Here is a 54,665-nt window from a genome sequence, read left to right as displayed (position 1 = left end):
TGAGGGGTCATGCGCAGCGCATTATCCGATCCGCGCCGATGCGGCAATGGCATTGCGACGGGCGCGGGCCTAGAGGCCGCTGGCGGCGATCAGCGCCGCCACGCCCAGCACGATCAGCGCCATCCCGGCACGGTGCCGCGGGCTGGCGCCCTCGCGAAAGACCCGCCCCGAGACGATCTGCGCCATCACCACCTCGACCAGCGCCAGGGTGCGCACATTGGTGGCGGCGGTCAGCGCAAAGCCGATGAACCAGAAAAGCGAGGCCAGCGCCCCGAGCGCGCCCGCCGCCAGCGAGGGCCGCCAGTGCCGGACCATGCCGCGCAGCGCCGCGGGCTGGCGCAGGCCCAGCCACAGCACCATCGCCAGCCCCTGCAGGGCAAGGCTGAGGGCAAGGATGCTGACGGCGCGGCCGGCCGAGGCGCCGAAGGGCAGGGCAAGGATGGCGCCGCGAAAACCGATCGCCGACAGGCCGAACAGCGCGCCCGCGGCGATGCCCAGCCCCGCCGCGCGCCAGTCGCCGTGTTGCCAGCGCAGCCCCGAGATGATGACCACGCCCAGCACCGCCGTGGCGATGGCCGCCATGCGCGCCGGGCCCAGCGGCTCGGAGAGCAGCAGGGCGCCGATCAGCGCCAGGGTCACCGGCTCGGTTTTCAAGAGCGCGGTGGTGACGCCGAAGCTGCGGCTTTCCATGGTGTTCAGCATCAGCGCCGTGGCGGCGATCTGCGCCAGCGCGCCAAGCCCCGCCCAGCCGAGGCTGGCGGCGCCGGGCAGCGGGATCGGCGTCGTCAGGGCGAGCGCGGCCAGCGCCAGCAGGGCAAAGGGCAGACCGAACAGAAAGCGCACCGCCGTCGCCCCCATGGTGCCCAGTTCCGCGGTCAGCCGCCTTTGCGCGGCATTGCGGGCGGTCTGGGCGCCGGCGGCGATCAGCGTCGCAAGGATCCAGCCCATCAGCCGCGGATGGCCGCCAGCATGCGGGTGACGTTGTCGGGGTCGGCATCGGGGGTGATCCCGTGGCCGAGGTTGAAGATATGCGGCCCGCCCGCGAAGGCGCTGACGATGCGCCGGGTCTCCGAGACCAGCGCCTCGCCGCCGCTGACCAGCAGCCGCGGATCGAGGTTGCCCTGCACGCAGCCGTCCTTCTGCACCTCGGCCGCGGCCCAGTCGGCCTGCACGGAATTGTCCAGCGCCACGCAATCGGCGCCGGTGGCCCGGGCAAAGCCCGCGTAGCGCGGCCCGGCTTCGCGCGGGAAGGCGATGACCGGGATGCCCGGGTGGCGGGCCTTGAGTTCGGCGATGATCTTGCGCGTCGGCGCGATGGCGAAATCGTCGAAATCCGCGCCCCGCAGCGAGCCGGCCCAGCTGTCGAACAGCTTGATCACCTCGGCCCCGGCCTCGATCTGGGCCGAGAGATAGGTGATGCTGGCCTCGGTGATGCGCTCGATCAGCGCCTGGAACGCGGCGCGGTCGGCGGATTTCATCGCATGGGCCGGGGCCTGGTCCGGGGTGCCGCGGCCGGCGATCATGTAGGTGGCGACGGTCCAGGGCGCGCCGGCAAAGCCGATCAGCGTGGTCTGGCGCGGCAATTCGCGTTTCAGGATGCGCAGCGTCTCATAGACCGGGGACAGCCGGTCGTGGACGGCATCGGCGGGGCGCAGTCGGGCGACCCCGGCGGCGCTGGTCACGGTCGAAAGCCGCGGCCCCTCGCCGGTCTCGAACCACAGATCAAGCCCCAGCGCCTGCGGTAGCAGCAGGATGTCGGCGAACAGAATCGCCGCGTCGAACGCGTAGCGGCGGATCGGCTGCAGCGTCACCTCGGCCGCCAGATCGGGATTGTAGCACAGCGACAAAAAGTCGCCCGCCTGCGCGCGGGTGGCGCGGTATTCCGGCAGATAGCGCCCGGCCTGGCGCATCATCCAGACCGGAGGCACGGGCAAACGCTCGCCCGCGAGCGCGCGCAGGATGGTTTTTTCGGACATGTCTCACCTCGTTGCGCCCCTTCATGGCGCGCGCGTCCCCGTTGTCAAGGCCGGGGCGTGGCGCTAAGCCCGTGCCATGACCCAGATGCCCGACAGACAGAACCCCATCCGTATCGGCACCCGCGGCTCGGCGCTTGCGCTGGCGCAGGCGCATGAGACGCGCGCGCGGCTGATGGCCGCGCATCACCTGCCCGCCGAGGCATTCGAGATCGTGGTGATCAAGACCACCGGCGATCGGGTGCTGGACCGGCCGCTGAAAGAGATCGGCGGCAAGGGCCTGTTCACCCGCGAGATCGAGGATGCGCTGCTGGCGCATGACATCGACATCGCCGTGCATTCGATGAAGGACATGCCGACTCTGCAACCCGAAGGGCTGGTAATCGACTGCCATCTGCCGCGCGAGGATGTGCGCGATGCCTTCGTCAGCAACCGCTTTGGTGCCATCGCGGAACTGCCGCAGGGGGCGGTGGTCGGCTCCTCCAGCCTGCGCAGGCGGGCGCAACTGGCGCTGCGCCGCCCGGACCTGAAGCTGGTCGAGTTCCGGGGAAACGTGCAGACGCGGTTGAAAAAGCTTGAGGAAGGCGTCGCGGTCGCCACCTTCCTGGCCATGGCGGGTCTGGCACGGCTCAATATGCTGCATGTGGCGCGCGGCGCCGTCGATCCCGACGACATGCTGCCCGCCGTGGCGCAGGGCTGCATCGGGGTCGAGCGCCGCGCGGGTGACGCGCGCGCAGCTGTGCTGCTGGGCGCAATCTCGGACCGGGCCAGCACGCTGCGGGTGACGGCCGAGCGCGCCTTCCTTGCGCGGCTCGACGGCTCGTGCCAGACGCCGATCGCCGGGCTTGCGGTGCTGGAGGGCGACCTGCTGCACCTGCGCGGCGAGATCCTGCGCCCCGACGGCAGCGAGGTCATCTCGGGTGAGCGCATCGGCCCGGTCTCGGACGGCGCCGCCATGGGCACCGACCTGGCCGATGAACTGCGCAGCCGCGCACCTGCCGATTTCTTCGACTGGTCCTGAGGGTTGATGGCGCCGGCTGGGCGTCCTCCAGTCTGAACCCCTGCATTTGAGGTGCAGCCGCTGCGTCTTGGCCTTCGGGGGGCTCTGGACGCATTCCGGTCGGTGCAGGATATTGCCCGCACCTCTGAACGGGAAGCATGGAAGACATGACCAGCGAGGACAACGTGATGCGCCCGATCAGTGACTGGGACAGCCTGCCACCGATGTTCCCGACTCATCGGCACGGGCCCGAGTTCTGGGAGTGGCTGGGACGCACGATTGCGACCTATGGTTTCCTGGAGGAGATGCTGGGCAAGGCGATCTTCGCGTTGACGGCGACCCGGCAATACAGCCGGGAAGAAGTCGACGCGGCCTATCAAGCCTGGACGCCGCAGCTTGAACGCGCATTGACCGACCAATTGTGGAATCTGGCAGAATCTTACGGCAAGGCGGTAAAGGACAATCCTGACGCGACGATCCCGAACTGCGCTGAGCTTGTTGACGCCCTCAAGAAGGCAGCGGTGTGGCGAAATGCTCTTTGCCACGGTTCATGGGGAGTGCCGGACAAGGATGGCGCGTCGGTGCCGTTTTTTGTCAGTCGCCGGATGGAGGTCTTTGACTCGTCGGTCGATGTGGCGCGCTTGCAGCAAATCCAAACTCATGTCGCCGAGCTTGCCTGCTGTATTATCGAAAGTGTGACGCATATGGGATGGCAGTTTCCCGGCGGTGTCGGTCCCGGTAAGCCAATCATGGGTGCCGTCATCAAGTTCGCCAGCGATGCGCCTGAGGTTGGCTAAAGCGCCAGCAGCAGGACCAGTCCCAGTCCCATCAGCGCCATGGCGCGGCGATAAAGCCGCAGGCCCCGCTGCAGGTCCGCCGCGCCGGGGTCGCGGGCGGCGCCGTTCAGCCAGGGCTCGGGCGACAGGGTGCCCTGATAGCTGCGCGGACCCGAGAGGCGCACGTCCAGCGCCCCGGCCATCGCCGCCTCGGGCCAGCCTGCGTTGGGCGAGCGGTGGCGGCACGCGTCGCGGCGCATCACCCGCCAGGCCCGCCGCGACCGCGAGGCCAGCACGATCAGCGCCCCGGTCAGGCGCGAGGCCGGCAGGTTCACCAGATCGTCCAGCCGCGCCGCCACCCGGCCAAACAACGCATGGCGCGGGCTGAGATGCCCGATCATCGAATCCAGCGTATTGATCGCCTTGTATGCGGCGATGCCCGGCAGGCCGGCGATGGCGGCCCAGAACAGCGGCGCCACCACCCCGTCCGAGGCGTTCTCGGCAAGGCTTTCCAGCGCGGCGCGGGCGATGGGGGCGGGGTCGTCTTGCAGGTCGCGGCCGACGATCAGTGCCGCCGCCGCCCTTGCCCCCGCCAGATCGCCCAGGGTCAGCGGGTGCGCCACTGCCGCCACATGGTCATGCAGTGCGCGCGTGGCGACCAGCGGCCAGGCCAGCACCCCCAGCGCCAGCGGACCAAAGGGCAGCGGTGCCAGCAGCCGCGTCAGCAGCAGCGCCGGCAGCACCGCCGCGCCGAGTGTCACCAGCACCGCCAGCGCCCCGCGCGCGATGCGGCGGTGGCCATGGTTCCAGCGCGCATCCAGCGCCGCGATCAGTCGCCCGATCCAGACCACCGGATGCGACACGCGGCGATACAGCACCGCGGGCCAACCGATGGCGGCGTCGATCAGCAGCGCGACCAGTGCCACGGTCAGGGTGGATTGCGTCAGGATCATGGCGCGATCCGGTTCACCGCCTCGACCGCCCAGCCGGCCGGGCTGCGCAGCAGGACGCTCAGCGACAGCGGCGCCACGGAGAATGACAGCGCCGCCGGCCCGACGGCCAGCGCCAGCGCCGCGCGCACCGTGCCGGCATGGGCGACGATCGCCACCGTGCCGCGCGCCTGCAGCAGGCACGGCTGCACGCGCTTCGCCATGTCGAGAAAGCTTTCTCCCCCCGGCGGGCGATGGCGGGCCAGATCGCCGGGGGGCAGCGGCCCGAGGTCGGGGATGGTGGCGCCCGGTTCCTCCCATGCGCCAAAGTCCTGCTCCCACAGGTCGGGATGCCATTCGGGGACAAGACCCAGGGCGGTGCAGGTCTGGCGGCAGCGCAGGGCCGGGCTGGCCCAGTACGACTGCGCCCCGACCAGTGCCGCGCGCGCCCAGGCAAGCGCCGCCCTGTCGCTGCAATCGGCGGCCAGGTCGCGCCGCCCAACCAGACCCGGGCCGGCCAGCGGCGCATGGCGCAACAGCAGCAGCCGCGCGCAGGCGGGGTCGGGTTCGGGCGTCATCGGGCATCCTTGCGCTTTGGCGTCTGGATGGCGCGCGGCCTCTGGCTTGTCAACGCAGCGCGGCGCTTGCCCCGATCCCCGCTTGGGCGCAGGATCGGCAAATGCCGCGGGCTTTGGTTCCTGGCTTGACGGCGGGGCCGGGCCGGCGGCATAAGCAGGTAAATGAACAATCGTTCAATAATCAGGAGAGGTGGCCGATGTTCACAGCGGGGATGGAGTTCGACCTGGGCGAGGACGTGAACGCGCTGCGCGAGACCGTGCACCGCTGGGCGCAGGAACGCATCAGGCCGATCGCGGCGGATGTGGACCGCTCGAACCGGTTTCCGAACGCCATGTGGCGCGAGATGGGCGAGATCGGCCTGCTGGGCATCACCGTGCCCGAGGAATTCGGCGGCGCCGGCATGGGCTATCTGGCGCATGTCATCGCCACCGAGGAACTGGCGCGGGCCTCGGCCTCGGTCAGCCTGTCCTATGGCGCGCATTCGAACCTGTGCGTGAACCAGATCAAGCTGAACGGCTCGGAGGCGCAGAGGCGCAGATACCTGCCGAAACTGTGCTCGGGCGAACATGTCGGCGCGCTGGCCATGTCCGAGGAAGGGGCGGGCAGCGACGTGGTCTCGATGAAGCTGCGGGCGGAGAAGCGCGGTGACGGCTATGTGCTGAACGGCAACAAATACTGGATCACCAATGCGCCGGATGCCGATGTGCTGGTGGTCTATGCCAAGACCGACCCCGAGGCCGGATCGAAAGGCATCACCGCCTTCATCGTCGAGCGCGGCATGCAGGGCTTTTCCACCAGCCCGCATTTCGACAAGCTTGGCATGCGCGGCTCGAACACCGGCGAGCTGATCTTTGAGAACTGCGAGGTCCCGGCCGAGAACATCCTTGGCGGTGAGGGCAAGGGCGTGCGGGTGCTGATGTCGGGCCTTGACTACGAACGGCTGGTGCTGTCGGGCATCGGCACCGGGATCATGGCCGCCTGTCTCGATGAGGTCATTCCTTACGTCCGCGACCGCAAGCAGTTCGGGCAGGCCATCGGTTCCTTCCAGCTGATGCAGGGCAAGATCGCCGACATGTATGTGGCGCTGAACACCGCGCGGGCCTATGTCTATGAGGTGGCACGGGCCTGCGACGCGGGCCGCGTGACCCGTCAGGACGCCGCCGGCGCGGTGCTTTACGCCAGCGAACAGGCGATGGTGCAGGCGCATCAGGCGGTGCAGGCGCTGGGCGGGGCGGGATTCCTGAACGATTCGGTGGTCTCGCGCCTGTTTCGGGACGCGAAACTGATGGAGATCGGCGCCGGCACCAGCGAAATCCGCCGCATGCTGATCGGCCGCCAGCTGATGGAACTGGCCTGATGCGCGCGATGATCTTGGCGCTGATGATCGCAACCCCGGCCCTGGCGCAGGACGGCCCAGCCTATGACGCGACCCTGCTGCCCGGCTGTCTGGATCGTGCGGCAGCGGATGGAACCGATTTGCGGGCCTGTATCGGCAAGGCATCCGACGCCTGCATGGCGGCTCCGGGCGGGGATACGACTGTCGGCATGGTCGATTGCCTGATGGCCGAAAGCAAGGACTGGGACCGGCTGCTGAACGCCTGGTACAGCAAGGTGATGAAAGTCGCCAAAGCGTCCGATGCCGAGGCAGGACAGCTTGGTTCGGCCGCCGAGCCGGCCGCACCCGCGCTGCAACAGGCGCAGCGGCACTGGATTGCCTTTCGCGACGCGACCTGCCGCTATCAGCATCTGCAGTATCAGGGCGGCACCTTGGGCGGCCCGGCCGCGGCAGGCTGCCTGATGGAACTGACCGCCGAACAGGCGTTGCGCCTTCATGCCCTGACCGAGGGCATGGAATGATCTCCGGCACCCAGAGCGAAAGGAAGAAGCGATGAAGCTTGGCACTTCGGCGCTGCCGTCCTCGGACAGCTTCCGCGCCAACCGCGCCGCGCATCTGGCGATGCTCGAGACCGTGCGCGAGGCAGCGCTGCTGGCCGCAGCCGGCGGCGGCGCCAAGGCGCTTGAGCGTCACACCAGCCGCGGCAAGATGCCCCCGCGCGAGCGGGTGGCGAACCTTCTCGACCCCGGCAGCCCGTTCCTGGAGATCGGCGCCACGGCGGCGCATGGCATGTATGACGGTGACGCCCCGGCCGCTGGCGTCATCGCCGGCATCGGCCGCGTGCATGGGCAGGATGTCATGGTCGTCGCCAATGACGCGACGGTCAAGGGCGGCACCTATTACCCGATGACGGTGAAGAAACACCTGCGCGCACAGGAAATCGCGCAGGAATGCCGGCTGCCCTGCGTCTATCTGGTGGACAGCGGCGGCGCCAACCTGCCCAACCAGGATGAGGTCTTTCCCGACCGCGACCATTTCGGCCGCATCTTCTACAATCAGGCGCAGATGTCGGCGCAGGGCATCGCGCAGATCGCCGTGGTCATGGGATCCTGCACGGCGGGCGGGGCCTATGTCCCGGCGATGTCGGACGTGACGATCATCGTCAAGGGCCAGGGCACGATCTTCCTCGCCGGCCCGCCCCTGGTCCGCGCCGCGACCGGCGAGGTGGTCAGCGCCGAGGACCTCGGCGGCGGCGACGTGCATACGCGCCTGTCCGGCGTCGCCGATTATCTGGCCGAGGACGACGCCCACGCCCTCGCCCTCGCGCGGCGCAGCGTCGCCCACCTGAACCTCCGCCGCCCGCAGACGGTTGCGTGGCAAGCGCCGGAACTGCCAGCCTACGACCCCGAAGACATCCTCGGCATCGTCCCTGCCGACCTGCGCACCCCCTACGACATCCGCGAGGTCATCGCCCGCGTGGTCGACGGCTCGCGCTTCGACGAATTCAAACCCCGCTTCGGCGAAACCCTGGTCACCGGCTTTGCCCATCTCGAGGGCTGCCCGATCGGCATCATCGCCAACAACGGCGTGATCTTTTCCGAGGCCGCGCAGAAGGGCGCGCATTTCATCGAACTCTGCTCGATGCGAAACATCCCGCTGGTGTTCCTGCAAAACGTCACCGGCTTCATGGTCGGGCGAAAGTATGAAAACGAGGGCATCGCGCGCCACGGCGCCAAGATGGTCACCGCCGTCGCCACCACCAATGTGCCGAAAATCACCATGCTGGTCGGCGGCAGCTTCGGCGCGGGCAATTACGGCATGTCGGGCCGCGCCTATTCGCCGCGCTTTCTCTGGACATGGCCCAACAGCCGCATCTCGGTCATGGGCGGCGAACAGGCGGCCGGGGTGCTGGCCACCGTGCGCCGCGACGGCATCGAGCGCGCGGGCGGCAGCTGGTCCCCCGAGGAGGAGGCAGAATTCAAGCGCCCCACCATCGAGATGTTCGAACGCCAGAGCCACCCCCTCTATGCCTCGGCCCGGCTCTGGGACGACGGCATCATCGACCCAAGGAAAACCCGCGACGTGCTTGCGCTTTCCCTGCGCGCCAGCCTGAACGCCCCGATCCCGCCGACGCGCTTCGGCATTTTCCGGATGTGACGATGACCCAGATCCACATCCGCATCTGGCAAGGCGACATCACCAAGCTCGCGGTCGATGCCATTGTGAACGCCGCCAATTCCTCGCTTCTCGGCGGCGGCGGCGTCGACGGCGCCATCCACCGCGCCGCGGGTCCCGGCCTGCTGGCCGAATGCCGCCAGATCGGCGGCTGCCCCACCGGCGAGGCGCGCATCACCGCCGGCCACAACCTGCCCGCGAAACACGTCATCCACACCGTCGGCCCGGTCTGGCGGGGCGGCAGCGCCAATGAGGAAGCGCTGCTCGCCATGGCCTACCACAACAGCCTGACGCTCGCCCGGCAGCACGGGTTGCAAACCATCGCCTTCCCGGCCATCTCGACCGGCATCTACGGCTTCCCGCCCAAGCGCGCGGCGGAGATCGCCATCTGCAGTATCCGCGACAGCGGCCTCGAACTCGATGTCATCCTCGTCGCCTTCGATGCCACAAGCCTCGCCACGCTCACCCGCGCCCTCCGCGAGGTGCAGCCGTGACTTCTTCGTTCTCCAAATACTCCGCGGGGGTCCGGGGGCGCGAAGCCCCCGGCTGCCGCCAGCGAAAGGAACGCCCATGTTCCACAAGATCCTGATCGCCAACCGCGGCGAGATCGCCTGCCGCGTCATCGACACCGCCCGTCGCCTTGGGGTGCGCACGGTCGCGGTCTATTCCGACGCCGACCACGGCGCGCGCCATGTCGCCATGGCCGATGAGGCGGTCCATATCGGCGGCCCGGCGCCCCGCGACAGCTACCTGCGCGCCGAGGTGATCATCGCCGCAGCGCAAGCCACCGGGGCCGAGGCGATCCACCCCGGCTACGGTTTTCTCAGCGAGAACCCGGAGTTCGTCGATCAGGTCACCGCCGCCGGCCTCACCTTCATCGGCCCCTCGGCCGAGGCGATCCGCAAGATGGGGCTCAAGGATGCGGCCAAGGCGTTGATGGCGGATGCCGGCGTGCCGGTGGTTCCCGGCTATCACGGCGTCGATCAGGACGGTGCGCATCTCAGGGCGCAGGCCGACCAGATCGGCTATCCGGTGCTGATCAAGGCGGTGGCGGGCGGCGGCGGCAAGGGCATGCGGCTGGTCGAGCGCCCGGCAGATTTCGCCGCAGCACTCGCCTCGGCGCAGGGCGAGGCCGAGACCGCCTTCGCCAACCCTGCGGTGCTGATCGAGAAATATATCCAGCAGCCCCGCCATATCGAGGTGCAGGTCTTTGGCGACGGCAGCCGCGCCGTCCACCTCTTTGAACGCGACTGCTCGCTGCAGCGCCGCCACCAGAAGGTGATCGAGGAGGCCCCGGCGCCGGGCATGACACCCGAGATGCGTGCCGCCATGGGCGAGGCCGCCACCCGCGCCGCCGAGGCCATCGGTTACGCGGGCGCGGGCACGGTCGAGTTCATCGTCGACGGCTCCGACGGGCTGCACCCCGACCGTTTCTGGTTCATGGAGATGAACACCCGCCTGCAGGTCGAACATCCGGTGACCGAAGCGATCACCGGCGTCGATCTGGTCGAATGGCAACTGCGCGTCGCCAGCGGTGAACCCCTGCCGGCGCGACAGCAGGACCTGACCATCACCGGCCACGCTTTCGAAGCGCGCCTCTATGCCGAGGACGTGCCCGCGGGCTTTCTGCCCGCCACCGGCCGGCTTGCGCATCTTTCCTTCCCCAGCCACGCCCGGATCGAGACCGGCGTGCGCCAGGGCGACACGATCAGCCCCTGGTATGACCCGATGATCGCCAAGGTCATCACGCACGGCGCCACCCGCGCCATCGCGCTGCGCGAGCTTGAATCGGCGCTGGTCGATACCGAGGTCGGCGGCTCGGTCACCAATGTCGATTTCCTGATCGCGCTGGCGCGGCACGAGGGTTTCGGCAAGGGTCAGGTCGACACCGGGCTGATCGCCCGCGACCTGACCGCCCTTGTCGCCGCGGCCGAGCCCGACCCACGGGCAAGAGCGCTGGCGGTGCTGGGACTGGCGGGCCTTGACGATCCGCTGATCCGAGGCGGCATCACGCTTTGGCAACCTCTGCGCCGCAGCATCGCTTGGCAGGGCGGCGAGGCGGTGCTTGAGGTGCTGGGCCCGGGTGCCGCCCGCGTCACCCTGGACGGCCAAATGCATGAGATCAGCTGGCATGGCGGGCGCTGGTGGGTCGATGGCGGGCCGCGTCGCTCGCGCATCGTCAATCATGCGGCGGGCACCAGCGTCTTTGGCGGGCGCTCGCTGACGCTGGTGCCGCTCGACCCGTTGGCGCGCGGCGGTGATGAGGCGGGCGGCGGGCTCACGCTCTCGCCCATGCCGGGGCTGGTGAAGGCGGTTTTCGTCACGCCGGGGCAGGAGGTTGCGGCCGGCGACCGGCTCGCGATCCTTGAGGCGATGAAGATGGAGCACACCCTGACCGCCGCCCGCGACGGGCGCGTGGCCGAGGTGCTGGCCGCCCCCGGCGATCAGGTCGAGGCCGGCGCGGCGCTGATCCGGCTTGAGGAAACCGATGAATAACCCGATGCCCCGCGTCGAGATCTTCGAGATGGGCCCGCGCGACGGGTTGCAGAACGAAAAGCGCCTGATCCCGGCCGCCGACAAGATCGCTTTGGTCGATCTCTTGTCGCAGGCGGGGTTCCGGCGCATCGAGGTCACCAGCTTTGTCTCGCCGAAATGGGTGCCGCAGATGGCCGACGGGGCGCAGGTCATGGCTGGCATCACCCGCGCACCGGGCGTCAGCTACGCGGTGCTGACCCCGAACATGAAGGGCTACACCGCCGCGCGCGCGGCCCGCGCCGATGAGGTGGCGATCTTTGCCTCGGCTTCGGAGGGGTTTTCCCGCGCCAATCTGAACGCATCCATCGCCGAAAGCCTTGAACGCTTTGCCCCGGTGGCGGCGGCGGCGCGGGCGGATGGGGTGCCGGTCCGGGGCTATGTCTCGGTGGTGACGGACTGTCCCTATGACGGGCCGACGCCGCCCGGCAATGTCGCCCGCGTGGCGGCGGCACTGCGCGATCTGGGCTGCTATGAGATCAGCCTTGGCGACACCATCGGCCAGGGCCGGCCGGAAAGCATCGACGCCATGCTGGCCGCGGTGCTGGAGGAATTGCCGCCCGAAAGGCTGGCCGGGCATTACCACGACACCGCCGGCCGGGCGCTGGAAAACATCGACGCGAGCCTTGCGCGCGGGATCAGGGTCTTTGACGCCGCCGTGGGGGGATTGGGCGGTTGCCCCTATGCCCCCGGCGCCAAGGGCAATGTCGCGACCGAAAAGGTCGCGGCGCATCTGGCGGCGCGGGGCTTTGATCCCGGCCTGAACACGGAGATCATCGCCCGCGCTGCCCTGATGGCGCAGGGGCTGAGGGGGAACGCCTGATGGACACGCTCCGCATCGACACCGACAGCCGCGGCGTCGCCCATCTGTGGCTGGCGCGGGCCGAGAAGCACAATGCGCTTTCGGCGCAGATGATCCGCGAATTGACCGCGGCGGCGCAGGCGCTGGGCGTTGATCCGGCGGTGCGCGTCGTCGTTTTGGCCGCCAAGGGCAAAAGCTTTTGCGCCGGCGGCGATCTGGGCTGGATGCAGGACCAGATGCGGGCGGATGCCGATAACCGCCGGCAGGGCGCCCGCGAACTGGCGATGATGCTGCATGCGCTGAACACCCTGCCCAAGCCCCTGATCGCGCGGGTGCAAGGGAATGCCTTCGGCGGCGGCATCGGCATGATCTCGGTCTGCGACGTGGCGATCGCCGTCCCCGAGGCGCGGTTCGCCCTGACCGAGACGAGACTTGGGCTGATCCCCGCCACCATCGGCCCCTATGTGCTGGCCCGCATGGGCGAGGGAAAGGCGCGGCGCGTCTTCATGTCCGGCCGGCTGTTCGGCGCCGAGGAGGCGATGCGTCTGGACCTGATCGCCGGCCTTGCGGATGCCGTGACGCTGGATGCGGCGATCGAGGCGGAAATTGCGCCCTGTCTGGCCTGCGCCCCCGGCGCGGTGGCCGCGGCCAAGCGCCTTGCCCGCCGCCTTGGCCCGCCGGTCGGCCCGGCCGAGATCGAGGCCAGCATCGAGGCGCTGGTCGCCGTCTGGGAAGGCCCCGAGGCCTCAGAGGGCATCGGCGCCTTCTTTGAGCGCCGCAAGCCGGCCTGGCAGGGTTGATGCGGCATTTGCGCGCAGCGCATGGCGGCATTTCGCGCCGGGGCAGGTGACAGGCGGCGGGCGGATCGGCTATGGCGGGGCGATCCCCGAAATCCGTCCGCCAGTCCCGAAGGTGTCCGCCATGCCGCCGCAGCCGAATCTGAAACTTGCCATCCTTGCGCTTGGGCTGGGGGCCTTTGCCATCGGCACCTCGGAATTCGCCGCCATGGGGCTCTTGCCCTGGTATGCCGCCGATCTGGGCATCAGCGAGCCGCAGGCCGGCCATGTGGTCAGCGCCTATGCGCTGGGGGTGGTGATCGGGGCGCCGATCACCTCGATCCTGGGGGCGCGGCTGCCGCGCCGGCGCTATCTGGCGGCGCTGATCGCGGCCTATGGGGTGATGAACCTCATGGCGGCGCTGCTGCCCGGATATGGCACGCTGGTGCTGACGCGCTTTCTGGCCGGGCTGCCACATGGCGGTTTCCTGGGCGTGGCCATGCTGTTCGCCGCCGACGCGCTGCCGCATGGGCAGCGCGCAAGGGGGGTGACGCAGATCCTGCTGGGGCTGACCATCGCCAATGTCGCCGGCGTGCCGCTGGCGGGGATCCTCGGCTCGGCGCTGGGCTGGCGCTGGGGCTTTGCGCTGCCCGGAGTGCTGGCGCTGCTGGCCGGCTGGCTGATCCTGCGGCTGGCGCCGCGCGTCGGCGTGCCGCGCGACGCACGGCCGCTGGACGAATTGCGCGCGCTGGGCAATCCCGCGGTGATCCTGACGCTTTTGGTGGGGGCCATCGGCTTTGGCGGGCTGTTCGCGGTCTATTCCTATCTCTCTGCCGCCATGCTGGCCACGACGCAGCCGCCGGCCTGGGCGGTGGCGGTGATGTTGTCGGCCTTTGGCGTCGGCAGCACGCTGGGCAGCATTGGCGCGGCGCGGCTGACCATGCGCCACGGCACCTGGGGCGCCACGCTGCGGCTGATGCTGTTCATGGCGCTGACCCAGGGCTTTGCCGCCTATGCGGTGGGCAACTGGCCGCTGATGGTGGCCTCGGCGCTGGTGCTGGGGCTGGGCTCGGGCATGGTGGTGCCGCTGCAGACGCGGCTGATGGACGTGGCCGGCAAGGCGCAATCCATGGCCGCGGCGATGAACCACGCCGCCTTCAACGCCGCCAATGCGCTGGGGCCCTGGCTGGCCGGGCTGGCGCTGTCGGCGGGCTGGGGCTGGCGTTCCTCGGGGGTGGTGGCTGTCGTGCTGTCACTGGCCGGGATGGCCGCGCTGGCTGTCGCCTGGCTGCATGCGCGCCGGATGGGATGCCAGGATGATCCGGCGCGAGTTTGAGGCGAATTCCCGCCGCCAGCTGATGACCAGCACATAGGCCGTGGTCACGAACAGCCCGATCGGCCCGGCCAGCCAGCCCAGCGACGCCAGCGCGAAATAGACGCAGCGCAGCCCCGAGTTGAAGCTGCGCGCCGCGGTGATGTTGATCTCGGCCGCCTGCATGGCGGTGGGCATGCAGCGCGGGTCGGTGACATCATTGGGAACCGCGGCCATCAGGATGGCGCAATAGCCAAACAGCCGATGCGCCCAGACGAATCGCAGCAGCGCATTGGCGACAAAGAACAGCACCAGCACGATCTTGATTTCCAGGACCAGCGCCGGCACCTGCCCAAGTTCGAGCTGGCGCGCCATGACCGAGATCTGTTCGACATTGCCGACCATGGCCAGCGCGCCCCCGACCGCGATCAGGCAGGCCGAGGCGAAGAACGCGGTGCCCTCGCGCAGCGTCGTCAGGATATTGGCGTCGAACATGCGCGGATCGCGGGTGATGAACTGGCGCATCCATTCGCGGCGGTAATCCTTCATCAGCACCGAAGCCGAGGGACGCCCGGCCGGCGGATGTTCGGTGATCCAGCCGCTGCCCAGCCAGGACAGGAACAGAAAGGCCACCATGAACAGGTCAGCCAGATTGATCGTGCCGAAATAGAAGGTGCTGGTTTCCATGGCGCGATTCTATCGCCCGGCGGTTCATGTCGCCAGCAAAGACTTGCGGCTTCAGGCCAGCGCCGCCAGCAGCCGCGTCACATCCTCGAGCCCGGTGTCCCAGCCGCAGACCAGCCGCACGGTTACCGGCGCCGTGCCGTCAAGCGGCTGGCTTTCCGGCCAGAGATGGTGGCAGATGCGCGCCGCGCAGGCCCGGCGGTGCAATTCGGGCGGCAGGCTGACAAAGACGGCATTGCTTTCCACCGGCTGCGCGATCCGCACCCCGGGCAGGCGCGACAGGCCCAGGGTCAGTTCATGCGCCATGGCATTGGCGTGGCGGGCCAGTTGCAGCCACAACCCATCCTCGAGCCAGGCGAGGATCTGCGCCGACAGATAGCGCTGCTTCGAGACCAGCCCGCCGCCGCGCTTGCGCCGGAATTCGAATTCCTCGGATTTCGCCGGGTCGAAGATCAGCACTGCCTCGACATTCATGCAGCCGTTCTTGGTCGCGCCCAGCGACAACACGTCGATGCCGGCGCGCCAGCTGGCCTCGGCGGGCGACACGTCCAGCGCGGCCAGGGCATTGGCCAGCCGCGCGCCGTCCAGATGCGCGCCAAGCCCCTGCGCATGTGCGATCGCCGTCAGGGCCGCGGTCTCGGCCGGGCGATAGAGCGTGCCCCATTCGCTGGCATTGGTCAGGCTCAGCGCGGCGTTGCGGCCGGAATGCACGCCCTCGGGGGCATGGGCGGCCAGGGCGGCGGTCAGGGCCTCGGGGGTGATCTTGCCGGCGGCGCCGGGGACGGTGACCAGTTTCGCGCCGCCGGTAAAAAATTCCGGGGCGCCGGTCTCGTGCATCTGCACATGCGCGTCGGCATGGCAGAACACCTTGCCCCAGCCCGGCGCCAGCAGCGCCAGTGCCAGCGCGTTCGCCGCCGTGCCCGAGGTCACGAAATGCACCGCCGCCCCGGGCGCCTCGAAGACCTCGCGCAGCCGGTCCTGCGCCGCCTGCGTGATGCGGTCGGCGCCATAGGCCGGGACATGGCCCTCATTGGCGGTGGTCAGCGCCGCCATGATGCGGGGATGCACGCCGCCGGCATTGTCCGAGGCAAAGCTCATGCAAGATCCTCGATGATATAGTCGTCCCAGTCGTCCTCGGTCACCGAGGTCTCGCTGACGGTCCAGCCGCGCACCGATGCGCCGGCGCGGTGGACCGACTCGCGGTCGCCCGAGATCAGGTAATGCCAGTCGTAAAGCGGCTTGCCCTCGGCGCGCAACCTGTAGGCGCAAGTCGCGGGCAGCCACCAGGCGATCCGTTTCAGCTTTTTCGGGGTCAGGACGACACAATCGGGAACGAAATCATGACGGTTGGCATAGCTGGAACATTGGCAGCTGTGGCCGTCAAGCAACTTGCAGGCGACTCTGGTAAAGGCCAGCTCGCCCGTGTCCTCATATTCGATCTTGTTCAGGCAGCATTTGCCGCAGCCGTCGCACAGCGCCTCCCATTCCTCCTTGTCGAGGTTCTTCAGCGGCAGTTCCCAGAAACGCGCGCGCATCAGGCGCTGGCCAGGATGGCGCGGGCGCGGGCGCTGTCGAGGTCCATCTGCGCGATGAGCGCGTCGATCCCGTCGAACCGCGCCTCGGGGCGCAGATATTCGACCAGCGCCACCGACAGGTGCTGGCCGTAGAGATCGGCGCTGAAATCGAAGATATGCACCTCAAGGTTGGGGCGGTTCACGCCGAACATCGGGCGGGTGCCGAGGCTGGCCACGCCCTTGTAGCTGCCGCGCTCGGGGCCGGTCAGCACGTCGACCAGCACCGCATAGATGCCCAGCGCCGGCAGGTGCAGCCCCTCGACCGCCATGTTCGCGGTGGGATAGCCCAGGTCGCGGCCGCGCTTGTCGCCATGCAGCACCTCGCCGTCGATGCGGTGCCAGTGGCCCAGCATGGCCACGGCATCGCGGGTGCGGCCCTCGCTGAGGGCAGTGCGGATCGCGGTCGAGCTGTATTCCACCTTGCCGTCGCCGATCAGCGGTGCGACGGTGACGCCGAAACCCAGCTCCCGGCCCAGTTCGATCAGCGTCGCGGCATTGCCCGAACGCTGGCGGCCAAAGCAGAAATCCGTGCCGACGCTGACATGGCGCACGCCCAGGCCCTCCACCAGCACCTGGCGGGCGAATTCCTCGGGGGAAAGCCCGACCAGCACATGGTCGAAGGGCAGTTCGTAAAGCTGTTCGACCCCCAGCCGCGCCAGGCGGTTCGCCCGCGATTCCGCGTTCATCAGCCGGAAGGCCGGGCCGCCGGGGCGCAGGAACTCGCGCGGGTGCGGCTCGAAGGTGATGATGCCCAGGGGCGCGTCGCAGGCGGCGCGCGCCGTGTCGATCACCGAGCGATGTCCCAGATGCACGCCGTCGAAATTGCCCATGGCGACGCTTGCCCCGCGGGCGTCCAGCGGCAATGCCTTCCAGTCGTGATGGATGTGCAAACGGCCCCCCGCTGGGCCAGAGACCGGCCCTGTCAGTCGAATTTGCGGCTTGGCGCCAGAACGACCGCCTCGCCTTTCAGCACGACCGTATCGCCGACCAGACAGCGGGTTGCAAGGGTCACGCGGCGCTTTGCGTGGTCGATGGCCTCGACGGTGACCTCGGCGCGCACCAGATCGCCCGGGCGCACGGGGGCCATGAATTTCAGAGTCTGGCCGAGATAGACCGTGCCATGGCCGGGCAGTTGTTCGCCGATCACTGCCGAGATCAGCCCCGCGGTCAGCATGCCATGCGCGATGCGCCCCTCGAAGATGGTGTCGCGCGCATAGGCGTCGTCCAGATGCACCGGGTTGCGGTCGGTCGAGATGCGGGCGAAGGCCTCGATATCCTCGTCGCTGACCACCTTCTGCAGGTGGCGCGTCATGCCGATCTCCATGTCCTCGATGACGATGGTGCCGCGCGGAAGATTGTCCAGCATCATTCATAGCTCCCGACCAGTGACTGCATGCTGCATAGCAGCAATCACATGCGCGCGCAACAAAATAACCGCAGACGATAGCCGAGGGACCGATTGTTTCCCGCTGGCCTAGCGCAGCCGACCGATGGCATAGCGCGGATTTTCCGAGCGCAGCGCCAGCCATTCGCGCAGCATGTCGGGCTCGGGGCTTTCGACATCGGGGCCGAACTGGTCATGCGCGAGGCCGCCGGTGACGAACAGCGCGTCCATGCCCGCGGTGGTGGCGCCGGGCACGTCGGTGCCGATGCCATCGCCGATGGCCAGGACGCGGGCGCTGGCGTCCAGGCCCAGCTTGCGGCGTGCAAGGTCGTAGATCGGCGCATGCGGCTTGCCGAAATACAGCGCCTCGCCGCCCAGATCCTCATAGAGCCGGGCCAGGGCGCCGGCGCAGTAAAGCCGCTTCTGGCCCAGATCCACGACGATGTCGGGATTGGCGCAGAGCATCTTCAGCCGGCGGTCGCGGGCCAGGATCAGCCGGGTGCGGTAATCCTCGGGCACCTCGGTCTCGTCGTCGAAAAGCCCGGTGCAGACGATTCCCTCGGCCTCGGTCATCGGCACGCGCTGGATCGGCGCGGCACTCTGCCATTCCTCGGGGATGTCGGCAAAGAAGCCCTCGTCCTTCTCCTGCGAGATCGCCCAGACGCGGCGGCTGACCGCGCCGGCGAACATCGCGTCCTGCGCCGCATCGCCCGAACTGACCACCTCGTCCCAGGCGTCCGCCGGCACCGCCAGCCGTTCCAGATGCGCGATGACATATTTGCGCGGCCGCGGCGCATTGGTCAGCAGCACCACGCGCCCGCCCCGGGCGCGGTAGCGCTGCAGCGCGGCGACGGCGGCCGGAAAGGCCGCCACGCCATTGTGCAGGCAGCCCCAGAGGTCGCAGAACACGGCGTCGTAATCGGCGGCAATCTCGTCGAGCGAGCGGATGATCTGCGTCATGGGGATCCTTTCGGGTTCAGAGCGCAAGCGCCGGGATGATCTGCTTCTTGCGCGACATGATGCCGGGCAGCAGCACGGTGTCGCCGGCGACGGCGGCGCTGAAGCTTTTCTCGGCGACCTGCCTGACGAAATCGTTGGGCACCAGCAGCGTGGCCTGTTCGTTCAGGATGTCGACGATGAACAGCAGCACCTCGTCGGCGCCGTCGGCAGCGGCCACGGCGGGCATGGCGGCCATCAGCGCGCCCTTGCGCTCGAGCAGTGCCTGCGGCGCCGTGGTTTCCAGCACCGAGACGCGCAGCTGCTTGCCGCCCAGCTCGTATTCCTTGCTGTCCATGCGCAGCAGGGCCTCGTCCGAGAAGGCCGAGACATCGGATTTCGCGGCAAACATCTCGGCGGCGTATTCCGGGATCGAGAGGCCGAGGTCGGCGGCGATCTTCTCGGCCACCTGGCGGTCATGCGCGGTGGTGGTCGGGCTGCGGAATTCCAGCGTGTCCGACAGGATGCAGGTCAGCATGGCACCCTTGATGGCGCGCGGCGCGCGGGCATAGGCCGCATCGCCCATCAGGTCGTGCATGATCGTGGCGGTGCAGGCCAGCGGGCGCATGGTGATGGTGATCGGCAGTTTCGTCCTGATGCCGCCGGCCAGCAGGTGGTGGTCGATGATTTCAAGCACTTCGGCGTCATGGATCGAATCGGGCAGTTCTGCCGGGTTGTTGGTGTCCACGATCACGCATTGCTCGCCCGGGGCGAGGCTGGTGACGGTCTCGGGCATGGCGAGATCCCATTTCCTCAGCATCCAGGCGGCCTCGGTGTTCGGCTCGCCCTGCAACACGGCCACTGCCGGCTGCTGGCGCACCTCGCTGAGATACCAGGCCCAGACGATGGGCGAGCCGGTCGAGTCGGTGTCGGGGGCCTTGTGGCCAAGAACCTTGATCATGCGCGATACCTTGAAGCTGACGCTGGAAATCCGGGCGCGTTATAGGGCGGGGTCCGGGGATTGTCTATCAACCCAGCGCCACGGCGGCATTGACCGCCAGCGCCAGCAGCACGGTATTGTGGAAAAAAGCGCAGGCGCCGTGGATCACAGTGACCCGCCGCATCCGCGTCGAAAGCGCCGCCGCATCCGAGGTCTGCGCCGTCATGCCGAGGGTAAAACTGTAATAGACGAAATCCCACAGCCCGGCGTCCTGGCCGTCGGCCAGGCCGGGAAAGGCGATGTCGCGCGCCTCGTGCCGGTCGGGGCCGCGCCCGTACCAGAGGCTGGCGTAGTGAAAGGCCATGACCATGTGGATCATCGTCCAGCCCAGCGGCACCGAGATCAGCGCCAGCGCCGGGCGCAGCGCCAGGCCCGCATGCGGGGCGCGGATGGTCATCAGGATGGCGATCAGGCTGATCGCCACCGCGGCCACGCCCATCGGCACGATGATGCGCACGCCCTCGTCGTCGCGGCTGGCGCGGCCGCGCATGATGTCGGCGGTGATGCCGGGCATGGCCAGCGCCGTCAGCGCCAGATAGGCGGCGCAGAAGGTCACGGAAAAGATCAGCAGCCGGTCCACCGCCTGCAGGCGAAACAGCAGCGCCCCCGCCGCCAGCCCACCGCAGAAGCTGATCAGGAAACGCCGGTGCCGCTGCATCGGCCGGCGCATCACACCGGCGTCTGCTGGTGCTGCAGGATGCGCCAGTCGCCGCCGCGGCGGATCCAGGTGGTGGTGCAGAGCGCGCGATAGGTCCCGGCCCCGGCGCGACGTGCGGTGGCGCGATAGGCCAGCACGCAGACATCGTCGGTCTCGATGCTGGCGCGCTCGCTCAGCGTGACCTCCTGCCAGCGCGGCCCGGATTGCAGCGCCGCGACGGTGCCGGCGCGGTCCAGGATGCCCATGGGCGACAGCGCGATCAGGCAGGCGCCGTCCAGCCGGCGCGCCGCCTCGGCCACGCCCGCCAGCCAGAATTCGCGTTCCTCGCGCCAGAGTTCATCCGCCATGGCCTGTCCCCTCCATCTCGATCGGGCTGATGCGCCAGCCGCGTTCCTCCAGCAGGCGCAGCACGCCCTGCTTGCCCGGCAGGTGCAGCGCGCCAAAGGCGGCGACCACGCCCTTGCCCTGGCGCGCCGCCTCGGCCGCCGCCGCCTCGAGCGGGGCGATCCAGCCACGGTTGCGCCTGTCCATCAGCCTGTCCTGCGCCAGGTGCATCTGCGCGTCGATCGCGGCCCGCGTCATCCCCGAGCGGTCATAGGCGTCGAAACGGCCGAATTCCCAGATCATCCAGCTTTCGCCGGCGAAATAGGCGTCGCTCAGCGTCACGGCGTAATCGTCGGCATGTTCCGCCGCCGGCAGGGCGGCGCGGATCATGTCCTCTTCCTCGGCCGGGGTCATGCCGGCAAACAGCGTCAGCACCGTGTCCCAGGGCTCCAGCGCCCGCACGGGCAGGTCCAGTTCCGCCGCGGCCTCGGTCAGCAGATGGTCCAGCCCGCCGGCATCGCCCCTTTCCTCGACGAGGCGCATCATGCAGGGCGAGACGCCGAGCATGACCGCGACATACCAGGGCCGCAGCCGGCTGGCGATCACCGCGGGCAACCCCCGCTGCGCCAGTGCCCGCGACAGCGCCGCCCATTCGCGCTCGGACAGCCGCTCGGGCAGGGTGGGGCCCTTGGGGTTCACGATCAGGCCGGGATCGGCGCTCATGGCTGCGGCCAGCCGCGCCTCCTCCTCGGGGCCGGCCTCGACCAGCAGGGCGCCGGCCTCGGCCAGGGCCGGGCGAAAGCGGCGCAGAGTCGCTTCGTGGCGCGGGTCGGCAAAGTGATAGGTGCCGATCAGCGTGATCGCCTGCCCGTCCTTTTCGGCGCGCCAGAACAGGCCGTGGTGATAGGGCACACGGTCGGTCGCGGCGCGCAGCTCGGCCAGGCGCGCCGGCGCCATGCTCTGGAACAGGTTGCGGCCCAGGCAGTCCTGCGCCGCCGCCGCCGGCAGGGCCAGCGAGACAAGGGCAAAGAGCGCGGCAAGGACAGGGGCAAGGCGCATGGCGGTTCCGGCGGGGTTGTGGCGCCAGCATGGCACGGGTAGGGCTCAGGTGCCAGCCCGGCGCGGCAGCGGCAGTTCCTGCGCCGGCTTGTGCCCGGCGACCACCGCCTGCCAGATGCGCGCCACCTGCGCCGCCTTGGCCGGCCAGGTGAAATCGCGCATGACCCGCGCCTGCGCCGCCGCCGCCATCGCCGGCAGTGCCCCGGGATCGTCGGCAATGGCAATCAGCTGGCGGCGCAGCGCCGCGACGATCTCGGCGCGGCTGCCCATGGGGATGCGAAAGCCGGTCGTGTCATCGACCAGTTCGCCCGGACCGGCATAATCGGCGATCACCGGCACCACGCCCAGCGCCATGGCCTCGAGCACGACACCGCCGCCGAATTCGCGCACCGAGGGAAAGACCAGCAGCTGCGCCTGCGCCGCCGTGTCCTGCACCTCGGCATGGGGCAGCCAGCCGCGGAAATGCACCGCGGCCTGAACGCCCTCGCGCGCCACCAGCGCCCGCAGATCTGCGGCCTGCGGGCCGTCGCCGATGATGTCGAGCACCAGCTTGCCGGCGCTGAGCAGCGGCAGCGCCGCCTCGATCGCCATGTCGGCGCCCTTGTAGGGCACCAGCCGGCCGATGAAGCAGCCGCGCAGGGGCAGGGTGCCCGGCTGCGGCGCGGTCAGGCAGAACCGCGCCGGGTCGATGGCGTTCTCGGGCAGCCAGATGCATTTGTCGCGGTGCCGGGCCGGGATCTCGCCCAGGGTGTGCAGCGAGCCGCAGATGATGGCGCTGGCATCGCGCAGCATGGCGCCGCGGCCGGGCAGCGCCTTGTAGGCGCCGCGCACATAGGACAGCCATTCCCTTTCGCGCCGCCTTTCGCTGTCGAACCCTTTGGGCCAGGGCACGCCGCCGTTCAGCGGCCCCAGCACGAAGGGCACGCCGGCGCGCGCGCAAAGCGGCGCCAGGCGGCTGCTGGCGGTGGGGGTCAGCGGCGTCACCCGATGCACGAGGTCAAATTTCCCGGCGCGGATGTCGCCGCCGAAGGCGCGCCAGACCAGGCGCTCGAAATAGCCGTAGCCCAGGGTCGAGACCGCGGTCTTCATCGTCCAGCCGACGCCCTTGCCCATGGACAGCCGTTCGGCCAGGCGCCACATCGGCGCGGCCAGTTTCTCGCTGTCGATGGCGGTGAAGTCGCGCCCCTCGACCAGCCCGGCACGCAAGATCGCCTCGCGGTTGCGGACCTGGGTGACGATATGGACATCGGCCACCTCGCGCAGCGCCGAGGCCAGCGACCAGCCGACCAGCGGCACGGAAACCCATTCGGGATTTGCCGCCTCGGCAATCACCAGAACCTTCAGCCGCCCGTTCATGCCTGCCCCCGCCGCCAGCCTTTCTCCGGGCGTAGCCGCGGCACGGAATCGCCGTCAAGCGGAATTCACGCGGAAATTTCCCCGGCTGCGGCCGTTGACAGGGCGGGTGGCGCTGCCTAGATGGGCGTCATTGGCACTCACCAAGTATGAGTGACAACAACGTATAACAACCTGTAGCACCGGAGTGTTCACATGGCTTTCAAACCGCTGCACGACCGCGTTCTGGTCCGTCGCGTCCAGTCGGACGAAAAGACCAAGGGCGGCCTGATCATCCCCGACAGCGCGAAGGAAAAACCCGCCGAGGGCGAAGTGATCGCGGTTGGCGAAGGCGCGCGCAAGGACTCGGGCGAGCTGATCGCGCCCGCCGTCAAGTCGGGCGACCGCATCCTGTTCGGCAAATGGTCGGGCACCGAAGTCACGGTCGATGGCGAAGAGCTGCTGATCATGAAGGAAAGCGACATCCTGGGCATCATCGCCTGATCGTCCTTTCCCGGTAACCAATTCAAGGAACACAGAAAATGGCTGGCAAAGAAGTCAAGTTCAACAGCGACGCCCGCGACAAGATGCTGAAAGGCGTGAACATCCTGGCCGATGCGGTCAAGGTGACGCTGGGCCCGAAGGGCCGCAACGTGGTCATCGACAAGTCCTTCGGCGCGCCGCGCATCACCAAGGACGGCGTGACCGTCGCCAAGGAAATCGAACTGTCGGACAAGTTCGAGAACATGGGCGCGCAGATGGTGCGCGAGGTCGCGGCCCGCACCAATGACGAGGCCGGCGACGGCACCACCACCGCCACCGTGCTGGCCCAGGCCATCGTGCGCGAAGGCATGAAGGCCGTCGCCGCCGGCATGAACCCGATGGATCTGAAGCGCGGCATCGACCTGGCGACCGGCAATGTCGTGAGCGCCATCAAGTCGGCCTCGCGCCCGGTGAACGATTCGTCCGAAGTGGCGCAGGTCGGCACGATCTCGGCCAATGGCGAGGCCTTCATCGGCCAGCAGATCGCCGAGGCCATGCAGCGCGTCGGCAACGAGGGTGTGATCACCGTCGAAGAGAACAAGGGCATGGAGACCGAAGTCGAAGTGGTCGAGGGCATGCAGTTCGACCGCGGCTACCTCTCGCCCTATTTCGTGACCAATGCCGACAAGATGGTCGCGGAACTGGAAGACGCCTATATCCTGCTGCACGAAAAGAAACTCTCGTCGCTGCAGCCGATGGTGCCGCTGCTGGAATCGGTGATCCAGTCGCAAAAGCCGCTGCTGATCGTGGCCGAGGATGTCGAGGGCGAGGCCCTGGCGACGCTGGTGGTCAACAAGCTGCGCGGCGGCCTGAAGATCGCGGCCGTCAAGGCTCCGGGTTTCGGCGACCGCCGCAAGGCCATGCTGCAGGACATCGCGATCCTGACCGGCGGCCAGGTGATCTCGGAAGACCTGGGCATGAAGCTGGAAAACGTCACCGTCGACATGCTGGGCCGCGCCAAGAAGATCTCGATCAACAAGGACAACACCACCATCGTCGATGGTTCGGGTGAGAAGGCCGAGATCGAGGCCCGCGTCACGCAGATCCGCCAACAGGCCGAGGAGACCACCTCGGACTACGACCGCGAGAAGCTGCAGGAACGTGTCGCCAAGCTGGCCGGCGGCGTCGCCGTCATCCGCGTCGGCGGCAACACCGAGATCGAGGTGAAAGAGCGCAAGGACCGCGTCGATGACGCGCTGAACGCCACCCGCGCCGCGGTCCAGGAAGGCATCGTCGTCGGCGGCGGCGTGGCCCTGGTCCAGGCCGGCAAGGCCCTGGACGGGCTGAAGGGCGAGAACTCGGATCAGGACGCCGGCATCGCCATCGTTCGCCGCTCGCTGGAAGCGCCGATGCGCCAGATCGCCGAAAACGCCGGCGTCGACGGCGCCGTGGTGGCCGGCAAGGTCCGCGAGTCGCATGACAAGACCTTTGGCTTCAACGCCCAGACCGAAGAATATGGCGACATGTTCAAGTTCGGCGTCATCGACCCGGCCAAGGTCGTGCGCACGGCGCTGGAGGATGCGGCCTCGGTCGCGGGTCTGCTGATCACCACCGAAGCCATGATCGCCGAAAAGCCCGAGCCGAAAGCTCCGGCCGGTGGCATGCCCGACATGGGCGGCATGGGCGGCATGATGTAAGCATCCGCCTCAGGCAGGAAACGAGGGCCGTCCCGCAGGGGGCGGCCCTTTTCATGGCGGTGGCCGCTGCGACGACAGGCCGGCAGATCGTGTCGGGAAAAGGCCGGGGTCAGGCTCGGGGTCAGCCGGCGGCGCGGAAATGCGCGATGGCCGCGGCAAGGAACGTCTCGCGCAGCGCCTCGCGCTCGATCAGCGCCTCGTGCCGGCATCCGGGCAGTTCCAGCAGTTCCGCCCCCGGCCAGGCGGCGGCGCGGCGGCGGACGGCGGCCGCAGAGACCACCCCGTCTTGCGGGCCGACGGCGATCAGCACCGGCAGCGCCGGGGCGGGCAGCCCCTCCAGGCGGCGGCATTCCCGCAGCGCCGCGCCAAGCCAGTCATAGCTGGCGCCGGCCAGCGCGATCTCGGGCCAGCAGGCGATCTCGGAGACCAGCCGGCCCCAGCGGCGGCCGTCCGAGGTCAGCGGATTGTCGAGGAATCCGTCCTTCAGCACGAAACTGTGCAGCCCGCCCGAGGCGGGCGCGGGCCTGCCGCCATGGCCAAGCCGGCTGGCCAGCCGCGCCAGGCCCAGCGCCAGCGGCTCGGGGACGCGGCCAAGGTTGATACCCCACATCGGCGCCGAGAACACCGCGCTTTGCACCGGCAGGCCGGTCGCCAGCGCGGCCAGGCCGATGGCGCCGCCCATGGAATGGGCCAGCAGGTGCCAGGGCCGGGGCAGGGCCAGGTCCTGCGCCGCCACCAGAAGTTCCACCACATCGCGCTGATAATCGGCAAAGTCGCGGATCTGGCCGGGGCGGGGGTCGGGCAGCAGCCGGTCCGACAGCCCCTGTCCGCGCCAGTCAAGCGAGATCACGTCGAAACCGGCGCGGTTGAGGTCTTGCGCGGTCTCGGCGTATTTCTCGAGATATTCGGCGCGGCCGTTGAACAGCAGCACCGTCCCCGCCGCCGCTGCGGCCGGCCAATGCGCGGCGCGCAGCCGGATCCCGTCCTCGGCCTGCAGCCAGAAGGCGCAGGCTGCGGGCGCCGGATCGTCCGGAAAGCTGAAAAACGGTGCCGCGTCCATCGCCTAGGAGAGCAGCGCCCCAAGCTTCATCGCCGTGCCCATGGCGCCGTCGACCTTCAGCTTGCCGGTCATGAACGCGGCGGTCGGGTTCACGTCGCCAGAAAGCAGGCCCTCGAAGGTCTCGCGGCTGGCGGTCAGGGTCACGTCGGCCTCGTCATCGGCGGCGCGGGCGCCGCTGGCGTCGATATAGACCGCGCCCTCGCCCTCGATGACGAATTTGGCGGTGCCGTCGAAACCCTTGGCCTTTTCGTCCAGCGCGGCCACGGCGGCCTCGACCACTTTGCTCATTCTTGATCTCCTCGAGTCTGGAAATGGCGTGATTGGAAAGTTACATGGTGCTTATGCGTTTGCCAGTCCCACATTTCCATCGTGCCGTCACGGCAGGGCTGCTTCTGGTGCTGGCCGGCGCCGGGGCGGGGGACTGCGCGCCCGCGGTTGCGCCAGCCATACCCGTTCAGGAACTGCCGCCGCAAGGCGGGACTGATGAAAATGCCACTGATCCCGCCCTCGCCGAACCCCTGGCCGAGCCTGCCGCCCCCGCCGAGCCGACCGTGGCGGCGCGCGGTCGCGCGGCCGAGGATCTTGGGCTGCTGTTTGCCGAACTGGCCCAGCCCGGGGGCGATACCTGGGCGCGCGCCGAGGCCGACATCCTGCGCATCTGGTCGCGCTCGGGCTCGGCCGCCATGGACCTGCTCTACAAGCGCGGCGAGGCGGCGCTGGACGCGGGCGACACACTGTCGGCCATTGGCCATCTGACGGCGCTGACCGACCATGCGCCGGATTTCGCCGCCGGCTGGCACCTGCGCGCCGTGGCCTTTTACCTGAACGGCGATTTTGGCCCGGCGCTGTCGGACCTGGCGCACACGCTGCAGCTTGAGCCGCGCCATTTCCCGGCGCTGACGCAGCTGGGCAGCATCCTTGAGGAGCTGGGCGAGCGCCGGCGCGCGCTGGAGGCGCTGCGCGAAAGCCTGCGCATCCACCCGCACCAGCAGGACGCCCGCGACGCCGTGCAGCGCCTTGAACGCGAATTGCAGGGCATGGACGCCTGATGAACGGCAGATCGCGGGTCACGGCCGTTCTCGGCCCGACCAATACCGGCAAGACGCATTACGCCATCGAACGCATGCTGGCGCATCGCACCGGGGTCATCGGCCTGCCGCTGCGCCTGCTTGCGCGCGAGGTCTATGACCGGATCGTGAAGGCGCGCGGTCCCTCGGTCGTGGCGCTGGTCACCGGCGAGGAACGCATCGTCCCCGAGCGCGTGCAATACTGGGTCGCCACCACCGAGGCCATGCCCGAGGTCGGCGCCGATTTCGTCGCCATCGACGAGGTGCAACTTTGCGCCGACCCAGAACGCGGCCATGTCTTTACCGACCGGCTGCTGCACATGCGGGGCCTGCACGAAACGCTGCTGTTGGGCAGCGACACCATGCGCCCGGCGATCGCCGCGCTGGTGCCGCAGGCGTTCTTCCTGCGCCGCGACCGCTTTTCCGCCCTGACCTGGGCCGGGTCGAAAAAGATCAGCCGCATGCCCGCGCGCTCGGCCATCGTGTGCTTTTCCGTCGATGAGGTCTATGCCACGGCCGAACTGATCCGCCGCCAGAAGGGCGGCTGCGCCGTGGTCATGGGCGCGCTGAGCCCCCGCACGCGCAATGCGCAGGTGGCCATGTATCAGGCCGGAGAGGTCGATTACCTGGTTGCCACCGACGCCATCGGCATGGGGCTGAACCTTGACATCAAGCATGTCGCCTTTTCGGGGACCGAGAAATTCGACGGCCGCCGCCATCGCCCGCTGTTCCCGCACGAGTTGGGCCAGATCGCCGGCCGCGCCGGGCGCCATACCGAACCCGGCACCTTCGGCCTCACCGGCGACGCCGGCCAGCTTGACGAGGGGCTGATCGAGGCGATCGAGAACCACCGCTTTCAGCCGATCAGCCGGCTGATGTGGCGAAATGCCGCGCTGGAGTTCGGCACCGTCGAGCGGCTGGTCGCCAGCCTCGAGGCGGCGCCGGTCTCGGCCTGGCTGACGCGCGGGCGCGAGGCGGACGACCTGCGCGCGCTCAAGGCGCTGGTGGCGATGCCCGAGATCCATGCGCAACTGTCGCACCCCAGGGACGTGCGGCTTTTGTGGGATGTCTGCCGCATTCCCGATTTCCGCGCCATCTCGGCGGGGGAACATGCGACGCTGCTGGCGCGGATATTCGGCTTTCTGCGCCAGGGCGGCGTGCCGGCGGAATGGCTGTCAGCCCAGGTCGCGCGCATCGACAAGATCCAGGGCAATATCGACACCCTGTCCAAGCGCCTGGCCTATATCCGCACCTGGACCTATGTTGCCCAGCGTTCCGGCTGGGTTTCGGATGAAAGCCATTGGCGGGCGCAGACGCGCGCTGTAGAAGATCGCCTGTCGGATGCGCTGCACACCGCGCTGACGCAAAGATTCGTGGACCGGCGCACCTCAGTGCTGATGCGCCGGCTCAAGCAAAAGGAGAGCCTGTTGGCCGAGGTGAATGACAAGGGCGAAGTGACGGTCGAGGGCGAGTTCGCCGGCCGTCTGGAGGGATTCCGCTTTCGCGCCGATCCGACTGCGACCGGGGACGAGGCGCGCATGCTGGCGCGCGCCTCCTACGAGGCGCTTAAGCCCGAGTTCCACCTGCGCGCCGACCGCTTCTACAACGCGCCCGACACCGAGCTGGACTTTACCGAACAGGGCGGGCTGATGTGGGGCGCATCGGCCGTGGGCAAGCTGGTCAAGGGAGCCGAGGCGCTGAAGCCCGGCGTCGAGGCCTTTGTCGACGAGGAGGCCGGCCCCGAGATCGTCGAGAAGGTGCGCCGCCGCCTGCAGCATTTCATCGACCGCAAGATCGCCACCGGCTTCGAGCCGCTCCTGGCGATGCGGAACGACGAGACCCTGACCGGCCTGGCCCGCGGCTTTGCCTTCCGCCTGGCCGAGGCGCTGGGCGTCTTGCCGCGCGATGCCGTCGCTGCCGAGGTCAAGGATCTGGACCAGGAGGCGCGCGGGCTCTTGCGCAAGCATGGTGTGCGCTTTGGCCAGTTCACCATCTTCCAGCCGGCGCTGCTGAAGCCGGCGCCAACCCGGCTGCGGCTGGTGCTGTGGGGGCTGGACCAGGGCCTGGCCGAGTTCCCGGAAAGCCCGCCGCCCGGTCTGGTGACCATCCCGAACCTGCCCTCGGTGCCCAAGGGCTATTACACGCTCTCGGGCTATCACCCGGCGGGTGATCGCGCCATCCGCATCGACATGCTGGAGCGCCTGGCCGACATGCTGCGCGCGCAGGACACGCGCGGCGGTTTCGAGGCCAAGCCCGACATGCTGTCGATCACCGGCATGACGCTGGAACAGTTCGCCGGGCTGATGCAGGGCCTAGGCTATCGCGCCGAACGCGGCGAGCGCGCCAAGATCCGCACCGAGGCCGCGGTAGCCGAGGCCGTGGCCGAAGCGGTCGCCGAGGCGGCGGCGGAAGCCGCCGAAAGCGACAACCCGCTGACCGAGGAGGAAAGCATCCTCGTCGCCGAGACCCGCGCCCAATGGGAGGCCGAGCAGGCTGCCCGCAAGGCCGCCGAGGCCGAGACCGCCGGCGAGGCCGATGCGCCCGAGGCGGCGCCGGCCGAACAGGAGGTATTCTACACCTTCACCTGGGCGCCGCGACCGCGTGGCGGCAACCGCCGCCCCGACCGCGGCGAGCGTCCAGCCCAGGCAGCGCGCCCGCAGGGCGAACGCGGCCCGCGCCGCGAGCGCGAGGGCGAGGCGGGCCGGCGCGAGGGCAAACCCTTCGAGGGCAAGCGCCGCGACGAGGCGCGCGGCGAGCGGCCCGAACGCGGTGAGCGTGCGGAGCGCGGCCCCAAGGGCAAGCCGCGTCACGAGGGCAAGGGCAAGCCGCGCCACGACGCGCCCAAGAACTTCGAGGCGCGCCCGCCGCGGGCCGAGAAGAAGGCCGATCCCGACAGCCCCTTCGCCATCCTCGCCTCGCTCAAGACCAGGACGTGAGCGGGGATGCGGGCACGATCCGGCTGGATCGCTGGCTGCATCATGCGCGGATGTTCAAGACCCGCAGCCTCGCCGCCGATGCCATCGGCGGCGGTGGCATCCGGGTGAACGGCCAGCCCTGCAGCAAGCCGGCGCATTCGCTGCGCCCCGGCGATGTCGTCACCGTCTCGGCGCATGGGCGGGTGCGGGTGCTGCGGGTACTGCTGCTGGGCGAGCGTCGCGGCCCGGCCAGCGAGGCGGCCCTGCTTTATGAGGACATTCCCGGCTGAGTTCCGCCACCCGGCGGCCTGGCGCGGGACGGCGTTCCGGCGCCCGCGCTGGCAGAGGGATGGCGTCCTGCCAAGGCGGCGCATCGTCGCATGCCGGTCTTTTCGCCCGCCGGTGCCTTGAATGCCGCGGGTTGCGGGCGTAACTAGCCTTGCAGGAAACAGGAAGAACGCGCCATGACCTATATCGTCACCGACAACTGCATCATGTGCAAATACACCGATTGCGTCGAGGTGTGCCCCGTGGACTGTTTCTACGAAGGCGAGAACACGCTGGTGATCCATCCCGACGAATGCATCGATTGCGGCGTCTGCGAGCCGGAATGCCCCGCCGATGCCATCCGCCCCGATACCGAGCCGGACATGGAACAATGGGTCGAGTTCAACCGCAAATACGCCGATCAATGGCCGGTGATCACCCGCAAGAAGGACCCGATGCCCGGTTATCAGGAAATGGACGGCGTGTCGGGCAAGCTTGAGAAATATTTCTCCGAGGCGCCGGGAACGGGCGACTGATTCGCGCCGCGCGCCGCAGCTTGATCGGCAGTTTCGCAGGGTTTTCGTCTTGATTTTCAGGGGTGCCGCCGGCGCCGGCCCCGGATCTTGCTGCATTGCAGCGAAGCTTTGATCCGGGGCGTTTTTTGTGCTATGGTGCCGCCAGATCGCGTCGAATGGACCGCTTCGGTGGCCCATTCGGCGCTGCTGCCTGCTCTGACCGATGATCTGGCCAGGATTGCAAGGACACCAAGTTGACCCGCAGCGGGGGATCAGCCCCCGTCTTGTGGTTTTTTGTGCCGTCATGCGGCGCAGTTGCGAAGGAAGCCCTATGTCGAAAGCCAAGAAGACCGAATTCCGTCCCGATGATTTCGTGGTTTACCCGACCCATGGCGTGGGTCGCATCGTCTCGATCGAAGAGCAGGAGGTTGCCGGCCTGCGCCTCGAGATGTTCGTGATCTCGTTCGAGAAGGACAAGATGACCCTGCGCGTGCCCACCGCGCGCGCCAGCGAGATCGGCATGCGCGGCCTGTCGACGCCGGATCTGGTCGAGCGCGCGCTGGACACGCTGAAAGGCAAGGCCCGGGTCAAGCGCGCCATGTGGTCGCGCCGCGCCCAGGAATACGAACAGAAGATCAACTCGGGCGACCTGATGTCGATTGCCGAGGTCGTGCGCGACCTGCACCGCAACGACGACCAGCGCGAACAGTCCTATTCCGAGCGCCAGCTCTATGAGGCCGCGCTGGAGCGGCTGACCCGCGAGGTCGCCGCCGTCGGCGGCATGGACGAGGCCGGCGCGCAGAAGAAGGTCGATGCGGTGCTGACCGCCCGCGCCGCCTGACCGGCCGCGCATATCCCGCATCAGGGGCGCCTTGGGCGCCCCTTTTTCATTGCCGCGCGCCGGTCAGTTCTGTTGATGGCGCCGATGCGCCAGGCGGACAAGGCCGGCTGCCAGCAGCAAGGCCAGCGCCGGCACCGCCACCCCCAGCGCGCTGGCCGCCCAGAGCGTCAGCGCCGCGGCCAGGATCACGGCCAGCAGCAGGATCAGGAAATGCGGCAATGGCATGGCAACCTCCCCTGCGTTCAATATGGGCGACCCACGGGCGCCGGCAAAGCCCGGGCGGTGAAATTGCCGCGCGCCGTAGTTTCCTGCGCAACAGTCCGCGCTCTGGAGCGGGCGGGCCATCTGGCGTATGTTCGCTGAATGTTTTAACTTGTTGCGATGACCCTGCCGCCCCGAAACCCCGATGAGATCCTGCGCGCCCGCGGCGCCGACAGCCGCCCGGCAGCACGATACGAGCGCCTTCACGGCGAACGCGAAGATGACGGCTGGGACATCCCCGAGGCGCAAAGCCTGCTGCGCACCGAGGTGGCCGAGGAACGCGCGCGCTCGATCATCAGCCGCAACGCCTCTCCCGACATTCCCTTCGACCGTTCGGTGAACCCCTATCGCGGCTGCGAACACGGCTGCATCTATTGCTTTGCCCGACCCAGCCACGCCTGGTTGGGGCTGTCGCCGGGGCTGGATTTCGAGACCCGCCTGACCGCGAAACCGAACGCACCGGAGTTGCTGGCCGCCGAGATCGGCCGCCGCGGCTATGCCGTGGCTCCGATCGCCTTCGGCACCATCACCGATCCCTATCAGCCGATCGAGGCCAGCCGGGGTATCATGCGCGGCTGCCTGCAGGTGCTGCACGACTGGAACCACCCGCTGAGCCTGGTGACGCGCGGGGCATTGGTGCTGCGCGATCTGGATCTGCTGGCGGCGATGGCGGCGCGGGGGCAGGCGGCGGTCGGGGTGTCGGTCACCACGCTGGACGCGGCGCTGGCCCGGCAGATGGAGCCGCGCGCGCCCACACCCGAAACGCGGCTGCGCATGATCCGCGCCTTGTCGGATGCCGGCGTGCCGGTGCGGGTGATGGTCGCGCCGGTGATCCCGGTGCTGACCGAGCCCGAGATGGAGCGCATCCTGCTGGCCGCCCGCGACAGCGGCGCGCGCGCCGCCAGCATGATCCCGCTGCGCCTGCCGCTGGAGGTGGCGCCGCTGTTTCGCGACTGGCTGGAGCGCCATCACCCCGGCCGGGCCGGCCATGTCATGGCGCGGGTGCGGGCGATGCGCGGCGGGCGCGACAACGACCCGCGCTTTGGCAGCCGCATGCGCGGCGAGGGCGTCGAGGCCGAATTGCTGCAGCAGCGCTTTCGCCTGGCCTGCCGGCGGCTGGGCCTTGCGCGCACAGGCGAGGTGCTGGATTGCAGCCGCTTTGCCCCGCCGCCGGCGGCCGGGCAGCAGCTGGCGCTGTTTTGATCACTCGGGCCGGGTCATGGCCGCGGCAATGCGGGCCGAGACCAGTTCGGCGCTGGGGCGCGGCCCGCGCGGCGCCTCGACCAGCGCCTGGCGCATCGCGGCCAGATGTGCCGGCGTGGTGCCGCAGCAGCCGCCGATGATGCGCACACCCATGTCGCGGGCGAGGACCGCGAATTCAGCCATGGCCGCGGGGGTGGCGTCATAGACCAGCCCGTCCTCGTGATAGCGTGGCACGCCGGCATTGGGCTTGGCGATATAGGAACGTTCGCAGCCCGAGGCGGCAAAGCCCGCGACCGCGCGCAGCAGTTCGGCCGGGCCGGTGCCGCAATTGGCGCCATATGCGATGGGGGGGTTGGGCAGCCGGTCGATCAGCGCCGAAAGCTGGGGCGGCGTCACGCCCATCATGCTGCGGCCGGCGGATTCAAAGCTCATCATGCCGCACCAGGGCATGGCCACCGCCTGGGCGGCTCGGGCGAAGGCGCGGAATTCCTCGGCGGCGCTGATCGTCTCGACCCACAGCACGTCCACGCCGCCCTCTTTCAGCGCCTGTGCCTGGGTGGTGAACAGTTCCGTGGCCTCGGCCTCGGTCAGGCGGCCCATGGGCGCCATGATCTCGCCGGTGGGGCCGATCGAGCCGGCGACGACCACGGCGCGGCCGCTTTCGCGGGCGCAGTCCCGCGCCAGCCGCGCGGCGGCACGGTTGACCGCCGCCACGCGGTCGGCGGCGCCCGACAGGCGCAGGCGGTTCGCGTTGGCGCCAAAGCTGTTGGTCAGGATCACATCGGCGCCGGCGGCGATCATCTGCCGGTGCAGATCGCGCACCTTTTCGGGCTGGCTTTCGCACCACAGGTCCGGCGCCTGGCCCGGCGCCAGGCCCATGTTGTAAAGGTTGGTCCCGGTCGCCCCGTCGGCCAGCAGCCAGGGGCGTTCGCCGAGCATCCTCGACAGTTGATCAGCCATGGTCTCTTCCCGTCTGTCGGCAGGCCCGTTCTGCGGGATGGGGCAAGCATAACCCATCCCGCCCGGAAGTCATCAGCGCGAGCGGATCATGCCCATGATGGCCTTGGTGCGCTCGACGATCGGGCCGGCGATCGCCGCCGCCTGGTCCGAGCCGCGGCCCAGCACGCGGTCGATCTCGGCCGGGTCGGCCATGAAATCGGCCATGCGGCGGGTGATCGGCGCCAGCACCTCGACCGCGACCTCGGCCAGGGCGGGCTTGAAGCTGCCAAAGCCCTGGCCTTCAAAGCGCGCCAGCACCTGTTCCTCGGTCTCGCCGGTCAGGGCGGCGAAGATGTTGACAAGGTTGCGCGCCTCGGGCCGGTCCTTGAGTTCCTCGATGCGGCCGGGCAGGGGCTCGGCGTCGGTGCGGGCCTTGCGGATCTTCTGGGCGATGGCGTCGGCATCGTCGGTCAGGTTGATGCGGCTGGCGTCGGAAGGGTCGGATTTCGACATCTTCCGCGACCCGTCGCGCAGCGACATGACGCGGGTGGCGGTGCCCTCGATCAGCGGCTCGGTGATCGGAAAGAAATCCGTGCCGTAATCATGGTTGAACTTGGCGGCGATGTCGCGGGTCAGTTCCAGATGCTGCTTCTGGTCCTCGCCCACCGGCACGGCGGTGGCGTGATAGGCCAGGATGTCGGCCGCCATCAGCGAGGGGTAGGCCAGCAGCCCAAGGCTGGAGTTTTCGCTGTTCTTGCCGGCCTTGTCCTTGAACTGGGTCATGCGATACATCCAGCCCACCCGCGCCACGGTGTTGAACAGCCACGCCAGTTCCGCGTGCTGGCAGACCTGGCTCTGGTTGAACAACACCGAGACCTCGGGATCGACCCCCGAGGCCATGAAGGCCGCCGCCACCTCGCGCGTGTTGTGACGCAGCTTCTCGGGGTCCTGCCAGACGGTGATCGCATGCAGGTCCACGATGCAATAGATCGTCTCGGCGCCCTTGCCCTGGTATTCGGCAAAGCGCTTCAGCGCGCCGAGGTAATTGCCCAGCGTCAACCCGCCCGAGGGCTGGATGCCGGAGAAGATGCGCGGAGCGAAGCTCGTGGTCATGGCACTACCTGCTTGGAAAATCCCGATGCGTGGCTTACCTCTTGCCCCGACCGGGCGCAACCGCCCCCGCCAGAGAGAAGGACATCCGATGCGCCCCGGCCATGCCGAATCGCCACTCAACCCGGTGCCCGCGGTGATCTGGATGATCGCCCTGCCGATGATCGCCAGCGAGGCCCTGTTCGGGCTGGCGCAACTGGGCTTTCTGGGCGGCGGCGGCCAGGGCGCGGGGCTGGCCATGCGCCAGATCGCGGTCGAGCGCAGCGCCTTCGTTCCGGACCTGCTGCTGCGGCTGTGGCAGATGGGCCTGGTCGTGCCAGAGCAGGGCTGGCGCATCCTGACCTATGCCTTCGTGCATCTGTCGCTGACGCATGCGCTGTTCGTCATCGTGTTCACCCTGGCGCTGGGGAACCTGATCGCGCAGCAGTTCCGCCCCTGGGCGGTGCTGGCGCTGTTTCTGGGGTCGGCCGTCGGCGGGGCGCTGGTCTATACGCTGGCGGCGGCGATGCTGCCGCAGTTCCGCTTTCCGCCGCTGGTCGGCGGCTATCCGGCGGTCTACGGCTTTGTCGGCGCCTTCACCTTCCTGCTGTGGATCCGGCTGGGCCAGCAGAACGCCAACCGCCTGCGCGCCTTCAGCCTGATCGGCATGCTGCTGGCGTTCCAGCTGGTCTTTGGCATCCTGTTCCAGGACGGCAGCCCGACCTGGATCGCCGAGATCGCCGGCTTTGGCAGCGGCTTTGCCCTGTCCTTCCTGCTGGTGCCGGGCGGCATCGGCCGGGTGATGCGCCAGATCCGTCAGCGCTGACGGCGCAGGTCGGCGCGCAGGTCCGAGAGCCGGATGGCGCCGAAGCCCAGCGCCGCCGCACCGTAGCTGGCCATGCCCGCGCCGACCAGCGCCGCCAGCGCCAGATAGCGCAGGCCCGGCGCCTGCAGCATCTCGTCCAGCGCCGCCACCAGGCCCCAGATCACCAGCCCCATCACCGCGGATGCCGCGACGATGCGGGGCAGGCGGTGGCGCAGCCGCGCGTCCAGTTCGGTCGCGGCGCCGAAATTGCGCGTGCCCAGCCACAGCTGCGCCGCCATGGTCCAGCCGGCGATGGTCGTGCCCCAGGCCGCGGCGGAAAATCCGATCAGCGGAGCCAGGCCAAGCGCCGCGCCGGCATTGACCAGCATCGACCAGACGGCAAAGCGGAACGGGGTTCGTGTGTCCTCGCGGGCGAAATACAGCGGCTGCAACACCTTTTGCAGCACGAAGGCCGGCAGGCCCAGGCCGTAGATCGCCAGCGCCACCGCGGTGGGGCCGACATCGGCGGCAAGGAAGGCGCCGCGCTTGAACAGGACCGAGATCAGCGGCTCGGCGGCGATGACCAGCGCCACCGCCGCCGGCACGGTCAGAAACAGTGCGAATTCCGCCGCGCGGTTATAGGCATGGCGGCCGCCCTCGGTGTCCCCGGCCTTCAACCGGCGCGAGATGTCGGGCAGCAGCACGATGCCGATGGCGATGCCGACGACGCCCAGCGGCAGCTGATACAGCCGGTCGGCATTGTTGAGCCAGGCGATGGCGCCGTCAAAGAACGAGCCGACCTGGCGCCCGACCAGCAGGTTGATCTGCACCACGCCCCCGGCCAGCACCGCCGGCGCCGCGATAGCCAGCAGCCGGCGCATGTCCGGCGACAGCCGCGGCCGGCGCAGGCGCAGCGGAAACCCCATGCGCTTGGCCGCCCACCAGACCGCCGCCAGCTGCGCGATCCCCGAGACCGGCGTGGACCAGGCCATGGCCAGGCCCATGTCCCAGCCCCGCCGATCCGCCATGACCATGGCGGCGATCAGGATGAAGTTCATCAGCACCGGCGCCGCCGCCGCCGCCATGAAGCGCCCGCCCGCGTTCAAAAGCCCCGACAAGAGCGCCGTCAGCGAGATGAACAGGATATAGGGAAAGCAGATGCGGCCAAAGGTCACCGCCAGGTCGAAACGCTCATCGCCGCGAAAGCCGGCGGCCTGCGCCAGCACCAGCCAGGGCATGGCGAAATGCGCCGCGACCGAGACCAGGAACACCACGAAAGCCAGGCCCGAGAAGGCCTCTTCGGCAAAGGCCCGCGGGTTTTCACCCGCCTCGAGCCGCTTGGCGAACATCGGCACGAAGGCGGTGTTGAAGGCGCCCTCGGCGAAGAAGCGGCGGAACATGTTGGGCAGGGTGAAGGCGACGATATAGGCCTGCGCCACCGGGCCGGTGCCAAGAAAGGCCGCGATCATCGCGTCGCGGACGAATCCGACGATGCGGCTGAGCAGCGTCCAGGCGCCCACCGAGAGAAAGCCCCGGAACAGTCTGATCGGTTGCATGTGTCTTTTCCGTGATTTCAGGGCTGGTCATCTGGCGCGCGCCCGGCGCGTTCGGCCCCGTCCTTGATGGCCTGCCGCAGCTTCTTTTCCAGGGCCTCGCGGCGATGGGGCTGGTGCAGTTTCAGCCCGAACATGTCCTTGACATAGAATGTGTCCACCACCTGGGCGCCAAAGGTGGCGATCACCGCGCTGGCGATCTGGATGTGGTTGTCGGCCATGGTGCGCGTCAGGTCGTAAAGCAGACCCGGGCGGTCGCGGGTGTCCACCTCGATCAGGGTATAGACATCCGAGGCCTCGTTGTCGAAGGTGACATGGGTGGGAAAGCGAAAGGCGCTGTCGCGTTTCTTCGGCCTGTCGCGCCCGGCCAGGGCCTCGCGCGCCACGATCTCGCCGTTCAGGGTGCGCTCGATGGTCTTGCGCAGGCGCGGCAGGCGGTCGGCGGCATAGGGATGGCCGTCCGCGTCCTGAAACCAGAACACCGCGGTCGCAAAGCCGTCCTTGGTGGTATAGGTGCGCGCATCGACGATATTGGCGCCGACCAGCGCCAGCGCGCCCGCCATGCGCGAGAAGATGCCGGGATGGTCGGCCAGCACGAAGGCGGCGCGCGTCGCGTCGCGGTCGGTGTCGGGGTGCAGGTCGGTGCGGATCTCGGCGTCGCCCAGGCCGCTCAGCATGTTGGCGAATACATATTGCGTCTCGGTCGGCAGGCCGGACCAGTAATTGTCGTAATGGCGCGACAGTTCCGCCTTGATCGCGCGCGGCTCCCAGCCCTTGGCGCTGAGCAGGTGGCGCAGCGCGCGCCTGGCCTCGCCCATGCGCTTGTCGCGGTTCAACTCCTCAAGCCCGCTGGCCAGCGCCTGCGCGGTCTCGCGGTGCAGCTTGCGCAGCAGCATGGCCTTCCAGTTGTTCCAGGTGCCCGGGCCGACGCCGCGGATGTCGCAGACGGTCAGCACCAGCAGCAGGTCCAGCCGCTTGACCGTCTTCACCGCCTTGGCAAAGTCGCGCAGCGTGCGCGGGTCGGCGATGTCGCGTTTCTGCGCCACGTCCGACATCAGCAGATGGTTGCGGATCAGCCATTCGATGGTCTCGACCTCATCGGCGGGCAGGCCGAAGCGGGTGCAGACCCGCCGCGCCAGCCGCGCACCAAGGATCGAGTGGTCCTCGGCCCGGCCCTTGCCGATGTCATGCAGCAGCACGGCGAGATAGATCACCCGGCGGTTGATCCGGCGCTTCATGATGGCGCTGGTCATCGGCAGGTCCTCGGCATCCTCGCCGCGCTCGATGGCGGCGAGCGCGGCGACGCATTGGATCAGGTGCTCGTCCACGGTGTAGTGGTGATAGACGTTGAACTGCATCATCGCCACCACGGTGGCGAATTCCGGGATGAAGGCGCCCAGCACCCCCAGCTCGTTCATCCGCCTCAGCGAGCGTTCGGGGTTGCCATGCTTCAAGAGCAGGTCAAGGAAGATGCGCACCGCCTCGGGGTCCGAGCGCATGCGGTCGTCGATCAGGTCAAGATTGGCCGTGACCACGCGCATGGCGTCGGGATGGATCAGGATGCCGGTGCGCAGCGCCTCCTCGAACAGGCGCAGGATGTTCAGCGGGTCGGAGAGGAAATGCGTCTCGTCGACAAAGGTCAGGCGGCCGTGGTTCATGCGATAGCCCGCGCGGATGCGGCGACGCTGGAACAGCCTGTTCAGCACCGGCGCCTTGTAGAGGTGGCGCGCCTCGAGGGCCACGAGAAACACCCGCGTCAGCTCGCCCACGCGGGTGGCGTGCAGAAAATAATCCTGCATGAAGATCTCGACGGCGCGGCGCCCGCCGAGGTCGCGATAGCCCATGCGCGCCGCAACCTCGACCTGCATGTCGAAGGTCAGCTTGTCCGAGGCGCGCCCGGCGATCATGTGCAGATGGCAGCGCACCGCCCAGAGGAAATCCTCGGCCTGCCAGAAGGTCAGGTGTTCCTCGCGGGTGAAAAAGCCCAGCGCCACCAGTTCCGCGGCGTGGTCGACGCGGTGGATGTATTTCGCCAGCCAATACAGCGTCTGCAGGTCGCGCAGCCCGCCCTTGCCCTCCTTGACGTTGGGTTCAAGCACATAGCGCTGGCCGCCCTGGCGCTGGTGGCGGGCGGCGCGCTCGGCCAGCTTGGCCTCGATGAATTCGGGGATCGAGCCGGCGAACAATTCGCCAAACAGCCGCTCGCGCAGCGATTCGGCGGTCGCGGCATGGCCGCAGACCAGGCGATGCTCAAGCAGGCTGGTGCGGATGGTGATGTCGGCCGTCCCAAGCCGCAGGCAATCGTCGATCGAGCGCGTGGCCTGGCCCACCTTCAGCTTCAGGTCCCACAGCATGTAGAGCATGGATTCGACCACGCTTTCGACCCAGCCGCCGATCTTCCACGGGGTCAGGAACAGCAGGTCCACGTCGGATTGCGGCGCCATTTCCGCGCGGCCATAGCCTCCGACGGCCAGCACGGCCAGGCATTCGGCGTCCGTGGGGTTGAGCTGCGGGTGCAGGATGGTGGTGGCGACATGGTGGACGGCGCTGACCAGGGCATCGGTCAGGGCGGCGATGGCGGCGACGGTCTCGCGCCCGGCGCGGGGATGGGCGGCAAGTTCGGCCGCGATCCCGGCCATGGCATCGCTGCGCGCCCGCGCCAGGAAGGCGACGGCGCGGGTGCGGATCTCGCGCGGTTCCGAGACGCCGGCCAGCGCCGCGGCAAGCCCGGGCAGCAGCGCCGCCGGCCCGGCCTGCGCCGGGGCCTCGGGGACGGTTCCGCCCAAGCTCAGAACCCGAAGCCGCCAAAGCTGCGCGGCGCCGGGTCCAGCACCACCACCTGGTTGTTGCGCACCGTGGCCACCGCCAGGGCGCGTTCGCTGGTGCCGTCGCGGCGCAGGCGGAAGGCGCCCGAGATGCCGGCAAAGCCCGAATTCTGCGTCAGCCCGGCGGTGGTCAGCGCATTGCGCTTGCCCGCACGCACCAGCGCCGCGATCGCGGCCACGCCGTCATAGGCCAGCGAGCCCAGATCGTGCGGGGTCTCGCCATAGGCGGAACGGTAGCGCTGCTCGAACTGCGCCTTTAGGGCCGTGTCGGGAATGGCGAACCAGCCGCCCTGGACGCCGCGCAGGGCCAGCCGCGCGCTTGGCTGGTCCCAGCGCGTCAGGCCCATCATCTGCACGCTCTGCGAGGTCACGCCGGCATCGGCCAGCCGGTCGGTCAGATAGGGCAGCACCGCGCCCTGGTTCGCGGTCAGGAACACCGCATCGACATTGCCCGAAAGCGCCGCCTGCGCGGCATTGGGCACGATGGCGTCGATGCCCTGGCGCGACACCGCATGGGTCATGCTGCCGGCCAGGGTGGCGCCGTTTCGCTGGATGGCGCGCTCGATGGCGCGGGCACCGACCTGGCCGGCGGCGTCGTCCTCGGCCACCAGCATGATCCGGCGCTTGCCGTTCCGGACGCCAAAGCGCACCAGGCGGTCGGCCACGTTGTCGAAGGTATTGCCCAGCAGAAAGACATTGCCTCCGGCGATGTCGGGATTGTTCGAGAAGGACAGCACGTTGACGCCCCTGGGCGCCATGGCATTGCCCACCGCATTGGCGCTGTCGGCAAACAGCGGGCCGAGGATGATCTTTGCGCCCTCATCCACCGCCTGCTCGGCCTGGGTCACCGCCTGGCCCGGATCGGCGCCGGCGTTATAGATGCGCAGATCGATCCTCGCCCCCTGGGCGTCGGCCGCCGCCATGCGGGCGGAATTGGCCAGCGAACGCGCCAGCCAGTCCAGATCGGCATTGCCGCCCGGCAGCAGCAGCGCCACTGGCACCGGCTGCGAGGGGTCGATGCCCGGGCCGCTCTGCGGACCCGAGGACGCCAGATCGATCGGCTCGCATGCGGCAAGTGCCATTGCGGACAGAAGGGCTGCGATCCTTGCGAGGGGGCGCAAGGCGAAGGCGCCGCGGATCGTTGTCAGGACGGTCATGGCGTGATTCCCTGTAGGTCGGGGCCGGGGGGGTTAACGGGGGCACGTTATTGGCATATCCCGGACATGGCAACTTGCCCCGCCACCAAGGAAAGGACTGCGTGATGGAAGACAGCGCCAGCCACGGCGCCGCGGGTGCGCGGCCGGTCTCGCTGAATGTCGGCACCGCGCCGCTGGAGCCGGGGCTGCATCTGGTCGCGACGCCGATCGGTTCGGCGCGCGACATCACCCTTCGGGCGCTGGATGCGCTGAATGCCGCCGATCTGCTGGCCGCCGAGGACACGCGCAACCTGCGCCACCTGATGGACATCCACGGCATCGCGCTTCGCGGGCGCCGCATCATCGCCTATCACGACCACAATGCCGACCGGCAGCGGCCCGCGATCATGGCGGCACTGGCCGGGGGCAGGTCGGTGGCCTATGCCTCGGATGCGGGCACGCCGCTTGTCGCCGACCCGGGCTATCGGCTGGCGCGCGATGCCGCCGAGGCGGGATACACCGTGCGCGCGCTGCCCGGCCCCTCGGCGGCGCTGGCGGCGCTTTCGGTTTCCGGCCTGCCCAGTGACCGCTTTCTGTTCGTGGGCTTTCCGCCATCGGCGGCAGGGGCGCGGCGCAGGTGGATCGAAAGCTGGCAAAGGGTCGAGGCCACGGTGATTGTCTTTGAAAGCCCGCGCCGCGTTAGGCAATTGTTGGAGAATCTCTGCGAGACTGAGGCGAATCGGATTACGGTGATCTGCAGGGAACTGACCAAGAAATTCGAGGAAGTGATGCGCGGAACCGCGGCGACGCTGCTGGCTCGAATCCCCGATGAGGGGCTGCGCGGCGAGATCGTCGTGCTTTTCGGCCAGCCCGAACCCGCGGTGGCAGACGATGACAGCCTGCGCAAGGCATTGCAGCCGCTTCTCGGGCGGTTGCCGGTCAAGGAGGCCGCGGCCGAGGTCGCGGCGCGCTTTGGCCTGGCACGGCGCGATGTCTATGCCCTGGCGCTGGAGATGCGAAAGGACAGCGAATGACGCAAGCGGAAGCCATGGCGGTGCGGATCGGAGCAAGGGGGCGGCGCGGTGCCGTTGCCCATTCAGCCGGCCGCTTTGCCGAGGAATCGGTGGCGCGCGAATATGGCCGTCGTGGCTACGAACTGGTCGCCGAGCGCTGGCGCGGTCAGGGCGGCGAGATCGATCTCGTCCTGCGCAAGGACGATGAATATGCCTTTGTCGAGGTCAAGAAATCTGCCGACCATGCCGGGGCCGCAGGCCGGATCGGCGCGAGGCAGATTGCGCGGATCTGCAATGCCGCGCTTGAATATTGCGGGCGCCTGCCGACGGGCCTGCTGACCGCCATGCGTTTTGACGCGGCCCTGGTCGACCGTTTCGGGCGCGTCGAGATCCTCGAGAACGCGTTCGGGGCGATCTGACTTCGGCTTGCATTGGCTTGCATTGAGGCGCCATGCGCGCGAGAACTCGGCTCGACACAGCCGGAGTATACAGCATGAATCTGCATGTCGCGCTTCAGATGGACCCGATCGAGCATGTCTCGATCGCCGGTGACAGCACTTTCCGGATCGGGCTCGAGGCCGAGGCACGCGGTCACAGGCTGTTCCAGTATACCGCCGACCGCCTCAGCTATGACGAGGGCCGGATCATGGCCCGGGGGCGGCCGGTCACGCTGCGGCGCGATGCGGGCGATCACGTCAGCTTCGGCGACTGGGCGGATGTCGACCTGTCCGGCTTCGATGTCGTCTGGCTGCGCCAGGATCCGCCCTTCGACATGGGCTATATCACCACCACGCATATGCTGGACCGCATCCATCCGAAGGCTTTCGTGGTCAACGATCCCTTCTGGGTCCGCAACAGCCCGGAAAAGCTGCTGGTGCTGGATTTCCCCGACCTGACTCCGCCGACGCTGATCACCCGCGATCTGGGGCAGATCCGCGCCTTTCGCGAACGTCACGGCGATTTCATCCTGAAGCCGCTTTACGGCAATGGCGGCGTCGGCATCTTCCACATGCGTCCCGACGACCCGAATCTTTCGTCGCTGGTGGAAACCTTCCTCGCCAACAGCCGCGAGCCGGTCATTGCGCAGAAATATCTGCCCGCCGTGGTCAGGGGCGACAAACGCATCATCCTGGTCGATGGCGAGGCGGTCGGGGCGATCAACCGGGTTCCGGCCGCGGGCGAGGCGCGCTCGAACATGCATGTCGGCGGGCGACCGGAAAAGATCGGCCTGACCGCGCGCGAGCATGAGATCTGCGCCCGCATCGGCCCCGCCCTGCGCGAGAAGGGTCTGATCTTCACCGGCATCGACGTGATCGACGGCTGGCTGACCGAGATCAACGTGACCTCGCCCACCGGCATCCAGGAGCTTGAGCGTTTCGACGGCATCAACGCCGCCGCCCTGATCTGGGACGCGGTCGAGCGCCGCCTGGCCGCGCGCCGCTGATCAGTCGGGCCGGCCCGAGACCAGCCGGAAGGACAGCGCCTCGGCCAGATGCGGCAGTCGGATCTGCGGCGAGGCGTCAAGATCGGCCACCGTGCGCGCCGCGCGCAGGATGCGGTGATAGCCGCGCGGGGTCATGCCGAAACGCTCGGCCGCGCGCGCAAACAGGTCGCGGCAGTCGCGGTCGAGCGGCGCGATCTCCTCGAGCAGGCGTCCGGTCGCGTCGGCATTCACCCGGATGCCAGGATGACTGACGAATCGCTGCGTCTGGATGGCGCGCGCCGCAGCGACGCGTGCCGCCACCGCGGCCGAGGGCTCGCCGCCGCCGGGAAGCTGCATCTCCTCGAGCGAGATCTGCGGCACCTCGATGCGCATGTCGAACCGGTCCATCATCGGCCCCGAGATCCGCCCCAGATAATCCGCGCCGCAGACCGGCGCCCGCGCGCAGGCCTGGGCGGCATCGGCCAGATTGCCGCAGCGGCAGGGGTTTGCCGCCGCGACCAGCAGGAAACGCGCCGGGTAGCGCACATGGGCATTGGCGCGCGAGACGTGGATCTCGCCGGTCTCGATGGGCTCGCGCAGGGCGTCGATCACCCGGCGCTCGAATTCGGGCAGTTCGTCCATGAACAGCACGCCGTTATGCGCCATGCTGGCCTGGCCCGGCCCGGCCTGGCGACCGCCGCCGATGATCGCGGCCTGCGAGGCGGTGTGATGCGGCTGGCAGAAGGGCGCCACGCGCGAGATGGCGCCATGCTTCAGCAGCCCGGCGACGGAATGGATCACCGAGGTCTCCAGCGCCTCCTGCGGGCTTAGCGGCGGCAGGATGCCGGGGATGCGCCGGGCCAGCATGGTCTTGGTCGCTCCGGGCGGGCCGACCATCAGCAGGTGGTGGCGACCGGCGGCGGCGATCTCGATGGCGCGGCGGGCGCGTTCCTGTCCCTTGACCTCGGCCAGGTCCTCGCCCGCCTCGGGGATCGCGGCCTCGCCGGGTCGCGCCGGGGCGATCGGCGCGCGGTCAGTCAGGTGGTCGATCGCCTCGCGCAGGTTGCGCGGCGCCAGCACCGCGACCGCGCCGACCCAGGCCGCCTCGGCGCCGCAGGCGTGCGGCACCATCAGCGCATGGCCTTCTGCCGCCGCGGCCATGGCGGCGGGCAGGGCGCCCGAGACCGGCGACAGCCGCCCGTCCAGCGCCAGTTCCCCCAGCGCCACCAATTGCGCCAGCGCCTCGGCGGGAACGACCTCCAGCGCCGCCAGCACCGCAAGCGCGATCGGCAGGTCGAAATGCGAGCCCTCCTTGGGCAGGTCCGCGGGCGAGAGGTTGACGGTGATACGACGCGAGGGCAGGGCGATCGCCAGCGCGGCAAAGGCGGATTTCACCCGCTCGCGCGCCTCGCTGACCGATTTGTCGGGCAGGCCGACGATACCAAAGCCCGGCAGGCCCGGCGCCACCGAACATTGCACCTCGACCAGACGCGCCTCGACCCCGTCGAAGGCGACCGTATAGGCAATCGCCACCATTTCCGCCCCCGTTCCCCCTGCCTGTGGTAGTCTGGCGCGGCTTAAGGATTGGTTAATGGCGGCGCTTGCTTGTTCCGGCACCCGCTTGGGCCTATGTCGGAGACGAGCGTCACGGCAGAGGATATCGCCATGCAGGGCAGCCGCATCTTGCTGATCGTCGGCGGCGGCATAGCCGCCTTCAAGATCCCCGAACTGATCCGCATGCTGCGGCGCGAGGGCGCGGCGGTGGTGCCGGTGCTGACCGGCGCTGGCGCGCAATTCGTCACGCCGCTGACACTGTCGGCGCTGGCCGAGGCGCCCTGCCATCAGGACCTGTTCGACCTGACCCGCGAATCCGAGATGGGCCATATCCGGCTGTCGCGCGCCGCCGATCTGGTGGTGGTGGCGCCGGCCACCGCCGATCTGCTGGCAAAGATGGCGGCGGGACTGGCCGACGATCTGGCCTCGACGCTGCTGCTGGCGACCGACAAGCCGGTGCTGGCCGCCCCGGCGATGAATGTGCGCATGTGGCAGCACCCCGCCACGCGCCGCAACCGCGACACGCTCGAGGAGGACGGCATCCGTTTCATCGGCCCCGATGAGGGCGACATGGCCTGCGGCGAATACGGGCCCGGTCGCATGGCCGAACCCGAGGCGATCCTCGCCGCGATCCGGGCGCTGCTGGACCGCGAGCGGCCGCTGCGCCTGATGCCCGAGACCGCGATCGCGCTGCCCGCTGGGCGGCTGCAGGGCCGGCATGTGATCGTGACCTCGGGTCCCACGCATGAGCCGATCGACCCGGTGCGCTATATCGCCAACCGCTCGAGCGGCGCGCAGGGCAGCGCGATCGCCGCGGCGCTGCGCGATCTGGGCGCGCGGGTCAGCTTCGTCACCGGCCCGGCCGAGGTGCCGCCCCCCGGCGGCGTCGAGGTCATCGCGGTCGAGACCGCGCGTCAGATGCGCGAGGCGGTCGAGGTCGCCTTGCCCGCCGATGCCGCGATCATGGCGGCGGCGGTGGCCGACTGGCATGTGGCCAACGCCCGCGGCGGCAAGATCAAGAAGGATGCCTCGGGCAGCCTGCCGCAGCTGGAATTCGCCGAAAACCCGGACATCCTGGCCTGGATCAGCGGGCTCGGGCGCGGGCGTCCGGCGCTGGTCGTGGGCTTTGCCGCCGAGACCGACGACGTGCTGGCCAATGCCACCGCCAAGCGCGCGCGCAAGGGCTGCGACTGGATCCTTGCCAATGACGTGAGCCCCGCCACCGGCATCATGGGCGGGGCCGAGAACGCGGTGACGCTGATCTCTGCCAGCGGCGCCGAGCCCTGGCCGCGGCTGTCGAAATCCGAGGTGGCGCGGCGCCTGGCCGAGCGCGTCGCCGAGGCGCTGGACGCGCGCGACCTGGCGGCGGAGGGACTGGCATGAGCCGGGTCTATCTGGACTGGAACGCCACCGCGCCGCTGCGCCCCGAGGCGCGTGCGGCGATGCAGGCGGCCTGCGACATCGTCGGCAATCCGTCCTCGGTCCATGCCGAGGGGCGGGCGGCGAAGATGGCGCTGGAATGCGCGCGCGAGGAGGTGGCGGCGGCGCTGGGGGCCGAGGGTCAGGACGTGATCTTCACCTCGGGTGCGACCGAGGCGGCGGCGCTGGTGCTGCAGGACCGGGGTCTGGCCTGCGCCGGGCTGGAGCATGCGGCCGTGCTGGCCTGGTGCGATCCGGTCCTGGCCGCGGATGGCGCCGGGCAGGTGGCAGTTGCCGATCCCGCGCGCACGGCGCTGCAGTTGGCCAATTCCGAAACCGGCGTTCTGCAGGACCTGCCGCAGGGGCTGGCGGTCTCGGACCTGACGCAGGCCTTCGGCAAGGTGCCCCTGGCCTTCAACTGGCTGGGGATCGGGGCCGGGCTGGTCAGCGCCCACAAGCTGGGCGGGCCGCGCGGCATCGGCGCGCTGGTGGTCCGGCGCGGCACCGATCTGGCAGCGCGCATCCGCGGCGGCGGGCAAGAGCAGGGACGCCGCGCCGGCACCGAGAATCTGATCGGCATCCTCGGCTTTGCCGCGGCGGCGCGCGCGGCTCAATATGATCTGGATCAAGGAATCGGAGAAAAAATCTCGGAAATACGCGATTCGCTGCTGCACAGGCTGGAATCCGGGGCGGAAATGGTTACATTCCCGGGGCGCGAGTCCCGCCGCCTGCCCAATACCCTGTCCATCCTGACGCCCGGCTGGCGCGGAGAGACGCAGGTGATGCAGATGGATCTTGCCGGTTTTGCCGTGTCGGCAGGCTCGGCCTGTTCGTCGGGCAAGGTCCGGCCAAGCTCCGTGCTGACGGCCATGGGCATCGCGCCGGAACGGGCGGGCGATGCGATCCGCGTCTCGATCGGTCCGGCCACGGACGCTCGGGACGTGATGAGGTTTGCGGATGCCTGGCTGGCGGCCCATGACCGCTGGCGGCAGAGGAATGATCAGCGGGCGACCGCAGGAAAGGTTTGAGATGGCTGTTGAGATCGGCGATGCAATCGAAGTCCGGGAAGGCGTTGACCGCGAGACCGTCGAGACCGTGCAGAACATGGGGTCCTACAAATACGGCTGGGACACCGAGATCGAGATGGAATACGCCCCCAAGGGCGTCAACGAGGACATCGTCCGGCTGATCTCGAAGAAGAACGAAGAACCGGAATGGATGACCGAATGGCGGCTGCAGGCGTTCCGGCGCTGGCAGACCATGAGCGAGCCGAAATGGGCGATGCTGCATTATCCGGTGATCGACTATCAGGATCAGTATTACTACGCCCGCCCGAAAAGCATGCAGGTCAAGCCCAAGTCGATCGACGAGGTCGACCCCAAGCTGCTGGCCACTTACGAAAAATTGGGAATTCCGCTGAAGGAGCAGATGATCCTCGCAGGCGTCGAGGGCGCCGCGGGTGCGCCCGCCGAGGGCCGCAAGGTGGCGGTCGATGCGGTCTTTGACAGCGTCAGCGTCGGCACCACCTTCAAGGAGGAACTGGCCAAGGCCGGGGTGATCTTCTGCCCGATCTCGGAAGCGATCCGCGAGCATCCGGAACTGGTGAAGAAATACCTCGGCTCGGTCGTGCCGCAATCGGACAATTATTTCGCCACGCTGAACTCGGCGGTGTTTTCGGACGGCAGCTTCGTCTATGTGCCGCCGGGCGTGCGCTGCCCGATGGAGCTGTCGACCTATTTCCGCATCAATGCCGAAAACACCGGGCAGTTCGAGCGCACGCTGATCATCGCCGACAAGGGCAGCTATGTCAGCTATCTTGAAGGCTGCACCGCGCCCAAGCGCGACATCGCGCAGCTGCATGCGGCGGTGGTCGAGATCGTCGTCCTCGAGGATGCCGAGGTCAAGTATTCCACCGTGCAGAACTGGTTCCCCGGTGACGAGGAAGGCAAGGGCGGCATCTACAACTTTGTCACCAAGCGCGCCGATTGCCGCGGCGCGCGCGCCAAGATGATGTGGACCCAGGTCGAGACCGGCTCGGCGATCACCTGGAAATACCCCTCCTGCATCCTGCGCGGCGAGGCCTCGCAGGGCGAGTTCTATTCCATCGCCATCGCCAACAACATGCAACAGGCCGACACCGGGACCAAGATGATCCATCTTGGGAAGAATACCCGCTCACGCATTGTTTCCAAAGGAATTTCTGCCGGAAAGGCGCAGAATACCTATCGTGGTCTGGTCAGCATGCATCCGCGCGCCAGAAACAGCCGCAACTATACGCAATGCGACAGCCTGCTGATCGGCGACAAATGCGGCGCCCATACCGTGCCCTATATCGAGGTCAAGAATACCACCAGCCGCGTCGAGCACGAGGCCACCACCAGCAAGGTCGATGACGACCAGCTGTTCTATTGCCGCGCGCGCGGCATGGATGAGGAAGAGGCGGTGGCGCTGGTCGTCAACGGCTTTTGCCGCGAGGTGCTGCAGGCGCTGCCGATGGAATTCGCCATGGAGGCGCAGTCGCTGGTCGCCATCTCGCTGGAAGGATCGGTGGGATGATCGCCCGCCCCGCCACCGGCACCGTCCGGAACCGTGAATTCACCGATAACCTGCCGGCAGCACCCGTCCCCGCTGCCGCCGCAAGCGCCGAATAGGAAGCCAGTCATGCTGCAAATCAAGAACCTGCACGTCAAACTTGAGGATGAGGACAAGCAGATCCTCAAGGGGGTCGATCTGACCGTCCCGGCGGGCGAGGTGCATGCGATCATGGGGCCCAACGGCTCGGGGAAATCGACGCTGTCCTATGTACTGTCGGGCCGCGACGGCTATGAGGTCACCGAGGGCGAGGCGCATCTGGACGATCTGGCCCTGCTCGGGATGGAGCCCGAGGCGCGCGCCGCCGCCGGCCTGTTCCTGGCGTTCCAGTATCCGGTCGAGATTCCCGGCGTCGGCAACCTGACCTTTCTGCGCACCGCGGTGAACGCACAGCGCAAGGCGCGCGGCGAGGAGGAGCTGTCCTCGGCCGAGTTCCTGAAAATCGTGCGCGCCAAGGCCAAGGCGCTGAACATCGACGGCGAGATGCTCAAGCGTCCGGTGAACGTGGGCTTCTCCGGCGGCGAGAAAAAGCGCAACGAGATCCTGCAGATGGCCATGCTCGAGCCGCGCATGTGCATCCTCGACGAGACCGATTCCGGTCTTGACGTGGATGCGATGCGCCTGGTCGCCGATGGCGTGAACGCGCTGCGCAGCCCTGAGCGGTCCTTCCTGGTGATCACGCATTACCAGCGGCTTCTGGACCATATCCGCCCCGATGTCGTCCACATCATGGCCGATGGCCGCATCGTCAAGTCGGGCGGCCCGGAGCTGGCGCTCGAGGTCGAGCAGAACGGCTATGGCGATCTGCTGGCGGAGGTCGGCTGATGGCGGACACGGCTGTTCTTGCCGAGCAGGCGCCCTCGGTCGAGGGCAAGGCCCGGCCCGCGGCGACGGCCCTGGCCGCGCAGCTTGCGGCGCTGCTGCCGCCGCAGGGCGGATTCACCCGCGCCGCGCGCGCCGATGCCGCGGCGCGGTTGCAGGACATGGGCCTGCCGGGGCCGCGCGACGAATACTGGCGCTATACCGACCCCGCGCCCTTCAACGCGGCAAGCCCCGCGCCGCTGGCCATCGCCGCCGGCGAGACGACGCTGTTCACCGGGCTGGAGCGGCTGACGCTGGTCTTCGTCGACGGACGATTCGATGCCGAGGCCTCGGATCCGCTGGCGGGCGAGGGGCTTGAGATCGCGACGCTGGCCGCAGCCGATACCGGCGGCGCGCATTGGGCCGAGGGGCTTTATGGCCGGCTAGAGGCCGCGGGGCAGCAGCCGGTCGCGCGCCCCTTTGCGGCGCTGAACACGCTGGCGGCGGCGGATGGCGTGCTGATCCGCGTCACCGGCCGCGTGGCGCGCCCGGTGCATGTCACCTATCGCCGCTCGGGTGTCGACACTGATGTGCATGTGCATCACGTGCTGCAGCTTGAGGACGGCGCGGAGCTGACGCTGCTCGAGACCGGCGAGATCGGCGCGCGCTCGAATGTGGTGATCGAGGCGGATCTGGCCCGCGGCGCCAGACTGCACCACATCGCCGCCAAGCGCGCCAATGACGAGCGGCTGGGCCTTGCGCATGTCTTTGCCCGCGTCGGTACCGGGGCGCTGTTCAAGTCCTTCTCGCTGGCGGTCAACGGCCACATGATGCGCAATGAAAGCGTGATCGACATCGCCGGCGACGATGCCGTGGCCCATATCGCCGCCGCGGTTCTGGGCGATGGCAGCCTTGGGCGTTTCCATCACGACGACACGGTGTTCGTCACCCATGCCGGCGAGCGCTGCGAAAGCCGGCAGGTCTACAAGAAGGTGCTGAAGAACGGCGCCGAGGGCATCTTCCAGGGCAAGATCCTGGTCAGGCCGGGGGCGCAAAAGACCGACGGCTACCAGATCAGCCAGGGGCTCTTGCTGGACGAGGACAGCCAGTTCCTCGCCAAGCCCGAACTGGAAATCTATGCCGACGACGTGAAATGCTCGCACGGATCGACCACCGGCGCGCTGGACGAGACGGCGCTGTTCTACCTGCGCTCGCGCGGGGTGCCCAAGGAGCGTGCCATCGTTCTGCTGGTGCTGTCCTTCCTGGCCGATGCGCTGGACGAGATCGAGGATGCGCGCCTGCGTGACGACATCCTTGGCCGGCTGGAGCACTGGCTGACCGAGCGGGCGGGAAATCCGGCCAGGGCATGAGCCGGGCGGGCATCTTTCCGCGGATGCTGCAAAGCTGGTGGGCGCCGGGCAGGGTGGTGCGCTCTCTGCGCGGCATGCCTGACCGGGTGCTGATCGTGGTGCTGATGGCGGCCATGCTGATGTTTCTGGTCGCGCAGGCCCCGGCGCATGCCCGCGCCGCGCAGTTGCAGCCCGGGATTCCGCTGGGCGCGCGCATGGGGGGCGCGCTGCTGGCGGTGATGTTCGTCATGCCGCTCTTGGCCTATGCGCTGGCCGGGCTCAGCGCGGCGTTGTCGCGGCTGACGCCCTGGCCGGTGACGGGGCCGGAGGCGCGGCTGGCGCTGTTCTGGGCGCTGCTGGCGGTGGCACCGGCGATGCTGCTCTCGGGGCTGGTGGCGGGGCTGATCGGCCCCGGCCCGGCGCTGTCATTGACAAAGGCCATGGCGGGGCTCGGCTTTCTGGTGATATGGGGGGCGGGGTTGTGCGCATTGGCGGGGAAGCGATGAAGATCGGCAATCTGGGCGACATGGTGATCGTGACCCTGCGCGATCCGGCGGCGGCGGTGCGCATGCTGCAGGCGCTGGACCTGCCGCTGGCGGCGCGCTGGATGGCGCTGTTTCTGGCGGTCTGCCTCTCGACGCTGCTGGCGGGCCTGTCGCTGCTGATGTTTCCCGTCGAGGTGGATCATCCGGTGTCGCGCATGCTGTCGCAGCCGGCGACGCTGGCGGCGATCCAGTTGACGGTGATGACGGTCTCGGCGGTGATGGTGGCGCAGGTCGGGCGCAGCTTCGGCGGGCGCGGCAGCTTTGCCGACGCGCTGCTGATCATCGCCTGGATCGAGCTGGTGCTGGTCGGGTTGCAGGCGATGCAGGTGGTGATGATGGCGCTGTTTCCCGCCACTGCCTCGCTGCTGTCGATGCTGGCCTTCGGCCTGTTCATCTATCTGGCCGTGTCCATGACCAAGGCGCTGCACGGGTTTGCCAGCACCGGCAAGGTGGCCCTGGCATTCATTGGCAGCGTCTTTCTGCTGGGCTTTCTGCTGTCGCTGATCGCGGCGGCATTCGGCATCGTCCCCGAGGTGACCCCATGAGCTTTGACATCGAAAAGGTCCGCGCCGATTTCCCGATCCTGTCGCGGCAGGTGAACGGCCGGCCGCTGGTCTATCTGGACAATGGCGCCAGCGCGCAAAAGCCGCGCGCGGTGATCGAGGCGATCAGCCGCGCCTATGAGGATGAATATGCCAATGTCCACCGCGGCCTGCATTTCCTGTCCAATCTGGCCACCGACAATTACGAGCGCGTGCGCGCCATCATCGCCCGTTTTCTGAATGCCTCGCGCGAAGATGAGGTGATCTTCACCTCGGGCGCGACCGAGGGGCTGAACCTCGTTTCCTATGCCTGGGCCGCGCCGCGGCTGCAGGCAGGCGACGAGATCGTGCTTTCGGTGCTGGAGCATCACGCCAATATCATTCCCTGGCATTTTCTGCGCGAACGCCAGGGCGTGGTGCTGAAATGGGTCGAGCCCGAGCCTGACGGCAGCCTGCCGGCCGAGAAGGTTCTGGCCGCCGTCGGCCCGCGCACGAAGCTGATCGCGCTGACGCATATGTCGAACGTGACCGGCACCGTGGTCGATGTCGGCGCCGTCGCGCGCGGCACGGATGTGCCGGTGCTGGCCGACGGTTCGCAGGCCTCGGTGCACATGCCGGTGGATGTGGCGGCGCTGGGGGTCGATTTCTACTGCATCACCGGGCACAAGCTTTACGGGCCCTCGGGGTCCGGGGCGATCTGGATCAGGGCCGAACGCCAGGCCGAGATGCGCCCTTTCATGGGTGGCGGCGACATGATCCGCACCGTCACGCGCGAGACGGTGGACTACGCCGACCCGCCCTTGCGCTTCGAGGCCGGCACCCCGGGCATCGTCAACCAGATCGGCCTGGGCGCGGCGCTGGAATATCTGATGGCGCTGGGCATGGACAAGATCGCCGCGCATGAGCGCGACCTGCGCGACCATGCGCGCGCGCGGCTGCGCGATCTGAACTGGCTTTCGGTGCAGGGCGATGCGGCCGAGAAGGGCGCGATCTTTTCCATGACCATGCAGGGCGCGCATGCCCATGACATCTCGACCATCCTTGACAAGCGCGGCATCGCGGTGCGCGCTGGCACGCATTGCGCCATGCCGCTGATGGAGTTCTTTGGCATCACCGCCTCGGCGCGGGCGAGCTTTGCCATGTACAACACCCGCGCCGAGGTCGATGCGCTGATCGACGGCCTTGGCTTCTGCCGCGAGCTTTTCGCCTGAACCCCATTGCAGAGCAGGTGGTTTCCGGCTAATCAGCGGGGGCGCCATAGCCACGGCCGCAACCTCGGGGAACGCCTTTCCCGGGCAAGCGTCGGGCGACAGGGCAAGGACGGAAATGAACAAGACGCGGAGGCCCGCAAGACCGGGGTCCTATAGCTCAGCTGGATAGAACGCTACCCTCGGAAGGCTACTGTCAACCCTCTCTGCTGATCGTGGGGATAAGAAAGAAGGCGTAAAAACAACAAATTGAAGACTGGGTTTCTGGTCTTCCAACTCGAAGGAAATCTGCGTAAGCACTGCGCAAGCAGAAGGCACCCGTAGCTCAGCTGGATAGAGTGTCGGCCTCCGAAGGCGGATGTCAAGTCCGGCAATGTGAACGAGTGAGTAAAAAAGTAGAAGTAAAACAGTAACTTGCGGGC

At 68.6% G+C, this 54,665-nt stretch carries 55 protein-coding genes (1 of these 55 running past the window's edge); 30 read left to right on the top strand and 25 right to left on the bottom strand.

The window, feature by feature from the left end:
* The 3 genes in view from WMK75_RS06615 to hemE are tightly spaced (at most 58 nt apart) and all read right to left on the bottom strand, a layout consistent with a single transcriptional unit that may run on beyond the window.
* Nucleotides 1-11, bottom strand: the start of a protein-coding gene (locus tag WMK75_RS06615; RefSeq protein ID WP_347266878.1) for an Lrp/AsnC family transcriptional regulator. The gene continues 466 nt to the left of window position 1, outside the view; the window shows 11 of its 477 coding nt (coding positions 1-11); its start codon is at nucleotides 9-11; the stop codon falls past the left edge of the window.
* A 58-nt stretch (nucleotides 12-69) separates the two neighbouring features.
* Nucleotides 70-948 carry a DMT family transporter gene (locus WMK75_RS06610; RefSeq protein ID WP_347266877.1) on the bottom strand — a complete coding sequence of 293 codons (879 nt, stop codon included), beginning with the start codon at nucleotides 946-948 and terminating at the stop codon, nucleotides 70-72.
* Nucleotides 948-1,976 (bottom strand): uroporphyrinogen decarboxylase, encoded by a 1,029-nt coding sequence (gene hemE / locus WMK75_RS06605; protein WP_347266876.1) that lies wholly within the window; start codon nucleotides 1,974-1,976, stop codon nucleotides 948-950. The genes WMK75_RS06610 and hemE overlap by 1 nt, the downstream gene beginning before the upstream one ends.
* 76 nt (nucleotides 1,977-2,052) lie before the next feature.
* Between hemE and hemC the strand changes: the two genes are divergently transcribed.
* On the top strand, nucleotides 2,053-2,994 hold the full coding sequence (gene hemC / locus WMK75_RS06600) for a hydroxymethylbilane synthase (RefSeq protein ID WP_347266875.1): 942 nt from the start codon (nucleotides 2,053-2,055) through the stop codon (nucleotides 2,992-2,994).
* 146 nt (nucleotides 2,995-3,140) lie between these two features.
* Entirely contained in the window at nucleotides 3,141-3,770 is a 630-nt protein-coding gene (locus tag WMK75_RS06595) for a hypothetical protein (protein ID WP_347266874.1), read from the top strand.
* Here WMK75_RS06595 and cbiB read toward each other — a convergent pair.
* Nucleotides 3,767-4,702: an adenosylcobinamide-phosphate synthase CbiB gene (cbiB, locus tag WMK75_RS06590; protein WP_347266873.1), complete on the bottom strand. Its 936-nt coding sequence runs from the start codon at nucleotides 4,700-4,702 to the stop codon at nucleotides 3,767-3,769. The two genes, WMK75_RS06595 and cbiB, sit on opposite strands and share 4 nt — an antisense overlap.
* The gene (locus tag WMK75_RS06585) at nucleotides 4,699-5,256 is read right to left on the bottom strand and encodes a histidine phosphatase family protein (RefSeq protein WP_347266872.1); all 558 of its coding nucleotides are present in this window, start codon (nucleotides 5,254-5,256) and stop codon (nucleotides 4,699-4,701) included. Before WMK75_RS06585 ends, cbiB begins: the two co-directional genes overlap by 4 nt.
* Before the next feature lie 197 nt (nucleotides 5,257-5,453).
* Between WMK75_RS06585 and WMK75_RS06580 the strand changes: the two genes are divergently transcribed.
* The 8 genes from WMK75_RS06580 to WMK75_RS06545 all read left to right on the top strand — a co-directional run bounded on the left by WMK75_RS06580 (nucleotide 5,454) and on the right by WMK75_RS06545 (nucleotide 14,214).
* A complete protein-coding gene (locus WMK75_RS06580) occupies nucleotides 5,454-6,614 on the top strand; it encodes an isovaleryl-CoA dehydrogenase (protein WP_347266871.1) in 1,161 nt (386 codons plus the stop codon).
* Complete coding sequence (locus tag WMK75_RS06575; protein WP_347266870.1) at nucleotides 6,614-7,114, top strand: lysozyme inhibitor LprI family protein; 501 nt, start codon at nucleotides 6,614-6,616, stop codon at nucleotides 7,112-7,114. Before WMK75_RS06580 ends, WMK75_RS06575 begins: the two co-directional genes overlap by 1 nt.
* Before the next feature lie 31 nt (nucleotides 7,115-7,145).
* Nucleotides 7,146-8,750: a carboxyl transferase domain-containing protein gene (locus tag WMK75_RS06570; protein ID WP_347266869.1), complete on the top strand. Its 1,605-nt coding sequence runs from the start codon at nucleotides 7,146-7,148 to the stop codon at nucleotides 8,748-8,750.
* A 2-nt stretch (nucleotides 8,751-8,752) separates the two neighbouring features.
* On the top strand, nucleotides 8,753-9,262 hold the full coding sequence (locus tag WMK75_RS06565) for an O-acetyl-ADP-ribose deacetylase (protein WP_347266868.1): 510 nt from the start codon (nucleotides 8,753-8,755) through the stop codon (nucleotides 9,260-9,262).
* 76 nt (nucleotides 9,263-9,338) lie between these two features.
* Entirely contained in the window at nucleotides 9,339-11,264 is a 1,926-nt protein-coding gene (locus WMK75_RS06560; protein WP_347266867.1) for a biotin carboxylase N-terminal domain-containing protein, read from the top strand.
* A 4-nt stretch (nucleotides 11,265-11,268) separates the two neighbouring features.
* Nucleotides 11,269-12,123, top strand: coding sequence for a hydroxymethylglutaryl-CoA lyase (locus WMK75_RS06555; protein WP_347266866.1), 855 nt, complete (start codon nucleotides 11,269-11,271; stop codon nucleotides 12,121-12,123).
* On the top strand, nucleotides 12,120-12,902 hold the full coding sequence (locus WMK75_RS06550) for a crotonase/enoyl-CoA hydratase family protein (protein WP_347266898.1): 783 nt from the start codon (nucleotides 12,120-12,122) through the stop codon (nucleotides 12,900-12,902). The genes WMK75_RS06555 and WMK75_RS06550 overlap by 4 nt, the downstream gene beginning before the upstream one ends.
* Before the next feature lie 121 nt (nucleotides 12,903-13,023).
* On the top strand, nucleotides 13,024-14,214 hold the full coding sequence (locus WMK75_RS06545; RefSeq protein WP_347266865.1) for an MFS transporter: 1,191 nt from the start codon (nucleotides 13,024-13,026) through the stop codon (nucleotides 14,212-14,214).
* Here the strand turns inward: WMK75_RS06545 and WMK75_RS06540 are convergent.
* The 11 genes from WMK75_RS06540 to WMK75_RS06490 all read right to left on the bottom strand — a co-directional run bounded on the left by WMK75_RS06540 (nucleotide 14,131) and on the right by WMK75_RS06490 (nucleotide 23,165).
* Nucleotides 14,131-14,877, bottom strand: a complete 747-nt coding sequence (locus WMK75_RS06540; protein WP_347266864.1) for a DUF599 domain-containing protein — start codon at nucleotides 14,875-14,877, stop codon at nucleotides 14,131-14,133. The genes WMK75_RS06545 and WMK75_RS06540 overlap by 84 nt on opposite strands.
* A gap of 51 nt (nucleotides 14,878-14,928) precedes the next feature.
* Nucleotides 14,929-15,972: a beta-eliminating lyase-related protein gene (locus WMK75_RS06535; RefSeq protein ID WP_347266863.1), complete on the bottom strand. Its 1,044-nt coding sequence runs from the start codon at nucleotides 15,970-15,972 to the stop codon at nucleotides 14,929-14,931.
* The gene (locus WMK75_RS06530) at nucleotides 15,969-16,409 is read right to left on the bottom strand and encodes a YcgN family cysteine cluster protein (protein ID WP_347266862.1); all 441 of its coding nucleotides are present in this window, start codon (nucleotides 16,407-16,409) and stop codon (nucleotides 15,969-15,971) included. Before WMK75_RS06530 ends, WMK75_RS06535 begins: the two co-directional genes overlap by 4 nt.
* Nucleotides 16,409-17,338: a bifunctional riboflavin kinase/FAD synthetase gene (locus tag WMK75_RS06525; protein WP_347266861.1), complete on the bottom strand. Its 930-nt coding sequence runs from the start codon at nucleotides 17,336-17,338 to the stop codon at nucleotides 16,409-16,411. The genes WMK75_RS06530 and WMK75_RS06525 overlap by 1 nt, the downstream gene beginning before the upstream one ends.
* 32 nt (nucleotides 17,339-17,370) lie before the next feature.
* Nucleotides 17,371-17,814: a MaoC family dehydratase gene (locus tag WMK75_RS06520; RefSeq protein ID WP_347266860.1), complete on the bottom strand. Its 444-nt coding sequence runs from the start codon at nucleotides 17,812-17,814 to the stop codon at nucleotides 17,371-17,373.
* Nucleotides 17,815-17,922: 108 nt separating this feature from the next.
* On the bottom strand, nucleotides 17,923-18,792 hold the full coding sequence (locus WMK75_RS06515; protein WP_347266859.1) for a TIGR01459 family HAD-type hydrolase: 870 nt from the start codon (nucleotides 18,790-18,792) through the stop codon (nucleotides 17,923-17,925).
* A gap of 16 nt (nucleotides 18,793-18,808) precedes the next feature.
* Entirely contained in the window at nucleotides 18,809-19,729 is a 921-nt protein-coding gene (locus WMK75_RS06510) for a manganese-dependent inorganic pyrophosphatase (RefSeq protein WP_347266858.1), read from the bottom strand.
* Nucleotides 19,730-19,796: 67 nt separating this feature from the next.
* Complete coding sequence (locus WMK75_RS06505) at nucleotides 19,797-20,426, bottom strand: DUF1345 domain-containing protein (RefSeq protein WP_347266857.1); 630 nt, start codon at nucleotides 20,424-20,426, stop codon at nucleotides 19,797-19,799.
* An 11-nt stretch (nucleotides 20,427-20,437) separates the two neighbouring features.
* A complete protein-coding gene (locus WMK75_RS06500) occupies nucleotides 20,438-20,773 on the bottom strand; it encodes a nuclear transport factor 2 family protein (RefSeq protein WP_347266856.1) in 336 nt (111 codons plus the stop codon).
* On the bottom strand, nucleotides 20,763-21,809 hold the full coding sequence (locus WMK75_RS06495; protein ID WP_347266855.1) for a TraB/GumN family protein: 1,047 nt from the start codon (nucleotides 21,807-21,809) through the stop codon (nucleotides 20,763-20,765). Before WMK75_RS06495 ends, WMK75_RS06500 begins: the two co-directional genes overlap by 11 nt.
* Before the next feature lie 45 nt (nucleotides 21,810-21,854).
* On the bottom strand, nucleotides 21,855-23,165 hold the full coding sequence (locus WMK75_RS06490; protein WP_347266854.1) for a glycosyltransferase family 4 protein: 1,311 nt from the start codon (nucleotides 23,163-23,165) through the stop codon (nucleotides 21,855-21,857).
* Nucleotides 23,166-23,357: 192 nt separating this feature from the next.
* On the opposite strand from WMK75_RS06490, the gene groES reads away from it, so the two are divergent.
* The gene (gene groES / locus WMK75_RS06485) at nucleotides 23,358-23,645 is read left to right on the top strand and encodes a co-chaperone GroES (RefSeq protein ID WP_347266853.1); all 288 of its coding nucleotides are present in this window, start codon (nucleotides 23,358-23,360) and stop codon (nucleotides 23,643-23,645) included.
* Between the two features lie 38 nt (nucleotides 23,646-23,683).
* Nucleotides 23,684-25,321 carry a chaperonin GroEL gene (groL, locus tag WMK75_RS06480; protein WP_347266852.1) on the top strand — a complete coding sequence of 546 codons (1,638 nt, stop codon included), beginning with the start codon at nucleotides 23,684-23,686 and terminating at the stop codon, nucleotides 25,319-25,321.
* A gap of 121 nt (nucleotides 25,322-25,442) precedes the next feature.
* Here groL and WMK75_RS06475 read toward each other — a convergent pair whose 3' ends face one another.
* Nucleotides 25,443-26,381, bottom strand: a complete 939-nt coding sequence (locus WMK75_RS06475) for an alpha/beta hydrolase (protein WP_347266851.1) — start codon at nucleotides 26,379-26,381, stop codon at nucleotides 25,443-25,445.
* A gap of 3 nt (nucleotides 26,382-26,384) precedes the next feature.
* Complete coding sequence (locus tag WMK75_RS06470) at nucleotides 26,385-26,669, bottom strand: SCP2 sterol-binding domain-containing protein (protein ID WP_347266850.1); 285 nt, start codon at nucleotides 26,667-26,669, stop codon at nucleotides 26,385-26,387.
* A gap of 44 nt (nucleotides 26,670-26,713) precedes the next feature.
* On the opposite strand from WMK75_RS06470, the gene WMK75_RS06465 reads away from it, so the two are divergent.
* The 5 genes from WMK75_RS06465 to WMK75_RS06445 all read left to right on the top strand — a co-directional run bounded on the left by WMK75_RS06465 (nucleotide 26,714) and on the right by WMK75_RS06445 (nucleotide 31,986).
* Entirely contained in the window at nucleotides 26,714-27,430 is a 717-nt protein-coding gene (locus tag WMK75_RS06465) for a hypothetical protein (RefSeq protein WP_347266849.1), read from the top strand.
* The gene (locus tag WMK75_RS06460) at nucleotides 27,430-30,384 is read left to right on the top strand and encodes a helicase-related protein (protein ID WP_347266848.1); all 2,955 of its coding nucleotides are present in this window, start codon (nucleotides 27,430-27,432) and stop codon (nucleotides 30,382-30,384) included. Before WMK75_RS06465 ends, WMK75_RS06460 begins: the two co-directional genes overlap by 1 nt.
* Entirely contained in the window at nucleotides 30,381-30,653 is a 273-nt protein-coding gene (locus tag WMK75_RS06455) for an RNA-binding S4 domain-containing protein (RefSeq protein ID WP_347266847.1), read from the top strand. Before WMK75_RS06460 ends, WMK75_RS06455 begins: the two co-directional genes overlap by 4 nt.
* 174 nt (nucleotides 30,654-30,827) lie before the next feature.
* Nucleotides 30,828-31,166 carry a ferredoxin FdxA gene (gene fdxA / locus WMK75_RS06450; protein ID WP_347266846.1) on the top strand — a complete coding sequence of 113 codons (339 nt, stop codon included), beginning with the start codon at nucleotides 30,828-30,830 and terminating at the stop codon, nucleotides 31,164-31,166.
* A gap of 310 nt (nucleotides 31,167-31,476) precedes the next feature.
* Nucleotides 31,477-31,986, top strand: a complete 510-nt coding sequence (locus tag WMK75_RS06445; protein ID WP_347266845.1) for a CarD family transcriptional regulator — start codon at nucleotides 31,477-31,479, stop codon at nucleotides 31,984-31,986.
* A gap of 63 nt (nucleotides 31,987-32,049) precedes the next feature.
* On the opposite strand, the gene WMK75_RS06440 is transcribed toward WMK75_RS06445, so the two are convergent.
* Nucleotides 32,050-32,211, bottom strand: a complete 162-nt coding sequence (locus WMK75_RS06440) for a hypothetical protein (RefSeq protein WP_347266844.1) — start codon at nucleotides 32,209-32,211, stop codon at nucleotides 32,050-32,052.
* Between the two features lie 156 nt (nucleotides 32,212-32,367).
* Here WMK75_RS06440 and WMK75_RS06435 point away from each other — a divergent pair, with 156 nt between their 5' ends.
* On the top strand, nucleotides 32,368-33,450 hold the full coding sequence (locus tag WMK75_RS06435; RefSeq protein ID WP_347266843.1) for a PA0069 family radical SAM protein: 1,083 nt from the start codon (nucleotides 32,368-32,370) through the stop codon (nucleotides 33,448-33,450).
* On the opposite strand, the gene bmt is transcribed toward WMK75_RS06435, so the two are convergent.
* Both bmt and trpS read right to left on the bottom strand, forming a co-directional pair.
* Nucleotides 33,451-34,410: a betaine--homocysteine S-methyltransferase gene (gene bmt / locus WMK75_RS06430; protein ID WP_347266842.1), complete on the bottom strand. Its 960-nt coding sequence runs from the start codon at nucleotides 34,408-34,410 to the stop codon at nucleotides 33,451-33,453.
* Nucleotides 34,411-34,482: 72 nt separating this feature from the next.
* Nucleotides 34,483-35,502, bottom strand: a complete 1,020-nt coding sequence (gene trpS, locus WMK75_RS06425) for a tryptophan--tRNA ligase (protein WP_347266841.1) — start codon at nucleotides 35,500-35,502, stop codon at nucleotides 34,483-34,485.
* An 88-nt stretch (nucleotides 35,503-35,590) separates the two neighbouring features.
* Here trpS and WMK75_RS06420 point away from each other — a divergent pair, with 88 nt between their 5' ends.
* Nucleotides 35,591-36,304: a rhomboid family intramembrane serine protease gene (locus tag WMK75_RS06420; protein ID WP_347266840.1), complete on the top strand. Its 714-nt coding sequence runs from the start codon at nucleotides 35,591-35,593 to the stop codon at nucleotides 36,302-36,304.
* On the opposite strand, the gene murJ is transcribed toward WMK75_RS06420, so the two are convergent.
* From murJ to WMK75_RS06405, 3 genes are read right to left on the bottom strand one after another with little or no spacing between them, the layout of a single operon-like run.
* Nucleotides 36,295-37,839: a murein biosynthesis integral membrane protein MurJ gene (gene murJ / locus WMK75_RS06415; RefSeq protein ID WP_347266839.1), complete on the bottom strand. Its 1,545-nt coding sequence runs from the start codon at nucleotides 37,837-37,839 to the stop codon at nucleotides 36,295-36,297. The genes WMK75_RS06420 and murJ overlap by 10 nt on opposite strands.
* A gap of 17 nt (nucleotides 37,840-37,856) precedes the next feature.
* A complete protein-coding gene (locus WMK75_RS06410; protein ID WP_347266838.1) occupies nucleotides 37,857-40,622 on the bottom strand; it encodes a [protein-PII] uridylyltransferase in 2,766 nt (921 codons plus the stop codon).
* A gap of 2 nt (nucleotides 40,623-40,624) precedes the next feature.
* Complete coding sequence (locus WMK75_RS06405) at nucleotides 40,625-41,818, bottom strand: penicillin-binding protein activator (RefSeq protein WP_347266837.1); 1,194 nt, start codon at nucleotides 41,816-41,818, stop codon at nucleotides 40,625-40,627.
* Nucleotides 41,819-41,922: 104 nt separating this feature from the next.
* Here WMK75_RS06405 and rsmI point away from each other — a divergent pair, with 104 nt between their 5' ends.
* From rsmI to gshB, 3 genes are all read left to right on the top strand, one after another.
* Nucleotides 41,923-42,831, top strand: coding sequence for a 16S rRNA (cytidine(1402)-2'-O)-methyltransferase (gene rsmI, locus WMK75_RS06400; protein WP_347266836.1), 909 nt, complete (start codon nucleotides 41,923-41,925; stop codon nucleotides 42,829-42,831).
* Nucleotides 42,828-43,229, top strand: a complete 402-nt coding sequence (locus WMK75_RS06395; protein WP_347266835.1) for a YraN family protein — start codon at nucleotides 42,828-42,830, stop codon at nucleotides 43,227-43,229. Before rsmI ends, WMK75_RS06395 begins: the two co-directional genes overlap by 4 nt.
* 74 nt (nucleotides 43,230-43,303) lie before the next feature.
* Complete coding sequence (gene gshB / locus WMK75_RS06390; protein ID WP_347266834.1) at nucleotides 43,304-44,254, top strand: glutathione synthase; 951 nt, start codon at nucleotides 43,304-43,306, stop codon at nucleotides 44,252-44,254.
* On the opposite strand, the gene WMK75_RS06385 is transcribed toward gshB, so the two are convergent.
* Nucleotides 44,255-45,769 carry a YifB family Mg chelatase-like AAA ATPase gene (locus tag WMK75_RS06385; RefSeq protein ID WP_347266833.1) on the bottom strand — a complete coding sequence of 505 codons (1,515 nt, stop codon included), beginning with the start codon at nucleotides 45,767-45,769 and terminating at the stop codon, nucleotides 44,255-44,257.
* A 129-nt stretch (nucleotides 45,770-45,898) separates the two neighbouring features.
* Between WMK75_RS06385 and coaBC the strand changes: the two genes are divergently transcribed.
* The 8 genes from coaBC (at nucleotide 45,899) to WMK75_RS06345 (ending at nucleotide 54,246) form a co-directional block, all read left to right on the top strand.
* Nucleotides 45,899-47,170: a bifunctional phosphopantothenoylcysteine decarboxylase/phosphopantothenate--cysteine ligase CoaBC gene (gene coaBC / locus WMK75_RS06380; RefSeq protein ID WP_347266832.1), complete on the top strand. Its 1,272-nt coding sequence runs from the start codon at nucleotides 45,899-45,901 to the stop codon at nucleotides 47,168-47,170.
* A complete protein-coding gene (locus WMK75_RS06375; protein ID WP_347266831.1) occupies nucleotides 47,167-48,234 on the top strand; it encodes a cysteine desulfurase family protein in 1,068 nt (355 codons plus the stop codon). Before coaBC ends, WMK75_RS06375 begins: the two co-directional genes overlap by 4 nt.
* Nucleotide 48,235: 1 nt before the next feature.
* Nucleotides 48,236-49,762 (top strand): Fe-S cluster assembly protein SufB, encoded by a 1,527-nt coding sequence (sufB, locus tag WMK75_RS06370; protein ID WP_347266830.1) that lies wholly within the window; start codon nucleotides 48,236-48,238, stop codon nucleotides 49,760-49,762.
* A gap of 105 nt (nucleotides 49,763-49,867) precedes the next feature.
* On the top strand, nucleotides 49,868-50,623 hold the full coding sequence (sufC, locus tag WMK75_RS06365; protein ID WP_347266829.1) for a Fe-S cluster assembly ATPase SufC: 756 nt from the start codon (nucleotides 49,868-49,870) through the stop codon (nucleotides 50,621-50,623).
* Nucleotides 50,623-51,969 carry a SufD family Fe-S cluster assembly protein gene (locus WMK75_RS06360; RefSeq protein WP_347266828.1) on the top strand — a complete coding sequence of 449 codons (1,347 nt, stop codon included), beginning with the start codon at nucleotides 50,623-50,625 and terminating at the stop codon, nucleotides 51,967-51,969. The genes sufC and WMK75_RS06360 overlap by 1 nt, the downstream gene beginning before the upstream one ends.
* On the top strand, nucleotides 51,966-52,454 hold the full coding sequence (locus tag WMK75_RS06355) for a hypothetical protein (protein ID WP_347266827.1): 489 nt from the start codon (nucleotides 51,966-51,968) through the stop codon (nucleotides 52,452-52,454). Before WMK75_RS06360 ends, WMK75_RS06355 begins: the two co-directional genes overlap by 4 nt.
* Complete coding sequence (locus WMK75_RS06350; protein ID WP_347266826.1) at nucleotides 52,451-53,038, top strand: YIP1 family protein; 588 nt, start codon at nucleotides 52,451-52,453, stop codon at nucleotides 53,036-53,038. The genes WMK75_RS06355 and WMK75_RS06350 overlap by 4 nt, the downstream gene beginning before the upstream one ends.
* The gene (locus WMK75_RS06345; RefSeq protein ID WP_347266825.1) at nucleotides 53,035-54,246 is read left to right on the top strand and encodes a cysteine desulfurase; all 1,212 of its coding nucleotides are present in this window, start codon (nucleotides 53,035-53,037) and stop codon (nucleotides 54,244-54,246) included. Before WMK75_RS06350 ends, WMK75_RS06345 begins: the two co-directional genes overlap by 4 nt.
* The last annotated feature ends 419 nt before the right edge of the window (nucleotides 54,247-54,665 follow it).

This window comes from Paracoccus sp. (in: a-proteobacteria), assembly GCF_039808215.1.
Lineage (GTDB): Bacteria > Pseudomonadota > Alphaproteobacteria > Rhodobacterales > Rhodobacteraceae > Paracoccus.
Note: the sequence above shows the minus strand (reverse complement) of the source record. Positions and strands in the feature narration are given on the sequence as shown.

Excerpts from the sequence above, each read along its gene's own strand:
- WMK75_RS06610 (WP_347266877.1), bottom strand. The coding sequence starts at position 948 with ATGGGCTGGATCCTTGCGACGCTGATCGCCGCCGGCGCCCAGACCGCC.
- hemE (WP_347266876.1), bottom strand. The coding sequence starts at position 1,976 with ATGTCCGAAAAAACCATCCTGCGCGCGCTCGCGGGCGAGCGTTTGCCC.
- hemC (WP_347266875.1), top strand. The coding sequence starts at position 2,053 with ATGACCCAGATGCCCGACAGACAGAACCCCATCCGTATCGGCACCCGC.
- WMK75_RS06595 (WP_347266874.1), top strand. The coding sequence starts at position 3,141 with ATGACCAGCGAGGACAACGTGATGCGCCCGATCAGTGACTGGGACAGC.
- cbiB (WP_347266873.1), bottom strand. The coding sequence starts at position 4,702 with ATGATCCTGACGCAATCCACCCTGACCGTGGCACTGGTCGCGCTGCTG.
- WMK75_RS06585 (WP_347266872.1), bottom strand. The coding sequence starts at position 5,256 with ATGACGCCCGAACCCGACCCCGCCTGCGCGCGGCTGCTGCTGTTGCGC.
- WMK75_RS06580 (WP_347266871.1), top strand. The coding sequence starts at position 5,454 with ATGTTCACAGCGGGGATGGAGTTCGACCTGGGCGAGGACGTGAACGCG.
- WMK75_RS06575 (WP_347266870.1), top strand. The coding sequence starts at position 6,614 with ATGCGCGCGATGATCTTGGCGCTGATGATCGCAACCCCGGCCCTGGCG.
- WMK75_RS06570 (WP_347266869.1), top strand. The coding sequence starts at position 7,146 with ATGAAGCTTGGCACTTCGGCGCTGCCGTCCTCGGACAGCTTCCGCGCC.
- WMK75_RS06565 (WP_347266868.1), top strand. The coding sequence starts at position 8,753 with ATGACCCAGATCCACATCCGCATCTGGCAAGGCGACATCACCAAGCTC.
- WMK75_RS06560 (WP_347266867.1), top strand. The coding sequence starts at position 9,339 with ATGTTCCACAAGATCCTGATCGCCAACCGCGGCGAGATCGCCTGCCGC.
- WMK75_RS06555 (WP_347266866.1), top strand. The coding sequence starts at position 11,269 with ATGCCCCGCGTCGAGATCTTCGAGATGGGCCCGCGCGACGGGTTGCAG.
- WMK75_RS06545 (WP_347266865.1), top strand. The coding sequence starts at position 13,024 with ATGCCGCCGCAGCCGAATCTGAAACTTGCCATCCTTGCGCTTGGGCTG.
- WMK75_RS06540 (WP_347266864.1), bottom strand. The coding sequence starts at position 14,877 with ATGGAAACCAGCACCTTCTATTTCGGCACGATCAATCTGGCTGACCTG.
- WMK75_RS06535 (WP_347266863.1), bottom strand. The coding sequence starts at position 15,972 with ATGAGCTTTGCCTCGGACAATGCCGGCGGCGTGCATCCCCGCATCATG.
- WMK75_RS06530 (WP_347266862.1), bottom strand. The coding sequence starts at position 16,409 with ATGCGCGCGCGTTTCTGGGAACTGCCGCTGAAGAACCTCGACAAGGAG.
- WMK75_RS06520 (WP_347266860.1), bottom strand. The coding sequence starts at position 17,814 with ATGCTGGACAATCTTCCGCGCGGCACCATCGTCATCGAGGACATGGAG.
- WMK75_RS06515 (WP_347266859.1), bottom strand. The coding sequence starts at position 18,792 with ATGACGCAGATCATCCGCTCGCTCGACGAGATTGCCGCCGATTACGAC.
- WMK75_RS06510 (WP_347266858.1), bottom strand. The coding sequence starts at position 19,729 with ATGATCAAGGTTCTTGGCCACAAGGCCCCCGACACCGACTCGACCGGC.
- WMK75_RS06505 (WP_347266857.1), bottom strand. The coding sequence starts at position 20,426 with ATGCAGCGGCACCGGCGTTTCCTGATCAGCTTCTGCGGTGGGCTGGCG.
- WMK75_RS06500 (WP_347266856.1), bottom strand. The coding sequence starts at position 20,773 with ATGGCGGATGAACTCTGGCGCGAGGAACGCGAATTCTGGCTGGCGGGC.
- WMK75_RS06495 (WP_347266855.1), bottom strand. The coding sequence starts at position 21,809 with ATGCGCCTTGCCCCTGTCCTTGCCGCGCTCTTTGCCCTTGTCTCGCTG.
- WMK75_RS06490 (WP_347266854.1), bottom strand. The coding sequence starts at position 23,165 with ATGAACGGGCGGCTGAAGGTTCTGGTGATTGCCGAGGCGGCAAATCCC.
- groES (WP_347266853.1), top strand. The coding sequence starts at position 23,358 with ATGGCTTTCAAACCGCTGCACGACCGCGTTCTGGTCCGTCGCGTCCAG.
- groL (WP_347266852.1), top strand. The coding sequence starts at position 23,684 with ATGGCTGGCAAAGAAGTCAAGTTCAACAGCGACGCCCGCGACAAGATG.
- WMK75_RS06475 (WP_347266851.1), bottom strand. The coding sequence starts at position 26,381 with ATGGACGCGGCACCGTTTTTCAGCTTTCCGGACGATCCGGCGCCCGCA.
- WMK75_RS06470 (WP_347266850.1), bottom strand. The coding sequence starts at position 26,669 with ATGAGCAAAGTGGTCGAGGCCGCCGTGGCCGCGCTGGACGAAAAGGCC.
- WMK75_RS06465 (WP_347266849.1), top strand. The coding sequence starts at position 26,714 with ATGGTGCTTATGCGTTTGCCAGTCCCACATTTCCATCGTGCCGTCACG.
- WMK75_RS06460 (WP_347266848.1), top strand. The coding sequence starts at position 27,430 with ATGAACGGCAGATCGCGGGTCACGGCCGTTCTCGGCCCGACCAATACC.
- fdxA (WP_347266846.1), top strand. The coding sequence starts at position 30,828 with ATGACCTATATCGTCACCGACAACTGCATCATGTGCAAATACACCGAT.
- WMK75_RS06445 (WP_347266845.1), top strand. The coding sequence starts at position 31,477 with ATGTCGAAAGCCAAGAAGACCGAATTCCGTCCCGATGATTTCGTGGTT.
- WMK75_RS06440 (WP_347266844.1), bottom strand. The coding sequence starts at position 32,211 with ATGCCATTGCCGCATTTCCTGATCCTGCTGCTGGCCGTGATCCTGGCC.
- WMK75_RS06435 (WP_347266843.1), top strand. The coding sequence starts at position 32,368 with ATGACCCTGCCGCCCCGAAACCCCGATGAGATCCTGCGCGCCCGCGGC.
- bmt (WP_347266842.1), bottom strand. The coding sequence starts at position 34,410 with ATGGCTGATCAACTGTCGAGGATGCTCGGCGAACGCCCCTGGCTGCTG.
- trpS (WP_347266841.1), bottom strand. The coding sequence starts at position 35,502 with ATGACCACGAGCTTCGCTCCGCGCATCTTCTCCGGCATCCAGCCCTCG.
- WMK75_RS06420 (WP_347266840.1), top strand. The coding sequence starts at position 35,591 with ATGCGCCCCGGCCATGCCGAATCGCCACTCAACCCGGTGCCCGCGGTG.
- murJ (WP_347266839.1), bottom strand. The coding sequence starts at position 37,839 with ATGCAACCGATCAGACTGTTCCGGGGCTTTCTCTCGGTGGGCGCCTGG.
- WMK75_RS06405 (WP_347266837.1), bottom strand. The coding sequence starts at position 41,818 with ATGACCGTCCTGACAACGATCCGCGGCGCCTTCGCCTTGCGCCCCCTC.
- rsmI (WP_347266836.1), top strand. The coding sequence starts at position 41,923 with ATGGAAGACAGCGCCAGCCACGGCGCCGCGGGTGCGCGGCCGGTCTCG.
- WMK75_RS06395 (WP_347266835.1), top strand. The coding sequence starts at position 42,828 with ATGACGCAAGCGGAAGCCATGGCGGTGCGGATCGGAGCAAGGGGGCGG.
- gshB (WP_347266834.1), top strand. The coding sequence starts at position 43,304 with ATGAATCTGCATGTCGCGCTTCAGATGGACCCGATCGAGCATGTCTCG.
- WMK75_RS06385 (WP_347266833.1), bottom strand. The coding sequence starts at position 45,769 with ATGGTGGCGATTGCCTATACGGTCGCCTTCGACGGGGTCGAGGCGCGT.
- coaBC (WP_347266832.1), top strand. The coding sequence starts at position 45,899 with ATGCAGGGCAGCCGCATCTTGCTGATCGTCGGCGGCGGCATAGCCGCC.
- WMK75_RS06375 (WP_347266831.1), top strand. The coding sequence starts at position 47,167 with ATGAGCCGGGTCTATCTGGACTGGAACGCCACCGCGCCGCTGCGCCCC.
- sufB (WP_347266830.1), top strand. The coding sequence starts at position 48,236 with ATGGCTGTTGAGATCGGCGATGCAATCGAAGTCCGGGAAGGCGTTGAC.
- sufC (WP_347266829.1), top strand. The coding sequence starts at position 49,868 with ATGCTGCAAATCAAGAACCTGCACGTCAAACTTGAGGATGAGGACAAG.
- WMK75_RS06360 (WP_347266828.1), top strand. The coding sequence starts at position 50,623 with ATGGCGGACACGGCTGTTCTTGCCGAGCAGGCGCCCTCGGTCGAGGGC.
- WMK75_RS06355 (WP_347266827.1), top strand. The coding sequence starts at position 51,966 with ATGAGCCGGGCGGGCATCTTTCCGCGGATGCTGCAAAGCTGGTGGGCG.
- WMK75_RS06350 (WP_347266826.1), top strand. The coding sequence starts at position 52,451 with ATGAAGATCGGCAATCTGGGCGACATGGTGATCGTGACCCTGCGCGAT.
- WMK75_RS06345 (WP_347266825.1), top strand. The coding sequence starts at position 53,035 with ATGAGCTTTGACATCGAAAAGGTCCGCGCCGATTTCCCGATCCTGTCG.